Genomic DNA, 57,671 nt, shown 5'->3' with positions numbered 1-57,671 from the left:
TATTAAACTCCCTTAATTGGTGTTTTAAAAAATACGCTTTCCCCGCCGAACATACAAGCACTATAAATGTTTGTAAAACGTGGTGTAAAATATTGATATGATTGTTTTTTAAGAAATGAACAGAATTTTTTTATTTTGACAGATCACCTTGACCCGTCAGGATAACAAATTCATTCGGCTTGGAAAGATTTAAATTTTTACGGGCATATTCATCAAGCATATCGCGTTCGATATGCCCGTCTTTTAAAAGTGAAACCTTTTTTTCAATTCCTTTACGTTGCTCTTCAAGAGATTTCAGCTCGTTATTGAGACTATCAATATGCTGTTCTACTTTGACGCGCGAATATAATCCATATTCACCGTGATAAATGTGGTAGCCAAAATAGCTGAGCACACCAATTGTCATAAGCGGCAATATAAATCGCCCCTTGATTGATCTGCGTTTCTGTTTTGTCCACATCATATTCTTTCCTGTCGAGCTGCTATCAGTCATGCACGATTTTGATTAAAGATAGATTACCGGAAGACTAAATTCCGAAAAAACAAAACAAACTGAAATATCGCGCCCCCCCTGCCATTATCAAAACGCAAAGCAATTGCTCGCAGGCAAATACCCGATCACAATAAATGAATGTTTGGTCACGAAGAAACAATGCTCTCCTATTTTCCGGTTAGAGAATGAAAAGCCGAAATTAACCCTGAGCTATATCCGATCATGACAAAAATTCCTGCCCTTTCCGGCGTTCATCCATTTATCGGAAACGATTGGCTTAAAGATATTCGCTCGTAATCGGGTTTCCATCTTTGTCTTTGAATTTTCCCATAAGAATCACGATAAAGTCTATAATTGTCCAGATCAGGGAGATGATCGAACCGAAAACCGTGATTGTGAGAAGAAGCATCAACACGCCTGTGCCAATTTTTCCGACCATAAAACGATGTACACCGAAAATCCCGAAAAACCAGCAAACGATTGCCAGAACAACTTTTGAATGCTTGCTGTCGGTTCGCAACGGGAATATATTTTTCGCAAAAACGCCTTCAGCAACAAAATCGACTTCCCGTCCCTCGGAAGGTTCCCCCTTGCCGTGCCAGTCAAGCCGCGAAAATTCATATCGGTTGCCGTCAAATCCCGAAATAAGACCTTTGTTCCTGTTGTAGCTTATAATCGAACCGCGCATGAAAACTCCTGATCTTTGCGTGACAAGTTGCAAAATCACCAATCTGATCGGCAATCAATTTTGCACTTTTTTAAATTCAAATCCGATGAGTTGGAATTACCCGATTAAATAAGTAACAAACTTGAAAAAACGAGTCTCAAAAACGCAAAAAAAGCGGGCATCATGCCCGCTCTTGAAAATCAAAATTGGTAAAGCCATTTTTCAATCAGATACGAAAAGCCGAAATACCGGCATAACGTGCCTGAGAACCAAGCTCTTCTTCAATTCTTATCAATTGATTATATTTGGCAAGCCGGTCGGAACGGGCAAGAGAGCCTGTCTTGATCTGGCCGCAATTGGTGGCAACTGCGAGATCGGCTATGGTCGAATCCTCGGTCTCTCCCGAACGGTGGGACATAATAGCCGTATAGCCGGCCTTATGGGCGGTTTCGACAGCATCGAGCGTTTCACTCAAAGTACCAATCTGGTTGACTTTGACGAGCAAAGAATTGGCAACACCCATTTTGATACCATCGCGCAAACGTGCAGAATTGGTCACAAACAAATCGTCACCAACGAGTTGGCACTTTTTGCCGATGCGATCGGTCAGAATTTTCCAGCCATCCCAGTCGTCTTCGGCCATACCGTCTTCGATTGTAATAATCGGAAAATCGGAAATGAGCTTTTCCAGATAATCGGCCTGTTGTTCGGCATTGCGTGTTTTGCCTTCGCCCGAATAAACATATGATCCGTTTTTGTAAAATTCCGATGACGCACAATCAAGACCGAGCGCAACCTGTTCACCCGGTTTGTAACCGGCGGCTTTGATCGATTCCACAATAAATTCGAGTGCTGCTTCTGCACTCTTGAGATTGGGAGCAAAACCGCCCTCGTCACCGACATTGGTGTTAAGACCTGCATCTTTCAAACGTTTTTTCAATGTATGAAAGATTTCTGCCCCGTAACGTACGGCTTCCTTGATTGTGGGTGCACCGACCGGCAAAATCATGAATTCCTGAAAATCGATCGGGTTATCGGCATGAACGCCGCCATTAATAATATTCATCATCGGTGTCGGCATCAAATGGGCTTGTGTGCCGCCAACATAGCGATAAAGCGGAAGACCGGCAGAATTTGCTGCCGCTTTGGCCGCTGCCAAAGAAACACCGAGAATCGCATTGGCTCCAAGACGTGACTTGTTCGGCGTACCATCAAGAGCAATCATCGCCTCATCAAGCGCAATTTGATCTTCTGCGTCGAGACCACCGAGTTCCTGAAGAATTTCACCGTTGACTGCACTTACGGCTTTTTCGACCCCTTTGCCTTGATAGCGAGAGCCACCATCGCGCAATTCGACAGCCTCATGGGCACCGGTCGATGCGCCTGAGGGAACAGCAGCCCGACCAAATGCACCATCTTCCAACACAACATCGACTTCAACAGTCGGATTTCCACGACTATCCAGAATTTCACGGCCAACAATATCTACAATTGCAGTCATCTCACGTTTCCTTCCCGTTCAGGGTTCGTTATTTTTCAATGAATAGACAAACTCTCTTTATGAGGGAATACCCATTGCCTTATAAAATCGATTAAAGTTTTTTTGCCAGCCGGTCAAATGCCATTAATGTTTCAAGCAGATGTGGCAGGTTTTCAAGCTTGACCATATTCGGTCCGTCAGACGGCGCATGGTCGGGATCCTGATGCGTTTCAAGAAAGACACCTGCTACACCGACTGCGACAGCTGCACGTGCAAGTGTTTCAACAAATTCGCGTTGTCCTCCCGAAGATGTGCCCTGCCCGCCCGGTTGCTGGACAGAATGTGTCGCATCAAAAATGACCGGAGAACCGAATTGCGCCATGATCGGGAGTGCACGCATATCCGAGATCAATGTGTTATAACCGAAAGAAACACCTCTTTCACAAGCCATCACATTCGGATTTCCGCTTTCGGTAATTTTCGCCAGCACATTTTTCATATCCCACGGGGCGAGAAACTGGCCTTTCTTGACATTGATAACGCGCCCTGTTTTGGCAGCAGCAATCAACAGGTCGGTTTGTCTGCAAAGAAAAGCGGGTATTTGCAACACATCGACATGGGGGGCAACAATTGCACATTGTTCTTCTGTATGAATATCGGTCAAAACCGGAACTTTGAATTCCCGCTTCAAATCGTCAAAAATATCCATTGCCTTTTCAAGACCAATGCCACGCTTGCTATTGAGCGATGTACGATTGGCCTTGTCAAAACTTGATTTATAAACAAAACCGATGCCCAGTTTTTCTGTAATCTCCTTGATCTTGCCTGCCATATCGAAAGCGTGCTCGCGGCTTTCCATCTGGCAAGGGCCGGCAATAATTGAAAGGGGCGCACTATTGGAAAATTTAACATTACCCACGGTGACAGTGCTATTCGGTTTTGTCATTTGATCCTCTAATCCAGTCATTTTGACATGATCTTTACTGATTGTCAGACCTTACCTTATAAAACCCGAACTGTTCAATATCATTGTTTCGGAACAGTCCTGAAAAGCTGAAAACTCTTTCCCAAAAAAATTCTGTTTCAACCTTATGAATTTTTTTATTTATGAAAAGCTCCGATAATGGGGGCTATTAATAATATGTGATCGGCCATAACGATTTGAGAGTTATGCCAATTGGAAGTTATACCGGTTGGAAGTTATGCCAGTAGGAATTTATGCCGGTTGGAAGCCATTATTGCGACAGTTCGATCGAACCTTTCCCGAATTTTAAATTTTCAAAACGTCTTGCTAAAAGACCCGTTATAAAGCCGAACCCGAAACCGGCATTTTCCATACGGAAAACAGTTTTTGAACACCATGAAAATTTCGATTATTTTGATCGGCTGAAGCCTGAGACCGGCGCAACAAAAAGCCTTGCAAATGCGCATCCGGCGCAATTTGCAAGGCTTGAAATTTTTGAAACTACAAGCTTCGGTTATACCAATCGGCTTTGTACCATTGCAGCCTTGATAAAGGAGGCAAAAAGCGGATGTGGCTCAAACGGACGAGATTTCAATTCCGGATGATACTGAACGCCTATAAACCAGGGATGATCTTGATATTCTATCGTTTCCGGCAAGACACCATCCGGTGACATGCCGGAAAAAATCAGGCCGCAATTTTCGAGCCTTTCCTTATAGTCTATATTGACCTCGTAGCGATGACGATGACGCTCGAAAATATCGGTTTTGCCGTAAATCTTTGCAATAGCACTATCTTCCTTCAAAATGGCTTCATAAGCACCCAGACGCATCGTGCCGCCAAGATTTCCTGACTCGGCACGTTTTTCGAGATCATTTCCTTTAAGCCATTCTGTCATCAGACCGACCACCGGTTCATCGGTCGGACCAAATTCGGTGGAAGACGCATTCTTGATGCCGACAAGATTTCGCGCAGCTTCAATACAGGCCATTTGCATACCGAAACATATACCGAAGAATGGAACTTTACGTTCGCGGGCAAAACGGATTGCCATAATCTTGCCTTCGGCACCACGTTCCCCGAAAGCACCCGGAACAAGAATGCCGTGAACTTTCTCCAGATAAGGAGCCGGATCTTCTTTTTCAAAAATTTCCGATTCTATCCATTCGAGATTGACCTTGACCTTATTGGCAAGGCCACCATGCGTCAAAGCTTCATTCAACGACTTATAGGCATCTTTCAAGCCGGTATATTTACCGACAACCGCAATCGTCACTTCACCTTCCGGATTATGAAGCCGACGGTTGATTTCAACCCACTGATCCATTTTCGGTTCGGGTGCAGGATCAATTCCGAAGGCAGCAAGCACTTCCGAGTCAAGCCCCTCGCGATGATAGGCGATCGGGACATCGTAAATCGTATCGACATCAAGTGCCTGAATAACTGCCGACGGGCGGACATTGCAAAAGAGTGAAAGCTTGCGACGCTCCGATTCCGGAATAGGACGATCGGCACGAACCAACAAAATATCCGGTGCGATACCAACCGATTGCAATTCCCTTACCGAATGTTGTGTCGGTTTGGTTTTCAATTCACCGGCAGCCGGAATATAGGGCATCAATGTGAGATGCATATAAACCGTTGTATGGGGAGGCAATTCATTATGAAGCTGCCGGATTGCTTCCAGAAACGGCATCGCTTCAATATCACCGACAGTGCCGCCGATTTCGCACAAAACGAAATCGTAATTTTCATTTCCTTCCATGATGAAATTTTTAATTTCATCGGTAACATGAGGAATGACTTGAACTGTCGCACCGAGATAGTCGCCGCGCCGCTCGCGTTCGATGATATTCCGATAAATCCGGCCGGTCGTGATGTTATCCTGCTTATTGGCAGAACGGCCGGTAAAACGCTCGTAATGTCCGAGATCAAGATCGGTTTCGGCTCCGTCATCTGTCACGAAGACTTCACCATGTTGGTAAGGTGACATCGTGCCCGGATCAACGTTGAGATAAGGGTCGAGCTTGCGAATCCTCACACGGTACCCGCGAGCCTGTAACAATGCAGCTAAAGCTGCTGCGGCAATGCCTTTTCCAAGGGAAGAAACCACGCCACCAGTAATAAAAACATATCGTGCCATGGGCTTATGGAGATAACTGTTCATTGATGATTCTTCCAGCAAAAAATTGGGTTTTATGCAAATTTTCTGTCTTTTGCATTTCGTTTTCAAATCCCTTTAAAGGATTGAAATAGCGTTCCTGACAGTTCCGTCTTAAAGCATTTTATAATGAGAACCAAAAGACAAACTTCAACAACCGGTCGAAGAAAAGCTAACGAAATGATTCATATTTTCACTTCAACCAATTGTATTCATTCAATAAAAAAGCCCCGTCATATACGGGGCTTTGAACTTTTTCATTCTGTCAAGTTACAGCACAACGACTTCTGTGCCGACATCGACACGATCATAAAGATCAAGGACATCATCATTAATCATACGGAAACAACCGTTTGACGCCGAGGAGCCGATTGTCCACGGCTGCACTGTTCCATGAATACGGATATAGGTGTCTTTATCACCCTGCCAAAGATAAAGAGCACGTGCGCCGAGCGGATTTCCTGGCCCACCATCCATACCATTGGCAAATTTTGCATAATGTTCCGGACTGCGTTTTACCATGTCTTTTGTCGGAATCCAGCGTGGCCATTCCCGTTTGAAACGTATATTCGCAGTTCCTTTAAACTGTAGACCGATTTTACCGACGGCAATTCCATAGCGTCTTGCTGTCGTTGGCGTTTCGATCAGGTAAAGAAAATAGTTTTTAGGATCAATTACGATTGTGCCGGGCTTATAGCCAGAAAATGATACTGTCTGCGGACGATATTTTTCCGGAACATTATAGCTTTTTACAGATGGTATCTGCACATGTCCGACAGGAGCGATAGAAGCAACTTGCGCGCTATCTGCATCATTGCTATCAGCGATTTCTTCTGAAAAGGCAACATTGCCCGACAAAAAAAACAAGCCGGACAAACCGGCAATCAATAAACGGTGGTTCATTTCAAGCTCAATTCCGCGACGAAGATTTGAAAGGTTCTTTTGCAATACAAAAAGCTTTGCAATACAATTGCCCTTTCCATACGACCAATTTCGTATCTTCTCAATCTTTTTCAAGTGGTGAAATAAAAGATGATGAATTGCTATGGCAGCAATGCAACACATTTTTAAGAATGATTCAAAACGTGCATAGAGCGCTCTATTTTGACAAACATTTTGCCGATAGTGAAAGACTTCAACGAATTTTCTTGATCGTTACAAAATAACAACCAATTTCAATCATTTGGAAGAAATTTCTCGAACCTTTTCATCTTGATTTCTCGAACCTTTCACCTTGGTATTGCACGCCCCTCCTCTTTTGCTGCCTATTTTTCGGTTTTCAACTTTAAAAGTCTTCTATTTTGAACCGGCATGTTTCACACATGTCTATTGTTTTCCCCGCACCTCCTCAATAGGAGCGCCCAATCCTTTTGTCACAGGACCTCGTTAACAGAATCTTTTAGAATAGGTTAATGATAACATTTAGCCGATCTGCTGCATTAGTGAACGAATACAAGCCGAAACACAATTTGCCATATGATTTATTTTATATGATTTGGCAATTGCAGTAATGTTTTGATTGTTAAAGGTTCGGGATCAAACAGAAAGATTATCTCCGGATATTCAAAATCGAACCTCGTAAAAAGGCATAATCCTTAAAAAAATTCAGTACCGCACAAAATCACCACTATGCAAAAAGAGCGAAAACGCTCTTTTTGAATTTTTTACGAAAAACCGGAAACAGAAATATTCCTGCCATCAATTATTCGGAACGGGATTTTCCGGTTGTTGAGGAACCGGATTCTGTTCTGCCGGCGTTCCTGTGCTGTTTTGAGGCTGCGAGCTGTTCTCGCTGCTGTTTCCATCCTTGCCGCCGAGCTGTTCAAAAATCGTCGGTTCTTTTGAATTGTCGGCAGGTGCTTGTCCGGTTCCGGTTGACGGTGCATTCTCTACAGGTGTTTTTGCATCATTCACCGGAATACGGTTGATAATATCGGCGCCAGGTTTGGAGACACTATCCAGCACCACCAGCGCGATAGATGTCGCAAAAAAGCAGATAGCCAGAATCGCAGTTAAACGCGTCAACGCATTTTTTGTGCCGCGTGCAGTCATGAAACCGGAACCGCCACCAATACCGAGACCACCACCCTCCGAACGTTGAATTAACACAACGCCGACAAGTGCAATGACAATTAAAAGGTGGATGACAATCAATACTGTCTGCATAAGCTCTGCTCTGATGTTACTGTTCGCCGCTCTTTACACGCAAATTACACATATTCCAAGAGGTGCAATGAAAAACTTTAGTTATAATTTACGATAAGCACTGCAAATTGCCAAAAAATCGCTCGCTTTCAAGCTTGCGCCGCCAATCAACGCACCGTCCACGTTTTCAACACCTAAAAGTTCGACTGCATTGGACGGTTTTACCGATCCGCCGTAAAGGAGACGGAAGAGCAGTCCGGACTGACCAAAGCGTGCCACCAGTTCATCACGCATAAATTTGTGGACTTCACCCACATCTTCGGCTGTTGGAGTTTTACCTGTGCCGATTGCCCAAACGGGTTCATAGGCTATCACAGTATTTTGCGGTGTAGCACCATCGGGAACAGAACCGGCCAATTGTTTCTTGATAATATCGAGTGTTTTGCCACTTTGACGTTCTTCCAGCTTTTCACCGACACAGATGATGGCAACCATTCCGGCACGCCAAGCTGCTTCGGCTTTCTGACGAACGAGTTCATCTGTCTCGTGATGGTCATTGCGCCGTTCCGAGTGACCGACAATGACATAACTTGCACCGGCTTCCTTGAGCATCGGAGCCGAAATATCGCCGGTATGCGCACCAAAGTCTGCAGTGTGGCAATCCTCGCCGCCGAGACGAAGCTTTTCGCCATCAAGGCTGTCGGCCGCACGTGACAATAACGTGGCGGGCACACAAATAAGTGCCTCGAACAGCCGGCCGAAATCCGAATTGACACCGGCGGATATAGCCCGTAATTCGGCGAGAGATTCGCCGGTTCCGTTCATTTTCCAATTTCCTGCAACAAGCGGTCGAACATTCGGTGTCATGATTTTACCTCAATAACAGTCTTAAAACGGCGCATTAATCGCCTTAACTAACAAATTGCACCATTAAAGCAAGTCTTAAACCTTGCATATTGCGCGTCTTTGTTGCACATCCTATCAGAGCTTTCTGCTGAAATGAAGCCAATTAAAACGGAATTAGCCAATGCTTGATACAATACGAAGTGCTGTCAATTCTTGGGTCGCCAAGGTTTTTCTCGGTTTACTTGTTCTATGCTTTGTACTTTTATGGGGGGTACCGGAATTAAGAAAAACCAGTGGTCACGATTTATTCATCTCCGGAAAATCAACGATCAAAGCCGATGCTTACAGGCTTGCACTGCGCGACCAGATAATGCGTTTTTCAGTTGCCAATCGTATGCAGCGTTTGCTTTCGGAAGGTGAAGCACAGCAATATGGTATCCCGCAATTGGTGTTGGCTCAGCTTCAACAGGATGTTCTGTTGGACGAACAGGCGCGGCTTATGAAAATCGGTGTCTCCAAAGACGGTATTGCGCGTGCTATCGGAGCTGACCGGTTCTTCCAGCAGGATGGGCATTTCGATCGCAATCTCTTTAACGGTTATCTGCGTCAACTCAACACTCATGAAGGCGATTTTGTCGACTATTATGCGGCAAAAGAAAAACGTGACCAGCTCATCTATTCGGCGACCGGCTCCATGAAAGCACCCGCCGTTTTCTATTCGGCATTACTGAACTATCGCGGCGAAACACGCTCGGCAGACTATCTGGTTATTTCACCCAAAGAAGCCGGCAAGCTTGAGGAGCCGACAGAAGACAACCTGCAAAAATGGTTTGACGCTCACAAGAGCGAATTTCACGCCCCCGAATATCGTCAGGTCACGCTTATGGAGATGACTCCCGAAAGCTTGATAAAACCGGCCGACATTTCAGAGGATGAAGCTAAAGAATATTATAATGCAAATAGTTCACATTTTATCTCTCCTGAAGAACGTACTGTCCAAATATTGCGCTTCAAATCAAGACCGGAAGCTGATGATGCTTCCGCAAAGCTTAGAGGTGGGATGACTTTCGATGATCTTGTCAAATCCGAGCACAAAACGCTTGCTGATATAACCAAAGGGCCTGCTTCAAAGACCGGCTTCCCTTCGACAATTTCTGCCGATATTTTTGGTCTTGAACAGGGTAAAGTCAGCGATGTTATCAATGATCTTGAAGGTCCGGTCATCATGCGTGTCGTAAACATTACGCCGCAGGGTCCCATTCCTTTTGAAAAAGCAGAACCGGACATTCGTAACATTCTGGCAAAAAACAATGCTGCCAAGGCCATGCGAGAAGACCATGATGCGATAGAAAATGCCCGTTTCGAGGGGGTATCCCTTGATGACCTCGCAAACCAGTACAAACTTGTTTTACGCAAAATAACAATTGATTCCAAAGCACAAACACCTGCAGGGCAAACCGTTGGTAACCTGCCACAACAATCCATTCTGGTTGATGGAATCTTTCAGGCGGCTGAAGGCGCAGACCTTGACCCTATCGCAATTCAGGGTGGCGGTTATGTCTGGTATCGCATCGACAAAGTCATAAATGCCCGCGATAGAACTCTTGACGAAGTAAAAGACAAAGTTGTGACCGGATGGAAAGCTGACGAAACTCAAAAATTGCTCGACGAGAAAGCTTCGCAACTGGAAAAAGAATTGTCCGATCATAAAACGATTGACGATCTTGCAAAACAACTCGGTGTCACAAAGAAAACAGCCCGCGGGCTAAAGCGCGGCGGTTCGGACGAGGTTCTGGGGAGCGACGGTGTCAATGCCGTGTTTTCAGGACCGAAGGGGCACAGCGGTATCTCAAAAGCTGCCATTCATACCCAACGCATCGTTTATCAGGTAACAGAAGTGGTAGAACCGTTGAATAATGACGAAAAATCTGTCGAAGATAATATAAAAGAAAACATCGATGCCATGATCGAAACCGATCTGCGCATGGAAATGTTGCAGATAGCCAATGAAATCGCACCTGTGAAAGCCAATACAAACAACCTTAGAGCGATTACCAACACTTTCCAATGAGGATCTCATGAGTGACCTAAAACCTTTCATAAACAAGGTCGCAACCGGCGCTTCACTCACAAAAGATGAAGCCGAACAGGCCTTCACGATCATGATGTCCGGCCAGGCGACACCTGCCCAGATTGGCGGTTTTTTAATGTCGCTGAGGGTACGTGGTGAAACAATAGACGAGATTACCGGCGCTGTTGCATCCATGCGCAAAAAAATGTTGCGGGTAGATGCTGTTGAAGGCGCTGTCGATATTGTTGGTACAGGAGGCGATCAATCCGGCTCTTACAATGTGTCAACGGCAACAGCTTTTGTTGTTTCCGGTGCCGGTGTACCGGTCGGTAAACACGGCAATCGGGCACTCTCGTCAAAATCCGGTGCGGCTGACGCTTTGGCGGCACTCGGTGTCAATATTGATGCAACCCCCGAAATGATAGGACGCTGCATCCGCGAAGTGGGGCTTGGTTTTATGTTTGCCCCGACACATCACTCGGCCATGCGCCATGTCGGGCCTGCACGGGTCGAACTTGGCACACGAACAATCTTCAATATACTTGGGCCTCTTTCAAATCCGGCAGGTGTCACCAACCAGTTGATCGGTGTTTTTTCACCGCAATGGGTGGTGCCGATTGCAAAAGTTCTTCAGGGGCTTGGGTCGAAATCGCTCTGGGTTGTGCATGGTAGCGGTATGGATGAATTGACAACCGCCGGTGAAACCGAAGTCGCAGCCCTGAAAGACGGAGTCCTGACAACATTTACCGTCACGCCCGAAGACGCCGGTTTGAAACGTGTTACCATGGCAGACCTCAAAGGGGGTGACCCGCAATATAATGCACGTGCGCTGCGTGCAGTGCTTGAAGGGGCAAAAGGGGCTTATCGTGATATTGTTCTTTTGAATGCCGCCGCCGCCCTTATCATCGCCGGAAAAGCCGACACATTAAAAGAGGGTGTCAAAATTGCCGAGCAGAGTATCGATCAGGGTAAAGCCAAAGAAAAGCTTGAGCAATTGATAAAGGTTTCAAATGACCTTGGATAACGTCAATGAGTGATATTTTAAAGAAAATTGAATCCTATAAACGGCAGGAAATCAGCAAGGCCAAACAGGCCTTGCCACTTGAAAAACTCAAAAGCCTCGCCGCAGAAGCCGATCAACCACGTGGTTTTTATCGTGCATTGAAAGCAAAAGAAGATGCAGGTCTTTTCGGTTTGATTGCCGAAATAAAAAAAGCGAGCCCTTCAAAGGGTCTCATCAGAGAAGATTTTGACCCGCCGGCACTTGCAAAAGCGTATGAAGAAGGGGGAGCTGCCTGTCTTTCTGTTCTCACCGACGCGCCCTCTTTTCAAGGCTCGCCCGAATATTTGCGCTCTGCCCACAGAGCCTGCAATCTTCCTGCCCTCAGGAAGGATTTTCTGTTCGATACCTATCAGGTTTATGAAGCCCGTGCATGGGGGGCGGATTGCATCCTTATCATACTTGCCGCGGTTGATGATGATTTGGCAAAAGCACTGGAAGAAACCGCCTTTGAACTTGGTATGGATGTGCTCATTGAAACGCATAATGAAAATGAAGTTGAACGCGCGTTGAAACTTCGTTCACCTCTTATCGGAGTGAATAACCGCAATTTGCGTAATTTTGAAGTTGATCTTGCCAATTCGGAAAGGCTTTCCCATATGGTTCCTGATGATCGCTTATTGGTCGGTGAAAGTGGAATTTTCACCCATGACGATCTGAAAAGATTGGAAAAAAGCAACATTCGTTCTTTTCTGATCGGGGAAAGTTTGATGCGCCAGACTGATGTCGTAAAGGCCACAAAAACCTTGTTAGGGCTATGAAATGACAGATAAACTGACCCATGTGAATGCCAAAGGTGAAGCACACATGGTTGATGTCGGAGGTAAAAGGGAGACTGACCGTACAGCCATCGCACATGGTTCGATAAAGATGGCAAGAGAAACACTCGAAGCAATCGAGAACGGCAATGCCCCGAAAGGCGATGTTCTGGCGACAGCCAGAATTGCCGGTATTATGGGAGCAAAAAAGACATCGGAACTCGTTCCGCTATGTCATCCGCTGATGCTCACAAAAATATCTGTCGACATCACACCCGATCACGATTTACCCGGTTATCAAATTACAGCCACCGTTGGCCTTAATGGAAAGACCGGTGTCGAAATGGAAGCACTGACTGCCGTATCGGTGACTTGTCTGACCATTTATGACATGGCAAAAGCTCTGGATAAAAGCATGGTCATAAGCAATATCTGTTTACTGGAAAAGCGGGGAGGAAAATCTGGCACGTGGAAGCGAGAAGATAAAAATGCCTCTCATCAATGTTGACGAATCTTTAAAACGTTTATTAGCCGCAACGCATACACTTGAAAGCGAGCTGACGCCGCTTGCTGAAATCGGTGAAGCACAAGTGCTTGCACAAGATGTCATTGCAGAACTGACAGAGCCGCCCTTTCGTTCATCTGCGATGGATGGTTACGCCATACGCTATCAAGATTACGAACAGAACAGAGAATTCGATCTCGTAGGAGAATCGGCGGCTGGCAAAGGCTATAGCGGAAAAATCGGGAAAAACGAAGCAGTCCGCATATTTACGGGTGCTCCCGTTCCCGATGATGCCGACACAGTGATTATTCAAGAAGATGCAAAGCTTGAAGGCAAGCGTGTCAGTTTTACGAAAGCACCCGAAGCGGGAGCCAATATCCGCCCCAGAGGGGGAAATTTTCAAAAAGGCGACAGCGTTCTTGAAAAAGGACGGATTATGACACCGTCGGCCTTGGCACTTTGTGCCTCGACCGGGCATGGAGCGGTCGAAGTTGTCAAAAGACCTAAAATTGCAATACTTGCAACCGGAAACGAACTCGTAGAGGCAGGCGAAATTCCGGGAAAAGACCAGATTGTTTGCTCGAATTCCTACGGCCTTGCCTATCTTGTCAGAGCGCATCATTGTGATGTCGTCGATCTCGGCATTGCACGCGATAACGAAGAATCGATCCGTGAAAAAATTGAACGTGCAAGGGAAGAAAAAGTTGATCTCCTCGTCACGAGCGGCGGGGTTTCGGTTGGTAAATATGACCTCGTGCAAACGGTGTTGAAGTCGGAAGGTATGAAACTCGACTTCTGGAAAGTGGCAATGAGGCCGGGAAAACCGTTAATGTTCGGTGTTTTGCCTGACGATCATAAAATGTTGGTACTGGGGCTTCCCGGAAATCCGGTCTCCAGCATGGTTTGCGGTCATATTTTTCTGGTGCCGATATTGGAAAAACTATCCGGACGCAATTATCGTCCGCATATTGAAGATGCGCTTCTTGCGGTTCCGCTTCCCGAAAACGGCCCAAGGCGTCATTTTGTCCGTGCCAATCTGACTGTCAATTCAAAAGGCGAGCGCTGGGTCACGCCTGTTCGCAGTCAGGATTCGTCGTTGATACGATTAATGGCCAATGCCGATTGTCTCATCATCCGCGAGGAAAATGGAACGCCCCTTCAGGTTGGAGAACCCTGCCGTATTTTCATTCCCGAAGGTGCAGGCTTATAGTTTTTCAATATAGTTTTATAGTTTCGGCATGCGTCCACTCAAAGCTGCTTTTGTAATCAGCAGATAATGGCGAAGGGGCGAAGGTGTCACACATTCCTTGAATGCGAGTGCACCTTTCTTTTCAATCTTCTTCAGTGCCTCCGGTATAATTGCCAGAGGCAAAAAAGCCGGTTTAACGGCTGCATCGAGTGTCCGATAATGGTGATAGAATTCCCGATAATGTTTTTCAGCCAACCCGATTGCGGCACTCAACATTTTTTCCTGCCGTTCCACAGGCTTTTGCGTCGTTTTTGAAACGAGGTAATCATCCGCAGTCGGTTCAACCATAGTCTTCGGAAAATATTGTTTTCCGTGTGACTTTATCAAAGGAAGCGAACGCAAGAGCCGACACACGACATCCGCGACACCGCCATGCCCCGAAGCGTCCGCTGTCTGCGACGAAGCATTCCGATCAAGAATTCGACATGCCAGCTCAAAAAGAGCACTTGCTGTTTCCCCACAATAGCCTTCAAGGCTTGTCACGTCGGGCATTTGGTCGTCATAAAAATCGAACACACGTGCGTCACAATAGCGTAATAAGGCAGCTTTCGGTAATTCGTATTTATGGATAGTGGAAAGCAATGCACTTAATACAGGATTGCCCTCTCCCGTTTTATCGGCTTCGATCGCATCACGCCACCAATGTAAGCGGATTTCGCCGATCATCGGTTCACGTACAGTTTCCGAAATGCGATTCATCTCTACATTGAAAGCAAAAAGGCTCGCCAAGCCTTCGCGGTGGCATTGCGGCGCGAATAAAATCGAAAGATAGCGATCTCTATCGCTCTCTTTTAAAAGTCTGAAACAATGGGAAATATCCTCGTTCATTCAACTGCATAGAAGATTGCAGCAACCGCACGATCTTCTGCGAGAAGTACGTTGAATGTGCGGACTGCCGCACCGGTGCTCATTGTGTCAGCCGAGATATGTTTGTTATGCAATAAAGTTCGCAAATTTTGCGGTAGCCGTAACAGGTTTTCTCCTGTGCCGACAAGCAACACTTCAATTTTATCCGCTTCATCCAGAATATGTTGCATATCAGCCATCTCCGGCACGGGGGCTTTCATTTCAATCCCGTATATGCCCGATGGAACGCAAACAATCGAACCCCGATGGGACATGTCTGCAAAGCGGAACCCGCCATTTCCATAAGCATCAATTGGCGCACGTCCTGGAAAATGCGCTTCCTTCATCTTGATTGCATCAGACATTACAAACCTTTGTCGCCAGTCTGATTTGGCTTCACTTTCAAAAGTACAAGCAGCGGACCAGCTATAAATATAGACGAATACGTACCTATGATTATACCAATGAGCAGCACTGATGCAAAATCTTTCATGTCGGCACCGCCAAAATAATAAAGCGGAAGGTGCGCAACCAAAGTCGCAAGCGATGTCAAAATTGTACGCGATAATGTACGGTTGATAGCAATATCAACGAGACTGCGCATATCTATCGCGCCGCGCTTTTTAAGAAGCGAACGCACCCGATCATAGACGACGATCGTATCATTGAGCGAATAACCGATGATAGCGAGTAACGCTGCAATGCTCCAAAGGTTGAACTGCCATTGGAACAAAAGAAAAATGCCAACAAGAATAATAATATCGTGTACAGTCGTCAAAACCGCACCAACGGCAAATTGCCAGCGGAAACGCAATAAAACATAAATAAATATCGCCAGCAAAGATACGAAAATGGCAAGCGCACTGACACGGCTCAACTCGGTTGAAACAGTCGGCCCGACTATATCAAGGCGTTGCAATGTATAATCATTTCCGAATTCGCCCCGAAGTTTTACCGCAACGGTTTGTTCTGCATCCTCGCCGTTGCCTTGGCTGGCAATCGTCAATTCCGCTTCCGAAGGTTTTTTTGTCGGCGAAACATTGACACCGCCGATATTGAGGTCGGAGACGCGATCAGCAATGTCATAAATATCGGCTTTACCGTTTTTTGCCTCCAGCACTGCAAGCGACCCACCGGCAAAGTCGATGCCGTAATTGACCCCTGCTGTTACATAAAGGCTGCCTGTCAAAATAATCAGAACCGTCGATACTGCGAGTGTTATTTTGCCCAGTTTCATAAAGCGGATACTGGTATTCGGCGGGATAATGCGAATAATGCGTTGCGGAATTTCGCGAGGATGAAATGTCCTGATCCACCAACTTATCATCATCCGTGTGAAGGTAAATGTTGTGAAGAGTGATGTCAGAATGCCGATCGTAACAGTCAGTGCAAAGCCGTGAATCGGCCCTGTTCCCAACATAAAGAGCACAAGGGCTGCGATGAAAGTTGTGACATTGGCGTCGACTATCGTGCTCATTGCACCGGAAAATCCGGCTTCGACCGCCTGCGTAACCGAATAATTGTTGCGCCGTGCTTCACGTATACGTTCATAAATCAAAATATTGGCGTCAACCGAAACGCCGATTATCAGGACAAGACCGGCAAATCCGGCAAGCGTTAGCGGAGTGCCGATAATGCTCAAGACTGCAACCAGCATCATCAAATTGGCGGCCAGTGCGACATCTGCCGTCAATCCGAGTAAACCGTAGGACAAGATCATGAACACGGCGACAATGACAAGAGCTCCGAAAGCCGCGTGAAGACCGGCTTTAGCGTAGGCAGTGCCGAGATCGCCCCCTACAGTCCGTTCTTCAATGAAGGTCAGATCTGTCGGCAAAGGACCTGTTGTGAGAACCGTTTCGAGATTGTGAGCAACGTCATCCGGCAATGGGCCCACACGAATATAACCATCGTTGATAGGGACAGGAAATCTCATAGCGGCCAGAACTTCATTGTCGAAAACAATGATGAGGCGCTTATCAGGATTTTTTCCGGTAAATCCGGAAAGCTTCTGCTCCCCTTCACTATCCAGTGCAACAGTCAGCAATGACCCGTTTTTGTTTTTTTCCGCATAAGCACCGGCAATGTTGTCATTGGTGAGAAATGGCGGCTCTTTCAACAAATAGCTTACCGGCGGATCATCCATCGAATAGGTAACGATCGTCCCTTCGGGACGAGCGATTTTACCCATAACAACTTCATTGACCGGAACAGATGTATCTTCTTCATAAAGCGAAAAACGGGCAGTAACGCTGACTATATCTTTGAGAAGTTGGACATCGAAGAGACCTGGAACTTCAATGCGGATTTTATCCCTGCTTTGCTTGGCAATGGAATAGTCTTTGAAACCGGCAGCCCCTATATCAAGCCGCCTTTTCATGACATCTATCGTAGCGTCACGTTTATCAAGTTCATTCTTTGGTAATTGAACCACAAGGCGTGAACCACCTTGTAAATCGACACCCATCGGCAAATGAAGCGTAGAATAAAATTTTGGCAGGTAGTCAAGAACAGTGCGAGGCAAAATATTTGGTAATGCGACAACAACACCAAGCAGCACGATCACCCAGATCAGAAGCCGTTTCCAGCGAGGAAAATAAAGCATAAGCAGGCTCCCGAATTTACCTCGAAATTTACTTCCTTGAAAACTGAAATCACCACCCGATCATAACGCTTCTACCCGAAAACGTAACACAAGCGCGCGGCCACCTTTTTTAAAAAGATTTAACCGCCAGTTTCCAGAGGAATGCCAACAATGATTGCATTCCCGAGAATCAACGATTCCCGTTTAACGGGAATCATCTTTAGCAAACTTGAAAAAAACGTCAAATAGCCGTTTTAACTTTACTCACGCTCCGGTCTTTTCGTGACTTTCCGAAGTATCGGTATTTTTTTGAGCTCCGGATGTGTCAGCCTCGTTGGCGTTCTGGTCTGCCTGTTCGTCTTCGGTTTTTTCTTCAGTCTGGACATTGTCCTGACGGCCTGCATCGGTAAGCTGTTTTTTACCCTTTTTCGCTTTCAAAGCCGGTTTTTGCTTTGGCTCGGATACAGGCTCACCCTTGACTTCGACAGTCAGAATTTTTGACCGCAAGACACGAACACGCGTATTTTCAGCAATTTCCACCTCTAACTCGCCTGTGGCATCGCCGATGACTTTTGTAACGCGACCGATAAGACCACCTTCAGTCACCACTGTATCACCACGACGGATAGCATTAAGCATTTCCTGACGCTTTTTCATCTGGTTACGTTGTGGCCGGATAATGAGAAAATACATGATGACGAATATCAGAATAAAAGGTGCAAACGTCATCAAAGTTGACACTTCCCCCGTCGAACCACCAGCGGCCTGTGCATAAGCGTTGGTAATAAACATTAACTATCTCCTAGCTTTGGTAGCGGGCATCACCCGTTTTGGACATATCCGTTTTGGACATATTCGTTCAATCGATAAGTCGAACTTCACGATTTACATGGTCGAAGCTCGATCAACCGCTTCAAGCGGTCACCATTCAATCCTAGGCATTAAAGCTTTGCCCTTGATAACGCAACCGACAAAGCTTTCAAGAAGAAAAATTTTGGTTTTATTCTCACACGTGATAATGACATACGTAAAACAATTGGCGGAAGATTCAAATGACTGATGAAACATTAAACCGTAAACTCGATCAATTGATTGCAATATTGTCGCGCATGGCACCGCCTGAAGTTACTCCCCTTGATATGGATCAATGCGACTGCTTCGTCTGGAATCCTGAAAAATTGACGCTCAATCCGGTCAAACATGTAAACAGGGTCGATATTGATCTTATCAAAGGCGTCGATCAGGCACGTGATGCGCTCATTGAAAATACGCGCCAATTTGCCAACGGCTTGCCCGCTAACAATGTTCTTCTTTGGGGCGCGCGTGGCATGGGAAAATCTTCACTGGTAAAATCCGTTCAGGCAAAAATTAACCAGCAAAATAAAGACAAACGTCCCCTAAAACTGATTGAAATCCATCGCGAGGATATAGGAACACTTCCCGTATTGTTAAGTGAACTCAGAAAAACACCTTATAGATCCATTATTTTTTGTGATGATCTGTCGTTCGATCAGGACGACACCTCTTACAAGTCGCTCAAAGCCGCTCTCGATGGCGGTGTTGAAGGGCGTCCGGAAAATGTCCTTTTTTATGCAACCTCGAACCGTCGTCATTTGATGCCGCGCGAAATGATCGACAATGAATCGTCGACGGCTGTCAATCCATCGGAAGCGATTGAAGAAAAAGTCTCGCTTTCGGACCGATTCGGTTTATGGCTCGGTTTTCATAAATGCGCACAAGATGAATATCTTGATATGATTGACGGATATGTCCGTCATTACGGGCTTGATGAACCACTGGATAAAGTCCACCACGACGCACTTGAATGGGCAACAACGCGTGGAAACCGTTCGGGGCGTGTCGCATGGCAATTTATTCTCGCCCTTGCCGGTCGTTTAGGCAAGAAACTCGATTGAAAACATCATAATGGAAATCACAAAAAAGCCGGTTCAAAACCGGCTTTTTAAGTAACTTCATTTATAGCATGTTTGCCTTGATCGTCTTATCAGTTTTCCAGATATTTGATCGGGTTAACAGGACTTGAGTTCTTGCGCACTTCAAAGTGGACACGCGGTGTCGATGCATTGCCCGACATACCCGATTTTGCGATTTCATCACCACGGCGAACTTTTTGACCTCTTTGGACCAGAATCTTGCTGTTATGTCCGTAAACAGTCACAATATTGTTTTCGTGGCGGATAAGCACTGTATTGCCGAATTCTTTCAGGCCGTCACCGGCATAAATAACAACGCCGTTTTCTGCTGCCTTAACCGATGAACCTTCCGGCGCCATAATATCAATACCGTCATTCGTACTGGAGCCATCTTTCTGACCGAAGCTTGACAGAATGCGCCCTTGTGCCGGCCAACGCATTTTTGAAATGCCCGTTGCTTGCGGTGCGACAACGGCTACATTTTCAGCCTGATTGATTGTTGTATCGCTGCTTTTGGCAACGGCCGGTTCTGCTGCCGGTTTTGCCGTTTCATTTTGTGCGGTCTTTGTCGGCTCGGTTGCTGCCGGAGCGGGTGTCTGCGGGGTTGCAGCGGCTGTTTTTGCAGGCGTTGTCTGTTTTGTTTCAGGAAGAGCGGCCGGTGTCGCTGTTTTTGTGTTTGCTGAAGCCACTTCGGTGTTATGACCACCCGGAACAATCAAGGATTGGCCGACCCGTATAGCTCCATTGCTCAAGCCGTTTGCGCTTTTGAGTGATTCGACGCTTACGCCGGTTTTGCGGGAAACACTATAAAGAGTGTCACCACTCTGAACGATATAGCTGCCATTTTTCTTCGCTGTTGCTGCCGAACCGGACGATGAAGATGAAGGCATTTCTCCAAGGTTATGCGGCGGTGTGCCCATGACCTGACCTGCAGATGCTACCTGGGTGGGTTGGGAAGCTGACGCGCTATAGGTTGGTTGCGATTGCGACTGGGCGGCCTGATAGGACGGTTGGCCGGCAACCGGCGGTAGTTCGCTACTTTGAATAGAACCCGTCGTTTGCGGCATTTGCTGATAACCGGCCTGTTTATTGATCGCCTGTTGTTGATTGGCGGTTGCGCCAGTGTAAAAACTATCCGTAAAACGTTGGGTACCGGAACTGCATCCCGTGGCAAAACCAGCTAGGATGAACAATGCCGCTGTTTGAAGATAGCGGTGCGAAGCTTTACTCATTATTGTCAAACGCATGTTTTTTGTCCATTTACCCGATACTCAACTAAGCGCATTAAATCGTGTTAATGTTACTTGACGGTTAAAATTTCTGTTAAGGTTAAAAAAAATTATTGCCGACAAAAGCTTGGCTTACGGTTCCCGACAGGTTTTTAACCGTTACAAAATATATATCATTTTCATGCATTTGACAAAAAACGGGGTTTGTCCATTAACTTCCGACAAAGCCGCCCGACTTTACGGTGCCATTATTTCCAACCCGTTCGCGTTTTTTGATGTGGTTTATAAAATTGCCGCGATCCCTTCAATAAAAGGTTGATAGCGCACACGAAACATATCCATCCGCTCGAACCGGCTACCGGTTTTGCGATACCTCACGACCATCTGTTCGCCCTCGTCCGGTCCGATTGCTTCTATCAGAATTCCGTTTGCTGCCAACAAATCCAGAAATTCTTGTGGCTCTCTATTTCGCGAAGGCCAAACCAGAATCCTGTCATAAGGGCCTGAGCCCGACAATGCACGGCTACCGTCCATTTGCCGTAAAACGATGTTATCTATTTCAAGTGCGTGAAATCTTTGGCGAGCGATGTCGCACAAAGTTTTATAGCGTTCGACTGTTGTAACACGGCCGGCAAGTCTCGCCAATAATGCTGCGGTAAAACCCGAACCGGTTCCGATCTCCAGCACACGGTGTTTCTTTTCCAATGCCAAAGCCGATATAATATATAATTGTTCTTCAAGCCGTTCGATATATTCACCGCATTCAATCGGAATGACTTTGTTCTCATAAGCACTTTCAATAAATGGTGCCGATACAAAGCCGCGTCTCGATGTTCGCTCCAGAGCTGCAAACAACGCCATATCATCAAGCCCTCTGCCCCGCATTTTGAGGACAAGATTTATCAATTCCTCCCGCTCTGACAAGGGCGAAGCAGCTTCCATTCGTCACGCACTCCCAAGTGCTTTTTCCAATGAGTGAAGAAAATCATGGGCTGTCAGGTCAAGTTTCATAGGCGTGACAGAAATGGCCTTGTCTTGCAGGACATCAATGTCTGTCTTTTCTTTGTTCTCGCCCTTTCCCCTGCTGAAATACATCCAGTAATAGGGCAAGCCGCGGCCGTCTGCACGCTTGTCAATCAGAATCTTGTGCCCGCGATGACCGAGCGGAGCAACGGACAAACCGGTAACTTCACGAGCTTCACAAGCAGGGAAATTCACATTCAAAAGAACACCTTCGGGAAGCGGAATTTTTACGAGCTTTTTCAAAATATCGGGCGCAAGAGACGATACTGTATTCCAAGGTATATTGTCGCGGTTCGTTTCATGCAAAAATTCTTGCGAAAGGGCAATCGAGCGGATTCCCTGCATCATCCCCTCTACTGCACCCGAAACAGTGCCCGAATAGCTCACATCGTCAGCCAGATTGCCGCCGGCATTAACACCCGAAAGTACAAGATCGGGTGCTTCCGGCATAATATGCTTGACGGCCATAATGACACAATCGGTCGGCGTACCTTTCAAAGCATAATGTTTTTCATCAATCTGACGCAAACGTAAAGGATCGGAAATTGTCAAAGAATGCGATACACCACTTTGGTCTTCTTCCGGAGCAACAACCCAGACATCATCCGAAAGTTTACGGGCTATCTGTTCGAGAACTTTCAACCCTTCCGCATGGATACCATCATCATTGGTTAGCAAAATACGCATATTGAAGTTCCTTGAAAAAATTAAGCTTCAATCCGTTCCAATCCGCCCATATAGGGGCGCAGAACTTCCGGAATAACCACCGAGCCATCTTTTTGCTGATAATTTTCCATGACTGCAATGAGACAACGGCCGACCGCAACGCCCGAACCGTTCAAAGTGTGAACGAAGCGAGGCGATTTTTCGCCTTCTTTGCGGTAACGCGCGTTCATGCGCCGTGCCTGAAAGTCGCCGCATACAGAACAACTCGATATTTCGCGATAGGTATTTTGCCCTGGCAACCACACTTCAAGGTCATATGTTTTACGGGAACTAAATCCCATATCGCCTGTACACAAAGTAATTGTGCGGAATGGAAGCCCCAGCCGTTTCAAAATGTCTTCGGCACAGCCGGTCATGCGTTCCAACTCATCCAACGAGCTGTCTTCGTCGGTAATAGACACCATTTCGACTTTCCAGAACTGGTGTTGGCGCAGCATTCCGCGTGTGTCACGACCGGCAGCACCGGCTTCCGAACGGAAGCATGGTGTTAACGCAGTGACACGAATTGGAAGCTTTTTTGCATCCAGAATATCGCCTGCAACGAGATTTGTCAGAGGCACTTCTGCTGTGGGGATAAGCCAACGGCCGTCGGTTGTCTCGAACAGGTCTTCGGCAAATTTTGGCAGTTGGGCAGTACCGAAAAGTGCGCTGTCACGAACCAGTACCGGAACTGAAACTTCACGATAACCGTGTTCCAGAGTGTGGACATCAATCATGAATTGGCCGAGTGCCCTTTCAAGACGGGCGAGTTGTCCCGACAAGACTGTGAAACGCGCGCCGGAAAGTTTGACTGCACGATCAAAATCCATTTGACCAAGTTTTTCACCGATTTCAAAATGCTGTTTCGGCTCGAACGGGAACGACGGTGGTGTTCCCACCTTATAGCGTTCCACATTATCCTTTTCGTCGCGCCCTACGGGAACATCGTCAAGTGGAATATTGGGAATACGCGAAAGGGCATCATCAAGGGCTGCTGTCAGATCTTTCCCTTTTGTCTCTGCTGTTGAAAGGAATGTTTTGAGTTCCGCCACTTCCGACTTCAAAGCTTCGGCCCGTTCAGTATCACCGGAAGCCATAGCCTGCGCAATTTCTTTGGATGCGGCGTTACGTCTTTCCTGGGCAACCTGCACATGTGAAACGTGGTTACGCCGTTCAAGATCAAGCGCTATCAATTTCTCTGCCTGTGGTTCGGCATTGCGTTTTGCCAAAGCTTCGTCGAGTTTTTGCGGATTTTCGCGAATCCATTTGATATCAAGCATCAAGATATTCCTGTATAAAATTTTTGAATTCTATTTCTGTTCTTAAACCACAATGGACTAATCAGGAAGCCTTGTTCTTTTCTTTTGCTTCTTTCTTTTCGATCCAACGTGAAACAATTATAGAAACTTCATAAAGCAAAATTGTAGGAAGTGCGACGCCAAACATTGTAAAGAAATCGGAAGGTGTCACCATTGCCGCAACAACAACAGCAATCAGAATTGCCCATTTCCGTTTGGAAACCAGCATTTTCGACGTAATAAGCCCGGCTTTTGTCAACAGGCTGGTAACAAGAGGAAGCTGGAAGATAAGCCCGAATATAAGAATGAAAGACTGCATGAAGCTCAGATAATCGGAAATACGTGCAATAAATTCAACTTTCAAATGAGAATCAGGCAACAATTGCTGTGAAAGCGAAAACCACAACATCATGGGCGCGAGCACGCAATAGACGAATGCCCCACCCAAAAGAAATAAAATTGGTGCACTGATGAGAAACGGCAAAAAAGCCCGCCTCTCATTGCGATAGAGCCCCGGTGCGATAAAGCTGTATAGCTGGAACGCAAGATAAGGAAATGACAAAATGACACCGCCAAAAGCTGCAAGCTTCATTTTTGTCAGAAATGTTTCCCAGACCTGTGTCGATTGCAACCGGATACTATCAGGATTGCCACCCGAAATTTTCATTGCCCATTGATAGGGCCATAACAAAAAGTTCAGTATATAATCCTTGACGAAAAAGCAGATGATGAACGCAATGGCAAACGCGATCAAAGACACAATAATGCGTTGTCGCAACTCGATCAAATGATCCAGTAGCGGCGCCGAACTCGCTTCGACTTCGTCTTCATCCTCATGCACGATGATTTTTCCTATTTTATTCAAACACCGATAGTGGTTTTCTTTTTGGTTTCAGAAACCGCCCCTTTTACACTCTTCTGTTTGCGTGAAGGAGCGTCTGCCACCCGAGTTTCAACACCTTTTTTTGACGCGGACTGTTTTGAAGAAGCGGCTCTATTGGTCTTAGTCGCAGCTTTCGACTTGGTAGAAGAACTACTTTTCGCCGCTATCTTTTCTTTTGTTGCTTTTCTGGCCGGTTGTTTTGTTTTTTCAGCTTCATCCGAGCTTTGCGGCGACGCATTTTCCGCTCTCGCTACAGTGTCGCCACCGGCCGATGCCATTGGAACTTCGGCCGACTGGAATTTTTCGTCATCGACAATTCTTACCGAACTTGTGGCAGAACTTCCCGCTATTTGCCCTTGAGGCGCGCCATTTTTTGCATTAACCGGTTTTTCTTCGCCAGCATCTTCCGTTGACGACGCACCCGATTTGGATGTGTCATCATTTTCTTGAACATCTATGCTTGCTTTGACGTCTTTTGCTACGTCACGGATAGGATCGAATATTTCTGTGAGTTTTTTGCGCGGATCAAGATCTTTCACATCCGAAAGTGTTTTTTGCAAATCATCGAGTTCGGCTTCACGCATCGCCTCATCAAATTGACGCCGGAACTCGTTGGCTGTCGAGCGCATACGCGCCGTCGCCTTACCGATCGCTTTCAACATTTTCGGCAAGTCTTTCGGGCCGACCACAACAATCAGCACGATAAGGATGACAATAAATTCCGGTCCATCAATTCCGAACATTATTCAAAGACCCTTTCCCATAAGAAAGGCTTTCTCAAGAAAAGCTCCGTCAACAAGAAAACTTTACGACTTCGTCGTTTTACGTTGCGTTGTTTTAGCTTTCGATTTGGTTGAACGGGATGCGGTTTTCGCTGCCGCCGGTTTACGTGTACTCGCTACACGTTTGGCCGGTTGAACTGTCTCTTCCGGTTGAACATCAATAGTTTTGATTTCCGGCCGCTCCGCCGGTTGCTGAGTTTCAACCTCGTCATCGTCATCTTTCAGACCTTTTTTGAAACTCTTGATACCTTTGGCAAAATCGCCCATGAATTCAGAAATTTTACCACGACCGAATAGGACAAGAATCATGAGTAGGATCACTATGAGGTGAACAGGTGAAAAGAAATTTCCCATTATGTACTCTCTTCAATGCTGGAACTGTCTTAATGTGTACTTTTAGACACTTTTTTCAAGTCTTTTAAACACAACCACGTGTATTTACATTTTTTATTCCCAAACAAGGTGATTTTAAGATTTTTCTTCCCGATCAAGTGGACTTAAAAGTCCTAATTGTTCCAAATTGACATCTTCAAGCGGTTCTTCTTCATCGGTCAGAATATCAGGATCGGCGGTTGGTGATGGCATACGGAAACTTGCCGGTAATCTTGACGATAGAAGACCTGCACCTTTCAGCTCTTCCATCCCCGGTAAATCGGAAATTTCCGGCAGGCTGAATTCATCGAGAAAAGCAAGGGTCGTTCCGTAAGTGACGGGTCGCCCCGGAACGCGCCTCCTTCCACGAATTTTCACCCAACCTGCTTCCATCAGCACATCCAACGTACCTTTCGATGTTTCAACGCCTCTGACGTCTTCTAGTTCCGCACGTGTTATCGGTTGGTGATAGGCAATAATTGCCAGCACTTCCAAAGCGGCACGAGAAAGCTTCCTCGGACGTTCTTCTTGTCTGTTCAGAAGAAAAGCAAGATCGGGTGCTGTACGGAAAGCATAGGCATTACCTACTTTGACGAGATTGACACCGCGTTTTTTGTAATCCTGTGTAAGCACATCCATAATGGCAGCAATATTTGCGCCCTTAGGGAGCCGCTCTTCCAGAGCGCGGTCGGTTACCGGCTCGCTCGACGCGAAAACAATCGCTTCGGCCATGCGGACAAGTTCGGGCGTAATGTCAAGTTCGCCATTCTGGTTTTTTTCTGCTGTGTTTTGTTCAGCCATTTCACTTGGTTCCCTGCTCTGCCCGATCGCCGTTCACCGTTTTTTGCTCGCCTTCCGTTTTTTTGTGCGCCCGAAGATAAATCGGAGCAAATGGTGCTGCCTGACGAATATCAAGCTGCTTTTCTCTCACCATTTCAAGGCTTGCCGCAAAAGTGCTCGCTAAAGCGGTGCGACGTTCCTGCGCTGTCGGAATAAAGGCAAAAAGGAATTTGTCCAAGGCCTGCCAGTCCTTTGCTTCGCCCATCAACCGCACCAATATTGCACGCGCGGCCTTTAGCGACCAGACCTCCCGCTTTCCCACTTCGACGCGCTTCACTGCCTGCCTTTGGCGCAAACCGGCATAAGCCATCAACAAATCATAAAGCGATACGTCATAAAGGTGCTTTTTTTCCACAACGACCATTTCCGGATTGGCACGCTTGAAAACATCACGTCCCAAACGGTTACGGTTTACAAGCTGGCCTGCCGCTTCGCGCATGGCTTCAAGCCTCTGCAAACGGAATTGCAACAATCCGGCAAGCTCTTCGCCACTTTCACCTTCATCATCCGATCTCTGTGGAACCAGAAGGCGGGATTTAAGGTAAGCAAGCCAGGCCGCCATCACCAGATAATCGGCTGCAAGATCCAACCTCAATTCATGCGCTGTTTTAACAAAATCAAGATATTGCTGCACAAGTTCGACAATTGATATATGTGCCAAATCGACTTTCTGGTTACGTGCCAATTGTAACAATAAATCAAGCGGACCTTCAAACCCCTGAACATCGATCACCAGTGTCGGTTCACTGACGCCATGTTCTTCTTCCTGTTCCCAAATCGGTTCCATTGCCCTCTGGGCAGGATGTCCGGTGTTCTTTCTCCCGCTCGACGGCGATTTTTTATCGTTTGGTGCCAAATCTTATATCCGTTATTTGAACATCAAGAGACTGTGAAATTCTTCCCGCAAGGCCTTTTCATCGGCATTGTCAGGCTGGGAAACCCAATTCGTCGCCGCTTGCGCACGCGCAGCCGATTTGCCTTCAAGCCAAGGTGTTGCAGCAGCAATTTTCTCCATTTCCTCTTTCTCGCCATTGCAGTGCAAAACCAAATCACATCCCGCGGCAAAAGCTTCTTTTGCCAAATCACCCAAGTCGCCAGAAAGCGCTTTCATCGACAAGTCATCTGTCATCAACAAGCCGTCAAAGTCGATCTCGTTGCGGATAATGCTACCCACTATCTTTTTCGACAAAGTCGCCGGTTTTTCCGGATCGACACTTTCATAAACAACATGCGCAGTCATTGCCACCGGCAGATCGGATAATGCCTCGAACGGAGCAAAATCGGTGAGCCGCAAAGTCTCTAACGGAGCATCGACACGTGCAAGGCTTTTATGGGTATCACATAATGCACGACCGTGACCCGGAATATGCTTCATGACCGGCAAAACACCGCCTGCTTTCAAGCCTTTGGCTGCTGCACGTCCCAAAGCTATCACAGTTTCACAATCGTTGCCATAAGCACGGTTCCCGATAATATTGTCCGCTCCTGCAATCGGAACATCGAGAACCGGCAGACAATCTGCATTTATTCCCAACCGCTGCAAATCGAATGCGTGAAGACGTGACATGATAAAGCTTGCGCGCACCCCTTTGGCTTTATCCTTTTTATAGAGTTCACCCAAAGTCGCTGCCGTTGGATAATCGGGTGCAAGAGGTGCACGCAACCGTTGAACACGTCCACCTTCCTGATCGATAAAAATAAAAGCATCATCGCGACCGCAAGCCGAGCGAAGCAATGCAGTCAATTGTTTGATTTCGTCGGCCGAGCCGATATTTCTTGCAAAAAGAATGAAAGCCCAAGGCCGGTTTTCAGCGATAAAATCCTTTTCGTCATTTGTCAGTGAAAGGCCGGACACACCAACAATCATAGCTTTCATTTTTTGCATCTTTTACTTGTCTCGCCGTCCCCGGCGCCTTTCCATATTTTCTTATATTCGTTTTATAAGATCTTCGGGTAAATACAGTTCATTTTACTAATGTCGCGTTTTTTCGGAATTTTCCAGTTTTTTCAACCACACTTTTATGTCGTGAACGGCAAGCCCGCCATTGGGAGCCGGTGAATCTGCTCCGGTCAAAACATTTATCCCTTCCCCCCGAACAAAACTGGAATTGGCAAACAATCCTTGCGAGATAACAACCCGCCTTTTCAGGCCTTCAAACAATTTCGCATGAAGAGCCACACTGCCACGGTGATTGCCTATCTCGACAAGATCGCCATCCGCAATTTCATAAATTGCCGCATCGTCGGGATGAATCATGAGCGTCGGGCGAATTTCTTTCAATAAAGATGTCGGCGATTCCGAAAATGTCGAATTCAGAAAATTATGTGCAGGCGAGGTAACAAGCTTGAACGGATGTTCTTCATCGGCTTTTTCGATAACATCCCACTGGTCGGGAAAATCCGGCATTTCATCATAAGGTCCTTGATAGCCCATTGTGTCAGGGGGAGTATCCGGAGCTTTATAACCCGTCCATCGGGCCTTGAAACGGAATTTCTTGTCAGGCCATGCAAAACCGTTCAGGAAATGTGCCCGTTCAAAAGGCGGCTGAACGTCAAGCCAGCGCTTTTTCTTGAGTTCGTCATAAGTGCCGCGGTGTGACGCTCTCAGCATATTATCGATAAGTTCAATGGCTGTCTTGTCAAATCCCGCCATATGACCGAAACCGAGTCGCTTTGCCAATTCGTTTATAACATAAAGATTGGGTTTCGGTCCGAGCGGCGGTTCAATCAATTTCGGCCCCAAGAGAATATGCTGTTGGCCACCTGCCCGATAAATATCATCATGTTCGAGAAACATCGTTGCAGGCAACACGACATCGGCCATTTTTGCTGTATCTGTCATAAATTGCTCATGAACCACTGTAAAAAGGTCTTCGCGTGCCAAGCCTTTGCGGATCAACCTTTGTTCGGGTGCAACATTTGCCGGATTGGTGTTCTGGATAAACAACACAGTTACAGGCGGGCCACCATAAAGCGTTTCTTGATCGCCAAGCAGAATTCTGCCGATTTTGGATTGATCCAGCGAACGTATTTTCGGGTCAAAGAAAGCCGTTCCTTCAACTTCATTCTTGTTAAGGGCAAATATCGACGCATTGGAAAAAAATGCACCGCCACCTTCATATTGCCACGCTCCCGTAACAGCGGGCACAGAAAGCGCTGCGTGCATTGCAACCGCACCGTTACGTTGTCTGGTAAAACCATATCCGAGCCGGAAGAATGTGCGTTTGGTAGTGCCGACCCAATGGGCAAAGGTTTCGATCTCTTCAACAGACAGGCCGGTAATTTCGGCTGCCCATTGTGGCGTTTTTGTTTTCAAGTGGCGCTCGAACCCGTGCGGATCATCGCTATAGAGTTCCAGATAGTTCCAATCGGCAAAACCATCCCGGAACAATATATGCATGACGGCACAGGCCAAAGCAGCATCGGTTCCCGGCCTTACAATCAGGCCGAGATCGGCCTGACGAACGGTCGCACTCTCGAAAACATCAATCGCAACAATGCGCGCATGGTGGTCTTTACGCGCTTTAGTGACATGGGTCATCACATTGACCTGCGTACTTGCCGCATTGGTCCCCCAGATCACCACAAGATCGGATTTTTCCATTTCGCGCGGGTCGACACCGGCTATTCGGCCGGTGCCTGCAAAATAGCCGGTTGCCGCCGTATTGGTACAAAATGTCGAAAATTGCCCCGAATATTTTCCAGCGTGGCGCAAACGATTGATTGAATCGCGCTGCACCAATCCCATGGTTCCGGCAAAGAAATAAGGCCATATCGTGGTTGAATCATATTTGCTCTCTGCCTTTTGGAAGCGTTCGGCTATGAGGTCGAGTGCATCAGACCATGAGACTTCCTGCCAATTGCCCTCGCCTTTTGGACCTTTTCTGACAAGCGGCTTCAACAATCGTTCCGGATTGTGTACACGCTCGCTATAACGGGCGACTTTTGCACAGATAACACCTGCCGTATAACTATTTTCCTTTGCCCCCCGAATTCTGCCTATTTTTGTCGGAGACAACAATTCCACATCAAGTGCACAAGTTGAAGGACAGTCGTGGGGACAGGCTGTATGGCCAATTTCTACGTTGCTCATGGCAATTCCGACTCAAATCAGTAAAGACGGATTTATTTACCAATTTTACTATTTTCAGGCTAGTCGCACAGCAATAACGCCAAGAACAATTATCAGCGAGGCGACAAAGCGCAAAAAGCTGACACGTTCACGCAATACAAAATACGACAGAATAACAGCAAAAACGATTGCGCTTTCGCGCACGGCGGCCACAAGTGCCACCGGTAACTTTGTCATTGCCCACAATGCAAGGCCATAGGATCCGAGCGACAAAAAACCGCCAATAAGCCCGATAAACCAATATTTTCTAAAGCTGGACAAAAAATGCTGACGTTTCTTGCGTTTTGATAGGTCATATACGACTTTCGTCCCGCCGATCCAAAAAAATAACCACAAGATATAAGAAACGGGCGCCCCTGATAATCTGATACCGATCCCGTCAAGGAGAGTATACAGAGCTATAAAAGCAGCCGTCAGCAAAGAAAGCGGAATGATAGAAGGTTCAATCCTATCGCTGCGTCTTACTGCTTCAAAAGCCAAAGTCAGCACTCCCGACGAGATAAGAATAACGCCGCACCACGCCACCAAAGACAGTTGTTCACCGAGAACCGGCCCGCTGACTATCGCAACGAGAAGCGGTGCGACACCACGCATGACCGGATAGGATTGGCTGACATCGCCTTTTTGATAAATGACCCCGACAAGCACCATATATATGATCTGCACAAAGACAGAAACCAGCAAAAACGGCAGGCTCGCAAGTGACGGTAAGGATTGGAAAGGAATTCCTGCAAGCGCAAGAAGAGAAGAGCCGGCCATGAAAACCGTAATATTGGCTTTTGCCTCACCGGTTAACTTCAGAAGGATGCTCCATAGCGCATGCATCAATGCCGCCAAAAGCACAAGTGACACCATCAAGCCCGACATCCCGCATACTTCCCGCTCGACAAAACAACAAAAAGCAAATCTATAAAAACAACAAAATTATATGAAATTAAAAAAATCAGATTTTATAGGCTCTATCAAATCACGTTAATTTTGTGTTAAAAGCTTCCCGCACAAAAATTGATTTGCAGAGAAGAGTCGATATGCATTTTCTTTTATCTGCTCGTCAAACCTTATCGAAGGATATTTGCTTTTTCCAATCATGGCAGACCAAAATCGACCTACAGTCGTACGGTTTGTCGGGGCTATCGAGATCTTTAAAATGAACAGACGCTTTTTCCTTCTTTCAGCACCGCTTTTTCTCGCCGGTTGTACTTTTCGCCACCCTTTACCCAAAATGGTTCCTATTGATACCGGCGAGCCGGTAACGACAACGACCTATGTTATAAGGCGGCACAAGGCAAAACCGAAGGTTACGCAAAAGAAGAAGGTCAGTTACGGCGAATACCCGTTAAACGAAAAATACGCATCCATGTATGCCGCCACAACCGATAACGGTTTTCCGGTGAATGCTGTTGATACAAGGAGGATCAATCCGGAATATCTGCGTCAGGAAGTTGCATTCCATATGCCCTATAAGCCGGGAACTATTGTTGTCGATCCAACCAACTTCTTTTGTTATTTTGTGCTTTCCGAAGGACGCGCCATGCGTTACGGCGTCGGTGTTGCGCGGTCGGCCGCGGCCGATTTTCAGGGAGAAGCAACAATCGGCCGCAAAGCGGTGTGGCCAACATGGCACCCGACTGCAAGCATGATGCAAAAGCAGCCGCAAAGATACGGCCATCTGTCGGATGGCATGAAAGGCGGTCCCGGAAATCCGCTGGGTGCCCGCGCTCTTTATCTTTATAGAGGTGGTACCGATACACTTTTCCGTTTACATGGAACAGTCGAACCCTGGTCAATCGGCAAGCGGGTATCCTCAGGCTGTATACGTTTCCTCAATCAGGATATTATCGACCTTTATAGCCGCGTACCGGTGGGAACCCGCGCTGTCGTTTTGCCGCATAAAATCGGCCTCGGCTAATGTGAGGAACGGTTAGAACAAAACAATGAATTATCGCCATATTTATCATGCAGGCAATTTTGCCGATGTGTTCAAACATATCATTATCGCCCGCATCATCGAATATCTTAAAAAGAAAGACCATGCGTTCCGTGTGATTGATACACATGCAGGCATCGGCATTTATGATCTTGCTTCGGATGAGGCACAAAAAACCGGTGAATGGATTGATGGCATCGGCCGCATTCTCGATCAAGCTGTGGCTCCGGATGTTGCATTACTCATCAAGCCCTGGCTTGATGTGGTCAACGAGCTTAATGATAAAAGCAGAAAATTCGGCCGTTATCCCGGTTCACCTTATATCGAACGAAAACTGTTGAGAAAACAGGACCGGCTAACAGCGATAGAGCTTCATGAAGCTGATTATAAAAAATTGGCGAATAATTTTGCCGGTGATTATCAGACCCGCGTCATCCATCTCGACGGATATCTTGCCCTTGGTGCCCATGTGCCGCCAAAGGAAAAGCGCGGACTTATCGTTGTTGACCCGCCATTTGAAAAAAACGACGAATTCGAGCGGCTTATCGAAGGTCTTGAAAAAGCGTATAAACGGTTTCCCGGCGGAATCTACGCACTTTGGTATCCGGTCAAACATTATAATGAACTCAATTGGTTTATGAACGAGTTGAGAAGCACTTCGATCCCGAAAATCTTGCGACTGGAGCTTAGAATTAAACAACGTTCCGAAATGCCCGGACTTGACGGGTGTGGTATGATTATTGTTAATCCGCCCTATGTGCTGCCCCATGAAATGGACAAGCTTAAACCATTTTTGCTTGATCGCCTTGGAGCAGACAAACATGCACAATTAATCAACGAATGGATAAATGGTGAAGCTGTTTGAACTTGACGGAATAGCGACAATGAAACATATTGCAGGAATAAATGGTCAACGTGGAATAATCATGCACAAGTCATCGTTCTTTAATGCAAGTTTTCGCAAAGTTTTGTCTCTCTCGGTTTTCGGGCTTGGCTTCTACGCCTGCGTGAATTCTGCAACAGCAGCCGACTTGGCAACATCGCTTGCTCCCCGTTCGCAAGCCTCTTCAGTCAACGATGCGGGCGTGTGTGGTTATAAACGCATTCTTTGGGAAGTCGGTTACAAATTCCGTCATGAGGTGCGTAACGTTCCGGGTCTGCCGCCCGTTCATATCGAACATGTTACAGATATAACAATGGGTCGCGGCGAAAATCCGGCTACAAAGCTCAATATTCCCCGCCAATTTTGCCGTGCAACAGCCATTATGAATGACGGGTCAAGCTATCCGCTTTATTATATGGTGGAATATGGTCAGGGTTTCACTGGTGTAAGTGGCTACAATGTCGAATTCTGTGTTGAAGGTTTCGACAAATGGCGAATTCAGGACGGTAACTGTCGGGCAGTCAAATAATAAAAGCCGGACACGCGCTGCCTTTCTTCTCTGTTCCCGTCTTGTGATTATACAAGTTTCATAACACGTTCTGACGACTTCGATCTGAAACGCCAGTTCTCGGCAAAGTTGCGCCTACCATTCTCCCGATCAAGAATCCTTCCGATCTATGGCGATGAAATCATTTCGGGCGAGCAGCATTTTACAAGTGTCCTGAACAGATTATCAGCAGCACGCACTGCTATTTCCGATCATCCGCTTATTGGCTGCGACCGTACATTTTAAAATATCGTCCCGAAAGCGGAATGTCGGGGCTTGCGAGCCAAAGCTTGAGCGGTTTATTCCGACTGTGGTCATGAATATCTCTCTCGTGTTGAAGATTTTACAACGAGATCTGCTATGATATAGGCCGTGTTATTTTTTCCCGAATAGACAAGATAAAAGTTGAACAGACAAATTCATATATCCGGCGAGGTTGAAAAGCCGGTATCACCAGCATCCCGCACATTGAACCCTAGTTCTGCCTGACAATGATTTTGTGGAGCCTGTTTAAAAAAATATTGCGTTTGGTGGAAAACGCCAGTGACGAAAATCAATTTCCGACAAACGGGCGCTTGAGTGACTGTGGTTCACTGCCAGATATTTTTCTCACAAATATACCCGCATTCATAAATTCAAAATTGCAATGTTATCGGGCAATATCACCACTTTTCATATCTGATGAATTAGTTCGTCAGCATCCGGTAAGTTTAGTGTTACAAATAGAGCCTTCATCTATGAACCGATGATAACACATAAAAGCGCACGTTTTTTGCTTCACCGCATGGGTGATTTGTTTTGTGATTTTACAAGCCTTGATTTCACCGAAAAATATCGCCATTTTGGATTGTAATGTTCCAAACTTGTTGCGAGCCTGGATATTACACAAAATTGTCAATGGAAACTGTTTGATTAAATGGAAAAGAGGCGTCCTGTTGTTCTGATTACAGGCGGTGCCAAACGTTTAGGCGCCGCAATGGCGCTTGATCTGGCTGCAAACGGTTTTGATCTCGCGATTCATTATAATGAAGCACGGCAGGAAGCCGATGCACTTCTGCCTAAATTGGAAGCTTCCGGAGCCAAAGCTTTATCTTTTCAATCCGATCTTTTGAAAACCCATGGCAGAGGTCTTGTCGAAACAGTAACGGAAAAAATGGGGCCGGTTGAAATTCTTGTCAACAATGCTTCGCTATTTCTCGATGATGGTATCGGCGCACTTGATATGAATGTTTGGGATAACCATTTTGCTATACATGTAAAAACGCCCGCTCTATTGGCCGACCGTATGTTTGTTTTATTACCGGAAAACCTCAAAGGTTTGATCGTCAATATTATTGACCAAAGGGTATTGAAGCTTAACCCCAACTTTTTGTCATACACTTTATCCAAGTCGACCTTATGGACATTGACGAAAACTCTGGCTCAAGCACTTGCACCGCGTGTTCGGGTCAATGCTATCGGTCCGGGACCGACGCTTAAAAGTTCGAGACAGGATGAAGACGATTTTGTACGACAAGCGCATTCTGTTTTGCTGGAACACGGGCCTGACTTGGCCGAATTTGGTGCAACAATACGTTATTTTTGGTGTCAAACATCAATAACCGGACAAATGATTGCATTGGATGGCGGGCAACATTTAATGTGGCAAACGCCCGATATTGCAGGACGAAATGAATAATTATGAACTCCCTGACCGAACAAAACACTGATGCCGCTAAAAATTGGGAAGCGAAATCAGGTGAAGATCAACATTCGCGCTCCGACGGCCCCGATATTATCTGGGATAAGGGTGGTTTCAAAAATGATGATCTGAAGCTCACCGGTGCACCGCTCATTCAGGAATTTGTCAAAAATCTGCCGAACAAGCCCGGAGTGTACCGGATGTTCGACAAGGATGGAAATGTCCTTTATGTCGGCAAAGCGCGGAATCTGAAAAAACGTGTGTCGAATTATGCGCGTGGACACGGACACAACAACCGCATCGCGCGCATGATAAGAGCCACCCATTATATGGAATTTGTGGTTACCAGTACAGAAACCGAAGCCCTTCTTCTGGAAGCCAATCTCATCAAGCGGTTGCGCCCGCGTTTTAATGTTCTGCTGCGCGATGATAAAAGCTTTCCCTATATTATCATTACGCGCGACACACGCGCTCCTGCTATCTATAAACATCGTGGTGCACGCTCTCGCAAAGGCGATTATTTTGGTCCCTTTGCGTCTGCCGGTGCTGTAACGCGAACAATCAATGCTATGCAAAGAGCGTTTTTGCTCAGAACATGCACCGACGCGGTCATGGAATCACGCACGCGACCCTGCCTGCTCTATCAGATTAAAAGATGTTCGGCTCCTTGTACTCACGAAATCAGTGACGCCGATTATATGAAACTTGTCGACGAGGCGGAAGCGTTTCTTTCGGGAAAAAGTCAGGCTATTCAAGACAATATGGCAAAAATCATGCGGGAAGCTGCCGATAAACTCGACTTTGAAAGAGCCGCGGTCTATCGCGACCGTTTGTCTGCCCTGTCCCATATTCAGGGACATCAGGAAATCAACCCGCAAACTGTCGACGAAGCAGATGTTTTCGCGATCGCCCAACAGGGCGGCATGACCTGCATTCAGGTGTTCTTCTTCAGAACCGGACAGAACTGGGGAAACCGTTCCTATTTTCCGAAAGCCGACCCTTCAATTTCTGCTCCCGAAGTGCTCGGCGCTTTTCTTGCCCAATTTTATGACGACAAGCCGGTACCGAAGCTTATTCTGCTTTCCGATCATGTCGACGAGGAAGAATTGCTTGCTACAGCCCTTTCCGAAAAAGCAGAGCGCAAAGTAACAATATCGGTGCCGCAAAGGGGTGAAAGAAAGTCACTGGTTGAACATGCCTTGACCAATGCACGCGAAGCTTTGGGACGTCGGCTTGCTGAAACTTCAACACAGGATAAACTGTTGCAAGGGGTTGCAGAGACTTTCGGACTTGAAAAAGTACCCCGCCGTATCGAAGTCTATGATAACTCGCATATTATGGGAACCAATGCGGTGGGCGGCATGATCGTTGCCGGACGCGAAGGTTTTATCAAGAATCAATATAGAAAATTCAATATCCGTTCGACCGATATTACACCGGGTGACGACTTCGGTATGATGAAGGAAGTTATCGACCGGCGGTTCAAAAGGCTTATCAAAGAGCATGGTATACCGGTACCCCAAGCCGATGATACTGCGGCCAATGACGACAGTTTTCCTGCATGGCCCGATATTATTCTGATTGATGGCGGCGAAGGCCAGATGACAGTGGTGCACGAGATGCTCAGAGAACTCGGCATTGACGATGTTGTCACGGCTATCGGTGTTGCAAAAGGTGTTGATCGCGAGGCAGGACGGGAACGGTTTTTTGTTTCCGGTCGCCCGCCTTTCATGTTACCACCGCGCGACCCTGTCCTATATTTTCTTGAGCGTTTGCGCGATGAAGCACACAGATTTGCCATCGGCACCCATCGCATAAAACGTAAAAAAGAAATGATGAAGAATCCGCTCGACGAAGTGGAAGGCATCGGGCCGGCACGCAAGCGGGCCCTGCTTGGCCATTTTGGAACTGCAAAAGCCGTTGCAGGCGCGGCGGTGGAAGATTTGATGAAAGTTGAAGGAATCTCGGCAGCAACAGCTCAACAAATTCACGATCATTTTAATGAAAGATAATGCTTGTTTTTGACGATTCTATCGCTAATTAATAGAGGTAACTTGATTCAATTGGTACGCTCTTCTCAAAAAGGGTATATTTGATTGCTTTTTTAAGTTCACCCGATCGGCCGCTTTGTTCGTTTTGTTTTCAAGCAGCCTCAAGACGTTAAAAGGATTGAATACGGCAGAATGAAAAATCATACTTTATCGTTGCCAAACATCCTTACCTATGCACGCATTGTTGCCGTACCGCTTGTTGTCTTGTGCTTTTTTGTGGAAGGCCGTCTGCAATCGACCGATACAGCACGCTGGTGGGCGGTTATCATATTTGTGGTCGCGTCTATTACAGATTTTTTCGACGGTTATCTTGCGCGCGTCTGGAAACAGACCTCGAATATCGGTCGTATGCTTGATCCGATTGCAGACAAACTTCTTGTTTCGGCTTGCCTTCTGTTGCTAGCCGCTGATGGTACAATTGCCGGTTGGGCGCTGTGGGCGGCAATCATCATTCTTTGCCGCGAAATTCTGGTTTCAGGATTACGTGAATATCTGGCATCACTCAAAGTCAGTGTTCCGGTTTCGCGATTGGCAAAATGGAAAACGACCGTGCAAATGTTTTCCATTGTTTTTCTGCTTGCCGGCCCTGCCGGTGACAAAGTTATTCCTTATGCCACCGAATTTGGCCTTGTCATGTTGTGGGTCGCCGCTATTCTTACACTATGGACGGGCTGGGATTATTTCCGCGCCGGTCTTAAACACGTGATTGATTGAAGGATACGCATGAAATTACAATATTTTGCATGGGTTCGCGAACGTATCGGTCGCGGAGAAGAAACTCTTGAATTACCGCAGAACGTGAAAACGGTAGATGATCTTCTCTCCTATCTCAAAACCCTTGGGGAAAACTATGCTTTCGCTCTGGAGAACCCGGAGCTTATACGCGTGGCTATTGATGAAGAACATGTCGATCACGATAGCCTCATTGGAAATTCGCATGAAATTGCCCTTTTTCCGCCGATGACAGGTGGTTGAAACATGAAAATTAAAATCTCTGTCCAGCCGCAAGATTTTGACATGGGTGCCGAAGTCGACAAAATCCGCAATCACTCTGCCTCGGTGGGTGGTATTGTGGCTTTTTGCGGTTTATGCCGAAGCGAAGGCGGGCGTCTTTCTGCTCTCGAAATCGAACATTATCCGGGAATGGCCGAGAAACGCATCAAACAGATTGTTGACGATGCCTCGACGCGCTGGTCACTGGAAGGCGTCACGGTTATCCACCGTTTCGGGACAATCAAGGTCGGGGAACAAATTGTTCTGGTTGTAACCGCCTCCCCTCACCGGCGGGAAGCGTTTGACGCGGCGAACTTCATTATGGACTTTTTGAAAACCGAAGCTCCGTTCTGGAAGAAAGAACATCTTCGTGACGGGACACCACAAAACTGGGTTGAAGCCAAAGCGACTGATGAACATACGAAGGTGAGATGGCAAAAAAAGTCCGGGCAATCGAAAAAATAATGCAAACCGAATCCTTTTAAAAGCGATGCTTATGACGCCATTGTCTTTTATCGGGGAATAGAGAAGTAAACAACGAACAAATATATCCGCAGGTTTTGGTGGATCACAGGTCATTGTGCCTTATTTTTTCCAGAAAAAGAGGCATACTTATGGGGTAGCGCGTTGACGTACTGTCGGCAGCTACAGTGGTTCAATCAAACGGGGGCATTGGCCATTGATATATCTGTGTTCAACAGGGGTAACATCAATTCATGAAACGACATATTCTGGCGGCTTTTACATTTGGCGCGACAGCGCTGGCAAGTGTTTCTCTCGTTGTTCTACCGGCGTTTATAATGAATACAGTTGTACCTACATATAGTGCTGCATCGGAAACATTAACCATTCATGGTGATGTCACCTATCTCCAGCGGATAGAACTTCCGCAACATGCCTATCTCGTTGTTCAACTCGTCGATGTTACCAATGCTGATGGCCCCTTCCCTATCGTTGCAGAAATCGCGCAACAGCCTAATGGTTCGGTTCCTATCGAATTTGATCTTCCGGTCGATCATGCCAATATTGCTCCACAACACAAATACGCGCTTCAGGCACGCATTGCCGTTGGCGATGTTTTATGGTTTGTAAGCGATGAAAGAAAGATGATTGTTCCCGAAGATAAAAACGCTCGTTATGAACTTGTATTGGGCATGGTCAATCAATCGACAACAACACCGAAACCTGTTTCAACGACAATTTCCGGACATGAATGGAAAGTCGAAGATATGTTCGGAACCGGCATTATCGACAATTCCCATCTGACTGTCGCCGTCGAGCCGAAAGCTGAAGATAAAAAGGCCGGTGACCATCCGAAATATCGTATAACCGGCAGTGGCGGCTGTAATCGTTATACAACCTCTGCTGTTATTGATGACGAGAGAGACATTATCTCGTTCGACCCGCCAGCTATGACTTTCATGGCCTGCGCAGAAGCGATTTCGCAACAGGAAAGCCGCTTCATTGAAATGCTTGCCAAAGCAAAATCCTACATGTTCGATGATCTGGGCCGACTTATTTTGAAAGATGAAAATGGCAATTATGTTGCCCGCCTTGTGCCGGATCTCTGACCTATCGAAAAACAGAAAGAAACTTTAACAAATACAAAATTTAGCAAATAACGGGAAACTCTGTCTTCCGGCCTTCAATGCCAACCGAATAAAAAGCCCGGTATCAGTTCCGGGCTTTATTATTACTCGAATTTTTTCAGTGACGTCATCATCAGCCGACAATTTCAGTGCCGGAAAACCAATAGGCAATTTCTTCTTTGGCTGTTGCGGGCGAATCGGAACCGTGAACCGAGTTTTCCCCGATCGACAAAGCGAATGTTTTGCGGATTGTCCCCTCGGCAGCATCTTTCGGATTGGTCGCACCCATGATTTCACGGTTTTTGGCAATGGCATTTTCGCCTTCAAGCACTTGGACAATTGTCGGGCCAGATGACATGAACTCTGTCAATTCGCCAAAAAACGGACGGTCTTTATGAACAGCATAAAAGCCTTCTGCTTCACGCAAACTCATCCACACACGTTTGGAAGCGACAACGCGCAAGCCTGCCTCCTCAAGCATCTTGGTGATGGCACCCGTAAGATTACGACGTGTTGCATCGGGTTTAATCATTGAAAAAGTGCGTTCTATAGCCATTTTGCCACCTTTATAAATATATTTTCAGTTGCGTCTCTATAACCGTATAACCGACATTTGCCAAGTAAAACCCTTTTCCCGTTAAGGCACAATTCGACAAATTATATGCATTATTTCGACTTGATAACGACCTTGAGCCTTTAACAAGTTTGTTAAACAATTATTGCAGCGATTTTTCTTGCCTTCGGTTCAAAACCCATGCAAAAGCCTTAGGTTATGTTGATATTGAACGATATTACAGTCCGCATCGCCGGGCGTCTCCTGATTGACCATTCCAGCGCCACGCTCCCTACGGGAACGAAAACCGGCTTTGTCGGCCATAATGGTGCAGGCAAGTCAACGCTTTTCCGTGTCATTATGGGTGATCTTGCGCCGGAAACAGGCGATGTTACCATCCCTAAAGATACCCGCATCGGACAGGTTGCACAGGAAGCTCCCGGAACTGATGATTCGCTCATTTCTATTGTCCTTGCGGCCGATAAAGAACGTACAGCATTGCTGAAGGAAGCCGAAACCGCAACCGACCCGATGCGAATTGCCGCAATTCATGCGCGTCTTGGTGACATCGGCGCGCATTCTGCCGAGGCCCGCGCCGCCAGCATTCTATCGGGATTGGGATTTGATGCGGATGCCCAGCAGAGACCGGCATCGTCCTTTTCCGGAGGATGGCGTATGCGCGTTGCACTTGCTGCGGTTCTTTTTTCCGAACCCGATTTGCTCCTGCTCGATGAGCCGACAAACTATCTTGATCTTGAAGGAACACTCTGGCTTATCGAATATATACGCCGTTACCCCTATTCGGTCATTATCATCAGTCACGATCGCGAATTGCTCAACAGTGCTACAAACTCTATTTTGCACCTTGAGAATAAAAAATTGACCCTCTGGCGTGGCAATTATGACCAATTTGAACGCCAGCACGCCGAAACAAAAGAACTGCAACTGAAGCAGGCGGCTAAACAGGAAGCCCATCGCAAGCATATGGAGGATTTTGTCCGGCGTTTTCGTGCCAAAGCAACCAAAGCAAGACAGGCACAATCGCGCTTGAAGGCTTTGGAAAAACTGAAACCTGTGAGCGTATGGCAAGATGAACACGTCCAGCCTTTTTCATTCCCTTCTGCTGAAAAGATAGCCGCCTCGCCGATTATAGCACTATCGAAAGTCGATGTCGGATATGAAGCGGGAAAACCGGTATTAAAAGGCCTTGACCTTAGAATAGATAATGACGACAGAATTGCACTTCTGGGGGCAAACGGAAACGGTAAATCCACTTTGGCAAAATTGCTTGCAGGGCGCCTCAAACCCGAAGCCGGTACGATAACAGTTTCCCCCAATCTGAAAGTTGCATTTTTTGCCCAGCATCAGATGGATGATTTGAGGCCGGAAGAAAATCCGATCGAGCATGTACGCCGCCTCATGCCGAAACAACCGGAAGCAAAAATTCGCGCGGCCGTTGCCCGCATGGGCTTGTCTACCGAAAAAATGATGACAAAAGCCAAAGAGTTGTCGGGTGGTGAAAAAGCCCGCTTGCTCATGGGACTTGCAACTTTTGAAGGACCGAATCTTCTCATCCTCGATGAACCGACCAATCACCTCGATATTGACAGCCGTGAAGCTCTTGTAATGGCACTCAATGATTTTGAAGGCGCAGTCATTCTCATTGCGCATGACCGTCACCTTATCGAAGCAACAGCCGACCGGCTTTGGCTTGTAAGTAACGGAACAGTTCATCCCTATGAAGGCGATATGGATGATTATCGCAATGACATATTGGGCCTCACAAAAGCAAAATCCGTAGTCAAAGAAGAAAAACAGGCCACCCCGCAAAAATCAAAAAATGAACAACGCAAGGCCAGTGCCGAAAAACGCGCAGAACTGGCGCCGCTCAAAAAACAGATAACCGATACCGAAGCCTTGATAGAAAGGCTGCAAAAACTGATTGCGCGTCTGGACGGCGAGCTTGCAAAGCCTGATCTTTATGCAAAATCGCCCGAAAAAGGCGCGGAGCTTGCTAAAGAACGTGCAGATGCTGCAAGCAGGCTTGAAGACGCCGAAAGCCGCTGGCTTAAAATGAGTAGCGATTACGAGGACGCTATCGGGTAACAAGCCATGTAATATTACCCGCAGCAAGCAATATATTATCTATTGCTCAACCACCCGATAAAGCCGGAAAAACAGGCTTTATCGGGTTCTTTTTAATGTCCGGTCAACCATGAAGAACGGAAAATTTTAGTCTGCAATGAACAGATTAAAGATTATATTCAAGTGTTTTCATGAAATTCCGTAAGCCGATTTCATTTGCAACCATATCGGGCTGCAAGCTCTCGTGGTAAATCAATATCGCCGGACGACAGGCAGTAAGTTCAATTTTTTACTTGTCGAACCGCCATTCATCACATTTTCCAAGCTGCCAGCACCTGCCGTTTAAACGTTAAAAATATAGATAAAGTGCCTCATCATATAATTTTCGCCATGAAATTCTTGGTGTGAGCGAAGCGGCAAAAAGCTGTTATTCGCCAAAACCGGAGAGATACCCCGAAAGCTACCCCGCTTAAAGCAAAATAAAAGCCGGAACAGATAAACTCTGCTAACGTCTATAGACAAAAACCCCAACATGTTGATGGTTTTATCGTTCACCAAATTTTTTATTTAAACGAGACTCGACACAACAAAGAAATTTTTATAACTATTGCAAACTATTTTTATAATTTCATTACGATTAATAGGGTGGAGACTTTCCAATCATGTCAACAGCTATCGTCGAAGAAAATGCCCAACCTCATAATTCGGTTGCGCAGATTTTGCTTGCCAGTATGATCGGCACGACAATCGAGTTTTTCGATTTTTATGTCTTTGCAACGGCAGCAGCACTTCTGTTTCCTGTACTATTTTTTCCGAAGGGCGATCCGACTGTTGCGCTTCTAAGTTCTTTTGCCATTTTTTCGGCTGCGTTCTTCGCACGTCCTTTAGGATCAATCGTCTTTGGTCATTATGGTGACAAATTGGGTCGCAAAGTGACACTCGTTGCTGCATTGCTGACGATGGGTATTTCGACTGTTCTTATCGGTTTTCTACCGACATATGAATCCATTGGCTGGTACGCCCCGTTATTGCTGACACTCTGCCGTTTCGGTCAGGGTCTTGGTCTGGGAGGTGAATGGGGCGGCGCTGTTTTGCTGGCAACAGAAAACGCACCGAAGGAAAAACGTGGCTGGTATGCAATGTTCCCACAATTGGGTGCGCCCATAGGACTTATCCTTTCTGCCGGTACATTCTGGTTCATGTGGAATTTTTTAAGCGAAAGCCAACGTTTTGAATGGGGATGGCGGCTACCTTTTATCGCTTCGATTATCCTGATTATTATCGGCCTTTGGGTACGCCTTTCCATCAGCGAAACGCCCGAATTCAAAAAAGCTATTGAACGTGCCGAACGCGTCAAAGTGCCATTGATCGATGTCTTTGTTAAATATCCGCGGGCGCTTTTCCTCGGCAGCTTTGCCGGTATGACCACCTTTGTATTGTTCTACCTGTGCAGCGCATATTTGTTATCCTATTCAACCCACCACCTTCACCTCACTTTCGGCCAAGCACTCGAAATCCAGATGGTTGGTGCTGTATTCTTCGGCCTTCTCATTCCGTTTTCAGGAAAAATATCCGACCGTATCGGACGCCGCACTCTGATGATCTGGGTTACGATTTTTATCGGGCTTTTTTCTTTTCTCATGCCCTATCTTTTGGATGGAGGTGTATTCGGAAGCTTTATACTTTCAGCCGTCGGCCTTGGCCTGATGGGGCTCACCTATGGTCCGATCGGAGCAGCACTTGCCTCGCCGTTCCCCACAACAATCAGATATACCGGTGCGTCGATGACATTCAACTTTGCGGGAATTGTCGGTGCATCATTTGCTCCTTATATTGCCGAGACACTCGTCCAGAATTTCGGAACCGCTTATATCGGTTATTATCTGTTACTGAGTTCCTTTATCTCTCTGACATGTTTTGTAGGCTTTACCGACAAAGAAATTTCTCACTGATAAATTAAAAATATCAGGCGAGCAAAAACAGGAAAAATAGCAGTGGCAGCAAAAAAGCTGCCACTGCTGTTTTTTTCGGCATAACCGATGGTAAAACCAGATGAAGTAAAAGAGCCACCAGAACTGTTGTAGAGATAAAAATAACATTGGCTGCAAAGGCTATATTTTCGATATGGAACGTAGCTGATAAAATACGGGTCGAGCCAATCCATGACGTTATCAGGAAAGCGAAGAAAACAGCCCAGATAAGATGTAATAGCCGGATAAAATTCATCTGTCCCGATTTTTTCTGGCGGCTCTCAAAATTGTATAAACGCCGAGTGCGATAATAATAACGAAAACCCAACGTCCGCCGCCGGAACCGTCTTCAATAAATTTTTCCGGATAGATCAAACCGGCAAAACCGATAAAAATAAGAATAACAGGGGTTATGCGCATCAGGCTTTTTTCTCCCAACGACGATCTTCGGTTTGTTGCCAATAAGTTAGCTGATGATTTTGTTCTTTATAGGATTTCCATTGTCTTCGTGCTTCTGCAAGAAGTTCCTGATCGCGGCCATCGAACATGACGACCAGACGCTCATAATTTTGCGGGTTGGAACAATCCGCGCCCTCGACCAGAAAACGCACCTGCGAACCATTCGGGTTTTCCTCTCCCACCGTCAGATATACCGGCTGAAGATCCGGAAATTTATCGCGTTCCGTTCCGTGACCGATAAACGAATCGTCAGCATAGACCCACAGGTAGGAATCCATTGCATCGCGACGTTCATCGCTCATAAACTGGATTGTCACTTTCCAGTGCCGCGCCAAAGAACGCTCGACAAGCCCTGGCAGGGCTTCATCAAGCGTTGATTGGGTCAAATGGTAGAAAAGGATTTCTGCCACCTCAAGCCTCGTAATTGTCACTAATCAGCCGGTCAAGCAAGCGGACGCCGAAGCCCGAAGCCCAGGATTGGTTATATTCGTTCAGCGGTGCTTCCATCGCAGTACCCGCAATATCAAGATGCGCCCAAGCGGTTTCGCCCACAAAACGTTGCAAAAATTGAGCTGCGGTAATCGAACCGGCATGACGGCCACAACTGTTTCTCATATCCGCAACCTTGGAATCGACAATTTTGTCATAGGTCTCGCTCAAAGGCATCCGCCACAGCTTTTCACCTGTTTTATGCCCTGCATTCACAAGACGACCGGCCAATTCATCCTGATTACTGAAAAGCCCCGCATATTCGGTTCCAAGAGCAACCATAATTGCACCGGTCAAAGTGGCGAGATCCACCATAATTGCGGGCTTGAAACGCTCTTTGGTATAAAATAATGCGTCCGAAAGAACCAGCCGGCCTTCGGCATCTGTATTGATAACTTCAATTGTCTGCCCCGACATCGACGTGACAATATCACCGGGGCGTTGGGCGTTTGCGTCAGGCATATTTTCAACAAGCCCTATCACACCGACCACATTGGCTTTGGCTTTTCGCGAAGCAACAGCTTTCAACAAGCCGGTAACGGCCGCTGCCCCGCCCATGTCGCCTTTCATTCCCTCCATGCCTGCACTGGATTTCAAGGAAATGCCACCGGAGTCAAAAACCACACCCTTGCCGACAAATGCCAATGGGCGATCTTTGGCTTTTCCCCCTTGCCACTGCATGACCGCAAGATAGGGCGGACGTTTGGAACCGCGCGCTACACCAAGCAAAGCCCCCATGCCCAGTTTTTTCATATCTTTTTCGTCGAGGATTTCAACTTTCACGCCGATCTTTTCGAGTTTCTCGACTTCCTTGACAAACTCTTTGGTTCCCAGAATGTTGGCAGGCTGATTGACAAGATCGCGTGCAAGAAGAACCGAATCGGCAAGCGAATTTGCTCTTTCAATAAGAGCCTCGCCTGCTTTTGCATCCTCCAACTGGAGGACAAGTTTCATCGTCTTTGTGTGGCTATCGTTGGTCTTTGAAACGGTTTTATAGTCATCAAACGAATAATTGCGCAGCCTTAGCCCTAAAACAAAGTCGAAAATGTTTTCGTCTTTTAATTTTTCACCGGCTACAGTCAGGTAAATATCGGCTGAATCAGTATCTTTGAGGGATGCAAATGCTGCACCGCCAATTTTGATCCAGTCGTCACCGTCAAGCTGTTCGGTATTGCCAATACCAAGAAGAACCAACCGGTCAAAACCCTTTTTGCCGTCACAAACTTCATCGACAACTTCAAGTTTTTTCCCTTTGAAGCCGCGTACCGAAACGATCCTTTCGATCAGTGCTTTTCCCACCATTTTTTCGACTTCAAAAGTGGTTTTCCTGTTTTCGTTAACAAGAACAACAACTGTCGCTTTCTTCGGCGCGGAAACCGTATTGCTATCTATTAAAATATCTTTTTGCATTCAATAACTCCTGCCAATTGCTGATTTAAAGCCGTAAATTCGCATAATCATATCGCTCGGCTTGCATTTAATCTTGTCTTTAATATCGAAACCGGAAGTGCAGTGTGACCTGTCGGCACTAAAATGTATTTTTTTGTCCTGTGCACTGCAAGATGTCTTTTGCCATCTTGCAACTTAACCGTCACTTGTGGCAAAAGAAAATTGTTAAGAAGCGGTTAACTAATTTTTTTTGCCTCTTGTTAGATTCATTATGATATTTGACAGAAAAGAGAAATGAACGGTTTGGATATGAATTCCCGCTTCTAAAAAGCTGGATGTCATGAATTTTGATAGTGAGGATGTATTTTTCGCCAATGCGCATTATTGAACTATACATCCTGCGGCGTGTTTTTGTTCTGTTTGCAGCAGTTCTGCTAGCGGCTGTCGGTATCAGCTGGACGGTGCAGGTTCTTTCCAGAATCAACTTCCTGACGACAAGTGGCCAGACTGTTTTTACTATTCTTCAATTTTCATCTTTATTTATTCCGTCGGTCATTCCCCTCGTCATTCCCTTCGCTTTGGTTATTGCGATAGCGCAAACCTTATCGACGATGAATCAGGATTCGGAACTCGTAGTTATCAATGCTTCGGGAGCACCAAGGGGAACCGTCTGGAAACCGATTCTCATCCTCGCAGTGCTGGCGGCTTGTTGTTCATTTGTGATTACCAATTTCATCAGCCCGCAGGCGCGTATCACCATGCGGCAAATGATGGCCACAACACATTCCGACCTTATCAATGTTTTTATTCAGGAAGGGAACTTTCGCGAATTAACCGATGATCTTTATATGGAAATTGGCGAACGTCACGATGACGGCACAATCGGGCGGCTTTTTATTGCCGACCAGCGAGACCCTTCTACCGACCTTTATTATTATGCCGTAAACGGTTCTATCGTCAGCAATGATAATGGGGATTTTCTTATCCTTAATAATGGCGAAGTACAAAGACGTGATAATAAGGCCGAAACCGTGTCGATTATCAAGTTCGGCTCTTATACATTCAACCTCAGCGATTTCACCGCGAGTGATGGAACACCGACTATTTTTCCGAAAGATCGCCCGCTCGTCTATTTGTTTCATCCCGATGCCAATGATTCTTATTTTCAAAGGCGTCCGTTACAATATACCGCAGAATTACACCGTCGCTTCACCGATTGGCTTTACCCGATTGTTTTTGCCTTGATTGCTTTGGCAGTGGCAGGTGATGCACGCTCGCAGCGTCAGGCTCGTATTTCGGCATCGTTTTCCGCAATTTCGCTTTCGCTCCTCGTTTATGCGGTCGGCTATTTCTTTGGCGACCGTGCCGACAATGACCTTGGCTATATACCGCTTTTATATATTTTGCCGATCGGCGTTTGCGCTTTCATTGCCTTCCTGTTTATAACGAATCGAAAAATGACACTTCCCGACCGGTTCAGTGACAAACTTCTGACCGGTATGAAGCGGATTAGAGCAAAAATTTTCCGTCACAAACAATCTGATGTCAACGGAGGCGCATCATGATCGGTTGGACCTTGGGACGGTATTTTTTTACAAGATATGTAAAAACCACAATTTATTTTCTGCTCGGAATCTTCGTTCTGTCGCTGCTGATTGATTTCACGATCAATGCCGGGCGACTGGCAGGGCTACCCGGCTATTCGGCATTCGGAGCACTGGCTATCTCGGCACTGCGTATTCCTTTTAATATGCAACAGTTATTTCCGTTTGTTGCTCTGTTTTCGGCAATGGCAACGTTGATTACATTGAACAGAAAAATGGAACTTGTCGTTACGCGCTCTATCGGTGTTTCGGCATGGCAGTTCTTGACGCCTTTGTGTTTCGGCGCATTCTTATTCGGCCTTTTCGGAGTCGTCGTCGTCAATCCGATCGCAGCCTGGGGAACATCGCAGTCGGAAAAAATACTTTCCGAGTGGAAAGGTAAAAATGTCGAGGCAACTGTGGATAACGAACGTGTTCCATGGTTAACGCAAAGAACCGATGTCGGCATTACAACCATAGGTACAAAATCGACTGCTGACGGCGGCTTGACACTGGTGGATACGACCTTCGTCGAATATAATGACGATGCGACAATCAAGGATTGGCTCAATGCCACACGTGCACACCTCACACACGGCTATTGGCTGCTCGAAAGTGGTGCTCGCTACAGGGCTGGCCATGAGCCTGAAAATTTTACAGAATTGAAGATTCCGACAAATCTGAGACCGGAATTTGTCGAAGAAAAATTGGCCGATCCGGCAACCATCCCTTTTTACGATTTGCCCAGAAAAATTGAAATCGCCAGATCATTCGGTTATTCGGCCAATTCGTTCGATATGCAGTTGCAATCTCTGATTGCACTTCCTGCTCTTCTTATTGCGATGACATTGATCGCAGCAACTGTTACATTGAAATTTGTAAGGTTTGGTCAATCACGTACAATGATTTTGGGTGGAATCATTGCCGGGTTCGTGCTTTATGTAGTCACGGTTCTTGTGCAGGCTTTTGGCAAGGCGGCTTATGTGCCACCTGTCATTGCTGCTTGGGTGCCGGTTGTTATTGCGTTATTTTTTGGTATATCCTTTTTGTTGCATAAAGAGGATGGCTAGGTGAGACAATTGACAAGTGGAATGAAAATTTCAAACAGCCTCAGGGCGTTGGCACTCGGTACCGCATTGGGTTGCTCTTTGGGTATAGGCGCAGTTTATGTTGCTTCTGCTCAGGACTTCAGTGCTATGAAAGCCACGCATCAAACTGATCCTAACGCACGTATGTTGCTTTCAGCAGACGAGCTTGTCTATGATCGTGATGCCAATACAGTCACCGCACAAGGCAATGTGCAGATCGAATATGATGGCAACCGCATTGTCGCCCGTAAAGTTGTCTATAACCAGAAAACGAATCGCGTTCTGGCCGAAGGTGATGTTGAAATTGTCCAGCCTGACGGGAGCAAATATTATTCCCAGCAAATAGATATGACCGATGATCTGGGGGAAGGCTTCGTCAATTCTCTCAGAGCCGAAACGCCGGATAACACACGATTTGCAGCAGTGAGTGCCGAACGCAGCGGCGGGCAGATGACTGTCTTCAATCGCGGTGCTTATACTGCCTGCGAACCCTGCTATTATAAGCCCGATAAGGATGTCCTCTGGCAGATTAAAGCGAAAAAGATCATCTGGAATGGCGCGACCAAAACAATGCGTTTCGAGGATAGCCATTTCGAGTTTTTTGGCTTGCCGGTTGCATGGTTTCCGGTTTTTGAAATGCCGGATCCGACAGTCAAACGCAAAACAGGTCTTTTAACCCCGAATTTTGTTTATACGAATGATCTGGGTTTCGGTGTCCGTAATTCCTATTTCTGGAATCTGGCTCCCAATTATGATTTTACACTTTCCGCAACCGGCTACACCAATCAAGGGCTGCTGACCGAAGGCGAATGGCGCCACCGTTTGGAAACCGGTACATATAATATCCGTTTTGCCCATATTTATCAGGCAAATCCTGATGATTTCGACCATGATACGATTGATAGCAATAACGATAATCGTTATATGGTGGCAACCAAAGGTGATTTCCGGATCAATTCCGATTGGACATATGGATGGGATATTCTAGCCCAATCGGATAGAAATTTCAGCCGCACCTATGATCTGGAAGGCTACAAAAACGATGTATTCCGTTCCCAGATCTATTTGGAAGGTCTTGCCGGACGTAACTATTTCGATATGCGCTTTTATCACTTTGAAGTGCAGGATTCGATGCTGAAGGATAATCCAAGCGAACGTTATACACGTCAACCATGGGTTCTTCCCCGCATTGATTATTCTTTTATACCTGACGAAGCAGTCTATGGCGGCGAATTCACCTTCCATGCCAATGTACAATCTATCTACCGTGATAAAGCGGATTTTGCATTTGCCGACTGGCAAGGACGCCCGCTTAATACGGCAAGACTCGCAGGTATGTCCGGAACAGATTTCCGCTTGACCTCCGACGTTGAATGGAAAAGAAGCCTGATTAGTCAAGGCGGTCTGGTGTTTACACCAATTCTGGCATTGCGTGGTGATGGTATAGGTGCGGACGCCCATGGTAATTATGGCGGCTACATGACAGATGGCAGCTATAGCCAGTTGGATATCAAATCGGGTGCTTTCCGCGGAATTGCAACTGCGGGACTGGATTTGCGCTATCCCCTGCTCTTTACTGCCGGTAATTCCACCCATGTCATCGAGCCAATCGCGCAAATTTTCATTCGCAATAATGAACAATATACCGGGCGCCTGCCTAACGAAGATGCCCAAAGCTTTGTCTTTGATGCCACAACATTATTTCAACGCGACAAATTTTCCGGTTATGACCGTGCAGAAGGTGGAACGCGCTCGAATGTCGGTCTGAGATATTCCGGTAACTTCGACAACGGTTGGTCGCTATACGGTCTGGCCGGTCAATCTTTCCAGATTTTCGGGAAAAACTCTTATAACGCCAAAGATTTCGTTAGCGTCGGGGCCGATTCAGGGCTGGAAAGCGCCCGTTCCGATTATGTTGCCATGATCGGTGCAAGCAATGAACATGGTTTTGCAATAGCCTCGCGTGGCCGTTTCGACAATGATTCCGGTTCGATACGGCGCGGCGAAGTAGAAGCTTCACAAAACTGGAAGCGGGTATCGCTTTCCTCGCAATACGCCTATATTCAAAGTCAGCCGGATTATGGCTATGCTCAGGATCGTCAGGAAGTCAGCCTCTATGGCAATTATAAATTCACAGAACATTGGTCGATTCATGCAAATTCGAGTTACGACCTTGTTTCCGATACTTTCGTGAGATTGGGCACGGGCGTGAATTATCTTGACGAATGTTTCGGCTTCAATCTCGGTTATTCTCAAACCCGTAACCCTTGGGAAAACGAGCCAAAGCATACATTCGGCTTTCTGTTGTCTTTCCGTACTGTTGCAGACATCGGCAAGGCCATGTAACAGTGTAAGTCAAGACGAGCGTCTTTTGGTGAATTCATGTTTTTATGATAAGAACAATATATCGATTATTTGTTGAAAAATTGGCAAAAAGCGGAAGCTAGAAACAATGAAGAAGATAAAAAACAGCTCATTGGCATTATGTATTGCGTCGCTCATGGGCGTAACTTTTTTACACAGCAACGCCTTTTGTGCACCACGAGCCCAGCAGGCCGGAGTTTCGGCGCAAACGGCTGTCGCCGTCATTGTTAATGGTAATGCAATTACCAATTATGACATTCAAAGGCGTGCGGCCTTCCTTAAATTGCAAAGAAAAACAGGAAATCTGACTTCGCAAGCCAAGGACGAACTTATTGAAGAAATGCTCAAGCGCGTCGAAATGAAAAAACGCAATATCGACGTTTCGGACGACGAGGTAAACAAGGCATTTATGGGCTTTGCCGAACGAAATCATATGACTGTGGCACAGCTTACAGATATGTTGGGCCAAGCCGGTGTAACAGCCGACCATTTTAAAAATTATATTCGCGTCCAGATGGGATGGGGGCGTTTGGTCAGTGCACGTTATCGCGCCGAGGGCGGAATTATTTCCGAACAGGAAGCCGTACAGCGTATGTTGAAAAACGGTGGCGTTAAACCTACCGCTAACGAATACGAACTGCAGCAAGTTATTTTTGTTGTTCCAAGTGACCGACGCAATGCAATATTGGGAAAAAGGAAGCAGGACGCCGAATTATTCCGCTCGAAATTTTCCGGTTGCAGCAATCTTAAACAACAAGCAACAACTATGCTTGATGTCACTGTGCGTAACCTCGGCCGCGTGCTTGAGCCTCAATTGCCGGAAGAGTGGGAAAAAGCAATCAAGGCAACTCCTGTCGGGCGCATGACCCCACCACAGGAAACTGCAAGGGGCGTTGAAGCGATTGCCGTTTGCAATATTAAAAAGGTTTCGGACGATAAAGTCGCTCAATTGGTCTTTACTATTCAGGACAATGAAAAGTCCGGAGATAAAAAGGCCGAGGACTTAAGTGAAAAATATGTGAAGGAATTGCGGTCAAAAGCCCGCATTGAAAATCCTTGATGCCTGTCCTTGCCGTCAGTAGTGGTGATCCTGCAGGGATCGGGCTGGAAATTGCACTGAAAGCCTGGCAATTACGCCATTTTCGCCAGATACCGGCTTTTTTTGTTCTGGCTGACCCTGATATGGTCGCAAAGACAATTTCATTGTTGAAAATGGATGTCCGCTTTGCGGTTGTCGATATTGACGCGGTCGAGAAAAAATTCGACGCGACTTTCCCGATTGTCGCATTAAATAACCGGCAATCGGCTGAACTGGGGCAACCTTCTTCAAAAAATGCAGCCGGAATTGTGGAAGCAATAGAACGCGGTGTTCGATTTGTTCACTCGAAAAAGGCATGTGCATTGGTTACGTGTCCGATAGCTAAGAAAATTCTTTATGATGCAAGCTTTCATTTTCCCGGCCACACAGAATTTTTAGCCGATCTCGCGGCAAAGCTTGATGGACGGCCTTATAAACCGGTTATGATGCTTGCCGGTCCTGAATTAAAAACCGTTCCGGTAACTGTCCACATTGCTATAAAAGAAGTTCCACACTCTTTAACCAAGGAATTGTTGGTCGAAACAGGGCGTATCGTCGCACGGGATTTATCCGAAAAGTTTGCTATAAAAACTCCACGACTGGCAATAGCCGGCCTTAACCCGCACGCCGGTGAAGGTGGTGCGATGGGGCACGAGGAAGAAACCGTTATCAAACCGGCGATGGACATTTTGCGCTCCGAGGGAATCGAGCTTATTGGTCCACTTCCGTCAGATACCATGTTCAATGCCCGTGCTCGCGAAAATTACGATGCTGCGTTGTGTATGTATCACGATCAGGCATTGATACCGGTTAAAACAATCGGGTTCGATGACACCGTCAACGTCACTCTGGGGCTGCCTTTTGTTCGCACTTCCCCCGATCATGGAACAGCTTTTGATATAGCAGGAAAAGGAATAGCTTCACCTGAAAGCTTCATCGCCGCTTTGAAGCTTGCCGACGAACTTGCAAAAAACACGCACCAGTCATGACAATAGATTCACTCCCTCCTTTACGTGAAGTCATTGAAAAATTCGGCTTGAGTGCAAAAAAATCGCTTGGACAAAATTTTCTGTTCGATCTCAACTTGACCGCAAAAATAGCACGTCAGGCGGGTGACATAGCCGGAAAGCCGGTATTGGAAATAGGACCCGGTCCTGGCGGCTTGACGCGCGCCCTGCTCGCTCAAGGTGCAATTGTGACGGTCATCGAACGCGACACACGTTGCATTGCCGCGTTAGAAGAAATTGCTGGAATCTATCCTGATCGCCTGCGTATTATTTCAGGTGATGCACTTGTCGAAGACTATCAAAGCCTTTTTAATGGCACAGAAAAGCCTGCAATCGTTGCCAATCTTCCATATAATATCGGAACCGAACTTCTGATACGTTGGCTTTCAGCCGAACCTTGGCCGCCTTTTTATAAATCCATGACATTGATGTTTCAAAAAGAAGTGGCCGAACGTATTGTGGCACTCCCCGGTTCCCCGCATTACGGCCGCTTGGGCGTTCTCGCCGGATGGCGCACATATTCGCGCATAATGTTCGATGTTCCAAGACAAGCCTTTACACCTCCCCCTAAAGTAACCTCCTCGATCGTCCACATCATACCGAATAATAATCCGCTTCACTGTAACCTGCATTATCTGGAAAACGTGACCAAAGCGGCATTCGGACAGAGACGCAAAATGCTCCGCCAAAGTCTTAAATCGCTCGGTGGCGAGTCTTTACTTGAAAAAGTGGGAATCGACGGCACAAGAAGAGCCGAAACACTCGATATAAAAGAATTTGTAGACCTTGCCAAAGCCCTTGAAGAACAAGGATAGAGCTTTTACCGCTTCAGAAAAACAACCGCCAGCAGACAAATTCCAGAGAGCACGCTACCCTCACGTTTCTATCAAGCAATATTGTTTGCAAACGATCAATTATTTTCGCTTCTCGAACCAAAACATGAGGCAATATTTTCGTGAAATGTCGCAAAACACCGAAAGGCGATTTATCGGGCAGCGTCATGTATCATTGACACTGCCAATGGCTGATATTCCCGTTCAGACCAAATTATTCCACTTTTTCATTCAATAAGCCATTTATGAAAGAAGTGAGGTAGAGACAGCGGCGTCTTTTCATTGCCTCGGCCAGATGGATGGCTTTTATAAGGGAAAATGACTGTTCGAGATCTTCGTTAATTATTACATAATCATATGATTTATAATGCTCGATCTCTCCTCGTGCATTATGGAGCCTGAGGTCAATCACATCTTTTGAATCTTCTCCACGTCCGGTTAAACGTGATTTCAACTCCTTCATCGAAGGCGGCAAAATAAAGATGGAGACAACATCATTCGGCATTTTTTCCTGTAAATGTCTGGCGCCTTGGTAATCAATGTCGAAAAGCATATCACGGCCTGCGGCGAGAGCTGTATCCACCGTTTCGCGTAATGTACCGTAAAAATGGCCGTGAACTTCCGCCCATTCTATCAATTCGTCATTATCGCGCTTTTTTTTGAATTCTTTTTCGCTGATGAAGTGATAATGGACACCATTAATTTCGCTCGGTCTTGGTTCTCGCGTCGTAACGCTAACCGATAATCCAAGATGACCGTCTTCCAATAATAAACGCGACAATGTGGACTTACCGGCACCCGATGGTGATGAAATCACCAACAATACACCGCGTCGTGTTCCCGCATTTTTCAAATTGAGTTCGCGTTCAGATGTATTTTCCATTGTCCATTCCTTCATTAATCGTCATAAAGCAGTAAAGCCCCAAGCGCCATGACTTTTCATTTATTCAACGTTCTGGATTTGCTCTCGCAACTGGTCAATCACCGCTTTCAATGACAGCCCAATGGTCGAGAGCGAGGCTGTATGCGCCTTCGAGCACAGAGTATTGGCTTCACGGTTGAATTCCTGAGCAAGAAAATCCAGCCTCCGACCGACCGGTTCGTTCAATCCGAGCAAATATCGTGCAGCTTCGACATGTCCATCAAGACGGTCTAGTTCCTCCTGAATGTCGACTTTTGTAGCCAGCAAAACCGCTTCCATTTCCAATCTCTGGCCGTCGAATTTGTCACCGGCTCCGAGAAGACAGTCAATAAGCTCTTTTAACCGGTCTTTTATTGCTTCTTGTGTTCGCGCCGGATCATTGCGTGCTTCATTGACCAGTTTTTCAATATTATCTATCTGGCCTGACAGAATCTTTTGAAGATTGCCCCCTTCTTTTTCGCGGGCAAATTTGAGTTCATTGAGCGCTTTTTCAAATCCGCCCACGATAGCCCGCTTCAGATCCTCGTTTTCGACTGTTTCATTTTCCGGCGTACCGTATTCAAGGATACCTTTCATATTCAACAAGCCGTCGATCGTGGGTTTTTGAATCCCGTATGTCTGTTCGAGTTCGTCGGATAACTTCAATACCCAATCGAGATACTCCCGATTGATTTTCGGGTGGGAATTGCCCGCAGCAAAAGACACATTAAGCGAACAATTTATATTGCCCCTCGAAAAAAACTCGGACGCCTTTTTTTTCAATTCATATTCAATAGTGTCAATGGCAATGGTCGAGTGAAATCTCAAATCCAGATTCCTGCCGTTAACCGAACGCGTTTCCCAAACAATTGTCGCGTTTTCCGCTGTCATCATTGATCGGGAAAATCCTGTCATACTCTGCAATGTCACTAAACTCCTGTTAAATATTGTTGTCCCCTCAAACAACATTTCTGAAAACTAACGGGTGAAAACAGTCATAGAACCTTCCCACGGTGGTGAGACATTCAAACTTTTTACAATTACAGACGGGAAAAGCGATCCTTCGGCAGAACCGGTCTGTGATTTCTGTCGAGCTATGCCGATCGCTGTTTTATTTTCTACAAAATCACATTTCCGCACACCATCTTCAAGCACTTTGGTTTTTAAGTTTTTC

General features: G+C 46.4%; 56 protein-coding genes (2 of these 56 cut by a window edge). 23 read left to right on the top strand and 33 right to left on the bottom strand.

The genetic code is table 11. The features are described from left to right. The 9 genes from pdhA to tpiA form a co-directional block, all read right to left on the bottom strand. A protein-coding gene (gene pdhA, locus H3S94_RS05930; RefSeq protein WP_077991815.1) for a pyruvate dehydrogenase (acetyl-transferring) E1 component subunit alpha crosses the window boundary here: on the bottom strand, window position 1 shows a 1-nt sliver of it. 1,040 nt of this gene lie to the left of the window's left edge; only 1 of the gene's 1,041 nt is visible here; the start codon is cut by the window's left edge — 1 of its three bases falls inside, at window position 1; its stop codon lies off the left edge, out of view. Between the two features lie 129 nt (window positions 2–130). Then, window positions 131–460, bottom strand: coding sequence for a septum formation initiator family protein (locus H3S94_RS05925; protein WP_077991813.1), 330 nt, complete (start codon window positions 458–460; stop codon window positions 131–133). Between the two features lie 310 nt (window positions 461–770). Beyond that, window positions 771–1,181: a TM2 domain-containing protein gene (locus tag H3S94_RS05920; RefSeq protein ID WP_198230970.1), complete on the bottom strand. Its 411-nt coding sequence runs from the start codon at window positions 1,179–1,181 to the stop codon at window positions 771–773. Between the two features lie 205 nt (window positions 1,182–1,386). Then, window positions 1,387–2,661 carry a phosphopyruvate hydratase gene (eno, locus tag H3S94_RS05915; protein ID WP_077991811.1) on the bottom strand — a complete coding sequence of 425 codons (1,275 nt, stop codon included), beginning with the start codon at window positions 2,659–2,661 and terminating at the stop codon, window positions 1,387–1,389. Window positions 2,662–2,752: 91 nt separating this feature from the next. Further along, the gene (gene kdsA, locus H3S94_RS05910; protein ID WP_077991810.1) at window positions 2,753–3,586 is read right to left on the bottom strand and encodes a 3-deoxy-8-phosphooctulonate synthase; all 834 of its coding nucleotides are present in this window, start codon (window positions 3,584–3,586) and stop codon (window positions 2,753–2,755) included. Between the two features lie 532 nt (window positions 3,587–4,118). Beyond that, window positions 4,119–5,747: a CTP synthase gene (locus tag H3S94_RS05905; RefSeq protein ID WP_077994508.1), complete on the bottom strand. Its 1,629-nt coding sequence runs from the start codon at window positions 5,745–5,747 to the stop codon at window positions 4,119–4,121. 288 nt (window positions 5,748–6,035) lie between these two features. Further along, window positions 6,036–6,668, bottom strand: a complete 633-nt coding sequence (locus H3S94_RS05900; protein ID WP_077994506.1) for a L,D-transpeptidase — start codon at window positions 6,666–6,668, stop codon at window positions 6,036–6,038. Between the two features lie 795 nt (window positions 6,669–7,463). Next, window positions 7,464–7,931, bottom strand: a complete 468-nt coding sequence (gene secG, locus H3S94_RS05895) for a preprotein translocase subunit SecG (RefSeq protein WP_198230969.1) — start codon at window positions 7,929–7,931, stop codon at window positions 7,464–7,466. Between the two features lie 81 nt (window positions 7,932–8,012). Beyond that, window positions 8,013–8,777, bottom strand: a complete 765-nt coding sequence (gene tpiA / locus H3S94_RS05890) for a triose-phosphate isomerase (protein ID WP_077991807.1) — start codon at window positions 8,775–8,777, stop codon at window positions 8,013–8,015. A gap of 160 nt (window positions 8,778–8,937) precedes the next feature. On the opposite strand from tpiA, the gene H3S94_RS05885 reads away from it, so the two are divergent. From H3S94_RS05885 to glp, 5 genes are read left to right on the top strand one after another with little or no spacing between them, the layout of a single operon-like run. Then, a complete protein-coding gene (locus H3S94_RS05885) occupies window positions 8,938–10,827 on the top strand; it encodes a peptidyl-prolyl cis-trans isomerase (RefSeq protein WP_077991806.1) in 1,890 nt (629 codons plus the stop codon). A gap of 7 nt (window positions 10,828–10,834) precedes the next feature. Further along, the gene (trpD, locus tag H3S94_RS05880; protein ID WP_198240548.1) at window positions 10,835–11,851 is read left to right on the top strand and encodes an anthranilate phosphoribosyltransferase; all 1,017 of its coding nucleotides are present in this window, start codon (window positions 10,835–10,837) and stop codon (window positions 11,849–11,851) included. 5 nt (window positions 11,852–11,856) lie between these two features. Continuing rightward, the gene (trpC, locus tag H3S94_RS05875) at window positions 11,857–12,648 is read left to right on the top strand and encodes an indole-3-glycerol phosphate synthase TrpC (RefSeq protein ID WP_198240547.1); all 792 of its coding nucleotides are present in this window, start codon (window positions 11,857–11,859) and stop codon (window positions 12,646–12,648) included. A gap of 1 nt (window position 12,649) precedes the next feature. Beyond that, entirely contained in the window at window positions 12,650–13,153 is a 504-nt protein-coding gene (gene moaC, locus H3S94_RS05870) for a cyclic pyranopterin monophosphate synthase MoaC (protein WP_077991800.1), read from the top strand. Beyond that, on the top strand, window positions 13,134–14,360 hold the full coding sequence (glp, locus tag H3S94_RS05865) for a gephyrin-like molybdotransferase Glp (RefSeq protein ID WP_198240546.1): 1,227 nt from the start codon (window positions 13,134–13,136) through the stop codon (window positions 14,358–14,360). The genes moaC and glp overlap by 20 nt, the downstream gene beginning before the upstream one ends. Window positions 14,361–14,375: 15 nt before the next feature. Here the strand turns inward: glp and H3S94_RS05860 are convergent, their stop codons facing one another. From H3S94_RS05860 to yajC, 4 genes are all read right to left on the bottom strand, one after another. Next, complete coding sequence (locus H3S94_RS05860) at window positions 14,376–15,227, bottom strand: phytoene/squalene synthase family protein (RefSeq protein ID WP_198240545.1); 852 nt, start codon at window positions 15,225–15,227, stop codon at window positions 14,376–14,378. After that, the gene (locus H3S94_RS05855) at window positions 15,224–15,610 is read right to left on the bottom strand and encodes an Mth938-like domain-containing protein (RefSeq protein ID WP_077991794.1); all 387 of its coding nucleotides are present in this window, start codon (window positions 15,608–15,610) and stop codon (window positions 15,224–15,226) included. The genes H3S94_RS05860 and H3S94_RS05855 overlap by 4 nt, the downstream gene beginning before the upstream one ends. After that, complete coding sequence (secD, locus tag H3S94_RS05850; RefSeq protein ID WP_198240544.1) at window positions 15,610–17,850, bottom strand: protein translocase subunit SecD; 2,241 nt, start codon at window positions 17,848–17,850, stop codon at window positions 15,610–15,612. Before secD ends, H3S94_RS05855 begins: the two co-directional genes overlap by 1 nt. 243 nt (window positions 17,851–18,093) lie before the next feature. Further along, window positions 18,094–18,621 carry a preprotein translocase subunit YajC gene (gene yajC, locus H3S94_RS05845; RefSeq protein ID WP_198240543.1) on the bottom strand — a complete coding sequence of 176 codons (528 nt, stop codon included), beginning with the start codon at window positions 18,619–18,621 and terminating at the stop codon, window positions 18,094–18,096. 260 nt (window positions 18,622–18,881) lie between these two features. Here yajC and H3S94_RS05840 point away from each other — a divergent pair, with 260 nt between their 5' ends. Continuing rightward, complete coding sequence (locus H3S94_RS05840) at window positions 18,882–19,745, top strand: ATP-binding protein (protein WP_077991790.1); 864 nt, start codon at window positions 18,882–18,884, stop codon at window positions 19,743–19,745. Window positions 19,746–19,834: 89 nt separating this feature from the next. On the opposite strand, the gene H3S94_RS05835 is transcribed toward H3S94_RS05840, so the two are convergent. From H3S94_RS05835 to H3S94_RS05780, 12 genes are all read right to left on the bottom strand, one after another. Further along, window positions 19,835–20,995 carry a M23 family metallopeptidase gene (locus H3S94_RS05835; protein ID WP_246791213.1) on the bottom strand — a complete coding sequence of 387 codons (1,161 nt, stop codon included), beginning with the start codon at window positions 20,993–20,995 and terminating at the stop codon, window positions 19,835–19,837. A gap of 279 nt (window positions 20,996–21,274) precedes the next feature. Continuing rightward, window positions 21,275–21,934: a protein-L-isoaspartate(D-aspartate) O-methyltransferase gene (locus H3S94_RS05830; protein WP_077991788.1), complete on the bottom strand. Its 660-nt coding sequence runs from the start codon at window positions 21,932–21,934 to the stop codon at window positions 21,275–21,277. A gap of 3 nt (window positions 21,935–21,937) precedes the next feature. Then, on the bottom strand, window positions 21,938–22,702 hold the full coding sequence (surE, locus tag H3S94_RS05825; protein WP_198240541.1) for a 5'/3'-nucleotidase SurE: 765 nt from the start codon (window positions 22,700–22,702) through the stop codon (window positions 21,938–21,940). Window positions 22,703–22,722: 20 nt separating this feature from the next. Then, window positions 22,723–24,000, bottom strand: coding sequence for a serine--tRNA ligase (serS, locus tag H3S94_RS05820; RefSeq protein WP_077991786.1), 1,278 nt, complete (start codon window positions 23,998–24,000; stop codon window positions 22,723–22,725). A gap of 61 nt (window positions 24,001–24,061) precedes the next feature. Continuing rightward, window positions 24,062–24,859 (bottom strand): twin-arginine translocase subunit TatC, encoded by a 798-nt coding sequence (tatC, locus tag H3S94_RS05815; protein WP_077991784.1) that lies wholly within the window; start codon window positions 24,857–24,859, stop codon window positions 24,062–24,064. Between the two features lie 20 nt (window positions 24,860–24,879). Next, window positions 24,880–25,644 carry a Sec-independent protein translocase protein TatB gene (gene tatB / locus H3S94_RS11875; protein WP_246786435.1) on the bottom strand — a complete coding sequence of 255 codons (765 nt, stop codon included), beginning with the start codon at window positions 25,642–25,644 and terminating at the stop codon, window positions 24,880–24,882. A 63-nt stretch (window positions 25,645–25,707) separates the two neighbouring features. Next, window positions 25,708–26,037, bottom strand: a complete 330-nt coding sequence (locus H3S94_RS05805; protein WP_198240540.1) for a twin-arginine translocase TatA/TatE family subunit — start codon at window positions 26,035–26,037, stop codon at window positions 25,708–25,710. Between the two features lie 114 nt (window positions 26,038–26,151). Further along, entirely contained in the window at window positions 26,152–26,856 is a 705-nt protein-coding gene (gene scpB, locus H3S94_RS05800) for an SMC-Scp complex subunit ScpB (protein ID WP_198240539.1), read from the bottom strand. 1 nt (window position 26,857) lies between these two features. Continuing rightward, window positions 26,858–27,682 (bottom strand): ScpA family protein, encoded by an 825-nt coding sequence (locus tag H3S94_RS05795; RefSeq protein WP_077994504.1) that lies wholly within the window; start codon window positions 27,680–27,682, stop codon window positions 26,858–26,860. Window positions 27,683–27,763: 81 nt separating this feature from the next. Further along, window positions 27,764–28,780: a beta-N-acetylhexosaminidase gene (gene nagZ / locus H3S94_RS05790; protein WP_198240538.1), complete on the bottom strand. Its 1,017-nt coding sequence runs from the start codon at window positions 28,778–28,780 to the stop codon at window positions 27,764–27,766. A gap of 87 nt (window positions 28,781–28,867) precedes the next feature. Continuing rightward, the gene (locus H3S94_RS05785; protein ID WP_198240537.1) at window positions 28,868–30,988 is read right to left on the bottom strand and encodes a molybdopterin oxidoreductase family protein; all 2,121 of its coding nucleotides are present in this window, start codon (window positions 30,986–30,988) and stop codon (window positions 28,868–28,870) included. Window positions 30,989–31,042: 54 nt separating this feature from the next. After that, the gene (locus H3S94_RS05780; RefSeq protein ID WP_198240536.1) at window positions 31,043–31,894 is read right to left on the bottom strand and encodes a DMT family transporter; all 852 of its coding nucleotides are present in this window, start codon (window positions 31,892–31,894) and stop codon (window positions 31,043–31,045) included. 280 nt (window positions 31,895–32,174) lie between these two features. On the opposite strand from H3S94_RS05780, the gene H3S94_RS05775 reads away from it, so the two are divergent. The 9 genes from H3S94_RS05775 to H3S94_RS05735 all read left to right on the top strand — a co-directional run bounded on the left by H3S94_RS05775 (window position 32,175) and on the right by H3S94_RS05735 (window position 40,680). Next, window positions 32,175–32,936, top strand: a complete 762-nt coding sequence (locus H3S94_RS05775; RefSeq protein WP_225868150.1) for a L,D-transpeptidase — start codon at window positions 32,175–32,177, stop codon at window positions 32,934–32,936. Between the two features lie 25 nt (window positions 32,937–32,961). Continuing rightward, window positions 32,962–33,819 carry a 23S rRNA (adenine(2030)-N(6))-methyltransferase RlmJ gene (locus H3S94_RS05770; RefSeq protein WP_077991764.1) on the top strand — a complete coding sequence of 286 codons (858 nt, stop codon included), beginning with the start codon at window positions 32,962–32,964 and terminating at the stop codon, window positions 33,817–33,819. A gap of 19 nt (window positions 33,820–33,838) precedes the next feature. Further along, entirely contained in the window at window positions 33,839–34,366 is a 528-nt protein-coding gene (locus tag H3S94_RS05765) for a hypothetical protein (protein ID WP_149866637.1), read from the top strand. A gap of 934 nt (window positions 34,367–35,300) precedes the next feature. Then, a complete protein-coding gene (locus H3S94_RS05760; RefSeq protein WP_198240535.1) occupies window positions 35,301–36,062 on the top strand; it encodes an SDR family oxidoreductase in 762 nt (253 codons plus the stop codon). Window positions 36,063–36,064: 2 nt separating this feature from the next. Then, window positions 36,065–38,077: an excinuclease ABC subunit UvrC gene (gene uvrC, locus H3S94_RS05755; RefSeq protein WP_198240534.1), complete on the top strand. Its 2,013-nt coding sequence runs from the start codon at window positions 36,065–36,067 to the stop codon at window positions 38,075–38,077. A gap of 171 nt (window positions 38,078–38,248) precedes the next feature. Beyond that, on the top strand, window positions 38,249–38,830 hold the full coding sequence (gene pgsA, locus H3S94_RS05750) for a CDP-diacylglycerol--glycerol-3-phosphate 3-phosphatidyltransferase (protein ID WP_077991759.1): 582 nt from the start codon (window positions 38,249–38,251) through the stop codon (window positions 38,828–38,830). A 9-nt stretch (window positions 38,831–38,839) separates the two neighbouring features. Then, window positions 38,840–39,091, top strand: coding sequence for a molybdopterin converting factor subunit 1 (gene moaD / locus H3S94_RS05745; RefSeq protein WP_077991757.1), 252 nt, complete (start codon window positions 38,840–38,842; stop codon window positions 39,089–39,091). A gap of 3 nt (window positions 39,092–39,094) precedes the next feature. Further along, the gene (locus tag H3S94_RS05740; protein ID WP_077991755.1) at window positions 39,095–39,574 is read left to right on the top strand and encodes a molybdenum cofactor biosynthesis protein MoaE; all 480 of its coding nucleotides are present in this window, start codon (window positions 39,095–39,097) and stop codon (window positions 39,572–39,574) included. Window positions 39,575–39,825: 251 nt separating this feature from the next. After that, window positions 39,826–40,680, top strand: a complete 855-nt coding sequence (locus H3S94_RS05735) for a YbaY family lipoprotein (protein WP_077991753.1) — start codon at window positions 39,826–39,828, stop codon at window positions 40,678–40,680. A 151-nt stretch (window positions 40,681–40,831) separates the two neighbouring features. Here the strand turns inward: H3S94_RS05735 and ndk are convergent, their stop codons facing one another. Further along, window positions 40,832–41,254, bottom strand: a complete 423-nt coding sequence (gene ndk, locus H3S94_RS05730) for a nucleoside-diphosphate kinase (RefSeq protein WP_077991751.1) — start codon at window positions 41,252–41,254, stop codon at window positions 40,832–40,834. A gap of 216 nt (window positions 41,255–41,470) precedes the next feature. On the opposite strand from ndk, the gene H3S94_RS05725 reads away from it, so the two are divergent. Both H3S94_RS05725 and H3S94_RS05720 read left to right on the top strand, forming a co-directional pair. Then, on the top strand, window positions 41,471–43,357 hold the full coding sequence (locus tag H3S94_RS05725) for an ABC-F family ATP-binding cassette domain-containing protein (RefSeq protein ID WP_077991743.1): 1,887 nt from the start codon (window positions 41,471–41,473) through the stop codon (window positions 43,355–43,357). 641 nt (window positions 43,358–43,998) lie between these two features. Next, window positions 43,999–45,288 carry an MFS transporter gene (locus H3S94_RS05720; RefSeq protein ID WP_077991742.1) on the top strand — a complete coding sequence of 430 codons (1,290 nt, stop codon included), beginning with the start codon at window positions 43,999–44,001 and terminating at the stop codon, window positions 45,286–45,288. A 13-nt stretch (window positions 45,289–45,301) separates the two neighbouring features. Here the strand turns inward: H3S94_RS05720 and H3S94_RS05715 are convergent, their stop codons facing one another. Genes H3S94_RS05715 through H3S94_RS05700 form a run of 4 tightly spaced genes read right to left on the bottom strand, consistent with a single transcriptional unit; the run spans window position 45,302 to window position 47,664 of the window. After that, on the bottom strand, window positions 45,302–45,562 hold the full coding sequence (locus tag H3S94_RS05715) for a hypothetical protein (RefSeq protein WP_077991741.1): 261 nt from the start codon (window positions 45,560–45,562) through the stop codon (window positions 45,302–45,304). Then, a complete protein-coding gene (locus H3S94_RS05710; protein WP_188318084.1) occupies window positions 45,559–45,726 on the bottom strand; it encodes a hypothetical protein in 168 nt (55 codons plus the stop codon). Before H3S94_RS05710 ends, H3S94_RS05715 begins: the two co-directional genes overlap by 4 nt. Then, a complete protein-coding gene (locus H3S94_RS05705) occupies window positions 45,726–46,175 on the bottom strand; it encodes a DNA polymerase III subunit chi (RefSeq protein ID WP_077991739.1) in 450 nt (149 codons plus the stop codon). The genes H3S94_RS05710 and H3S94_RS05705 overlap by 1 nt, the downstream gene beginning before the upstream one ends. A 1-nt stretch (window position 46,176) precedes the next feature. Further along, a complete protein-coding gene (locus H3S94_RS05700; protein WP_198240533.1) occupies window positions 46,177–47,664 on the bottom strand; it encodes a leucyl aminopeptidase in 1,488 nt (495 codons plus the stop codon). A gap of 353 nt (window positions 47,665–48,017) precedes the next feature. Here H3S94_RS05700 and lptF point away from each other — a divergent pair, with 353 nt between their 5' ends. From lptF to rsmA, 6 genes are all read left to right on the top strand, one after another. Further along, the gene (lptF, locus tag H3S94_RS05695) at window positions 48,018–49,208 is read left to right on the top strand and encodes an LPS export ABC transporter permease LptF (RefSeq protein ID WP_077994497.1); all 1,191 of its coding nucleotides are present in this window, start codon (window positions 48,018–48,020) and stop codon (window positions 49,206–49,208) included. Further along, the gene (gene lptG / locus H3S94_RS05690) at window positions 49,205–50,296 is read left to right on the top strand and encodes an LPS export ABC transporter permease LptG (protein ID WP_198240532.1); all 1,092 of its coding nucleotides are present in this window, start codon (window positions 49,205–49,207) and stop codon (window positions 50,294–50,296) included. The genes lptF and lptG overlap by 4 nt, the downstream gene beginning before the upstream one ends. Continuing rightward, on the top strand, window positions 50,297–52,660 hold the full coding sequence (locus tag H3S94_RS05685) for an LPS-assembly protein LptD (protein ID WP_369805710.1): 2,364 nt from the start codon (window positions 50,297–50,299) through the stop codon (window positions 52,658–52,660). Between the two features lie 106 nt (window positions 52,661–52,766). Further along, complete coding sequence (locus H3S94_RS05680) at window positions 52,767–53,738, top strand: peptidylprolyl isomerase (RefSeq protein WP_198240531.1); 972 nt, start codon at window positions 52,767–52,769, stop codon at window positions 53,736–53,738. Next, a complete protein-coding gene (gene pdxA, locus H3S94_RS05675) occupies window positions 53,738–54,745 on the top strand; it encodes a 4-hydroxythreonine-4-phosphate dehydrogenase PdxA (protein ID WP_198240530.1) in 1,008 nt (335 codons plus the stop codon). Before H3S94_RS05680 ends, pdxA begins: the two co-directional genes overlap by 1 nt. Next, entirely contained in the window at window positions 54,742–55,578 is an 837-nt protein-coding gene (rsmA, locus tag H3S94_RS05670; RefSeq protein ID WP_198240529.1) for a 16S rRNA (adenine(1518)-N(6)/adenine(1519)-N(6))-dimethyltransferase RsmA, read from the top strand. Before pdxA ends, rsmA begins: the two co-directional genes overlap by 4 nt. A 232-nt stretch (window positions 55,579–55,810) precedes the next feature. On the opposite strand, the gene gmk is transcribed toward rsmA, so the two are convergent. The 3 genes in view from gmk to H3S94_RS05655 are tightly spaced (at most 60 nt apart) and all read right to left on the bottom strand, a layout consistent with a single transcriptional unit that may run on beyond the window. After that, complete coding sequence (gene gmk / locus H3S94_RS05665) at window positions 55,811–56,479, bottom strand: guanylate kinase (RefSeq protein ID WP_198240528.1); 669 nt, start codon at window positions 56,477–56,479, stop codon at window positions 55,811–55,813. 60 nt (window positions 56,480–56,539) lie between these two features. Beyond that, window positions 56,540–57,427 (bottom strand): YicC/YloC family endoribonuclease, encoded by an 888-nt coding sequence (locus tag H3S94_RS05660; protein ID WP_198240527.1) that lies wholly within the window; start codon window positions 57,425–57,427, stop codon window positions 56,540–56,542. A gap of 48 nt (window positions 57,428–57,475) precedes the next feature. Further along, window positions 57,476–57,671 carry the 3' portion of a hypothetical protein gene (locus H3S94_RS05655; RefSeq protein WP_198240526.1) on the bottom strand. 26 nt of this gene lie beyond the right edge of the window, so 196 of the gene's 222 nt are visible here — the last part of the coding sequence; its start codon lies beyond the right edge, outside the window; it ends in the stop codon at window positions 57,476–57,478.

Origin of the sequence: Bartonella sp. B10834G3 (assembly GCF_016102505.1) — a bacterium.
GTDB lineage: Bacteria > Pseudomonadota > Alphaproteobacteria > Rhizobiales > Rhizobiaceae > Bartonella > Bartonella choladocola.
The sequence above is the reverse complement of the archived record's forward strand: the minus strand, read 5'-3'. Positions and strand labels throughout refer to the sequence as shown.

What these genes read in the sequence shown, in the direction of transcription:
- H3S94_RS05900 (WP_077994506.1), bottom strand. Translation starts at nt 6,668, where the DNA reads ATGAACCACCGTTTATTGATTGCCGGTTTGTCCGGCTTGTTTTTTTTG.
- uvrC (WP_198240534.1), top strand. Translation starts at nt 36,065, where the DNA reads ATGAACTCCCTGACCGAACAAAACACTGATGCCGCTAAAAATTGGGAA.
- pgsA (WP_077991759.1), top strand. Translation starts at nt 38,249, where the DNA reads ATGAAAAATCATACTTTATCGTTGCCAAACATCCTTACCTATGCACGC.
- H3S94_RS05925 (WP_077991813.1), bottom strand. Translation starts at nt 460, where the DNA reads ATGTGGACAAAACAGAAACGCAGATCAATCAAGGGGCGATTTATATTG.
- eno (WP_077991811.1), bottom strand. Translation starts at nt 2,661, where the DNA reads ATGACTGCAATTGTAGATATTGTTGGCCGTGAAATTCTGGATAGTCGT.
- lptG (WP_198240532.1), top strand. Translation starts at nt 49,205, where the DNA reads ATGATCGGTTGGACCTTGGGACGGTATTTTTTTACAAGATATGTAAAA.
- kdsA (WP_077991810.1), bottom strand. Translation starts at nt 3,586, where the DNA reads ATGACAAAACCGAATAGCACTGTCACCGTGGGTAATGTTAAATTTTCC.
- H3S94_RS05805 (WP_198240540.1), bottom strand. Translation starts at nt 26,037, where the DNA reads ATGGGAAATTTCTTTTCACCTGTTCACCTCATAGTGATCCTACTCATG.
- H3S94_RS05740 (WP_077991755.1), top strand. Translation starts at nt 39,095, where the DNA reads ATGAAAATTAAAATCTCTGTCCAGCCGCAAGATTTTGACATGGGTGCC.
- scpB (WP_198240539.1), bottom strand. Translation starts at nt 26,856, where the DNA reads ATGGCTGAACAAAACACAGCAGAAAAAAACCAGAATGGCGAACTTGAC.
- H3S94_RS05830 (WP_077991788.1), bottom strand. Translation starts at nt 21,934, where the DNA reads ATGGAAGCTGCTTCGCCCTTGTCAGAGCGGGAGGAATTGATAAATCTT.
- H3S94_RS05780 (WP_198240536.1), bottom strand. Translation starts at nt 31,894, where the DNA reads ATGTCGGGCTTGATGGTGTCACTTGTGCTTTTGGCGGCATTGATGCAT.
- nagZ (WP_198240538.1), bottom strand. Translation starts at nt 28,780, where the DNA reads ATGCAAAAAATGAAAGCTATGATTGTTGGTGTGTCCGGCCTTTCACTG.
- H3S94_RS05715 (WP_077991741.1), bottom strand. Translation starts at nt 45,562, where the DNA reads ATGAATTTTATCCGGCTATTACATCTTATCTGGGCTGTTTTCTTCGCT.
- H3S94_RS05680 (WP_198240531.1), top strand. Translation starts at nt 52,767, where the DNA reads ATGAAGAAGATAAAAAACAGCTCATTGGCATTATGTATTGCGTCGCTC.
- pdxA (WP_198240530.1), top strand. Translation starts at nt 53,738, where the DNA reads ATGCCTGTCCTTGCCGTCAGTAGTGGTGATCCTGCAGGGATCGGGCTG.
- H3S94_RS05720 (WP_077991742.1), top strand. Translation starts at nt 43,999, where the DNA reads ATGTCAACAGCTATCGTCGAAGAAAATGCCCAACCTCATAATTCGGTT.
- H3S94_RS05920 (WP_198230970.1), bottom strand. Translation starts at nt 1,181, where the DNA reads ATGCGCGGTTCGATTATAAGCTACAACAGGAACAAAGGTCTTATTTCG.
- H3S94_RS05905 (WP_077994508.1), bottom strand. Translation starts at nt 5,747, where the DNA reads ATGGCACGATATGTTTTTATTACTGGTGGCGTGGTTTCTTCCCTTGGA.
- H3S94_RS05795 (WP_077994504.1), bottom strand. Translation starts at nt 27,682, where the DNA reads ATGGAACCGATTTGGGAACAGGAAGAAGAACATGGCGTCAGTGAACCG.
- trpD (WP_198240548.1), top strand. Translation starts at nt 10,835, where the DNA reads ATGAGTGACCTAAAACCTTTCATAAACAAGGTCGCAACCGGCGCTTCA.
- H3S94_RS05840 (WP_077991790.1), top strand. Translation starts at nt 18,882, where the DNA reads ATGACTGATGAAACATTAAACCGTAAACTCGATCAATTGATTGCAATA.
- surE (WP_198240541.1), bottom strand. Translation starts at nt 22,702, where the DNA reads ATGCGTATTTTGCTAACCAATGATGATGGTATCCATGCGGAAGGGTTG.
- lptF (WP_077994497.1), top strand. Translation starts at nt 48,018, where the DNA reads ATGCGCATTATTGAACTATACATCCTGCGGCGTGTTTTTGTTCTGTTT.
- H3S94_RS05775 (WP_225868150.1), top strand. Translation starts at nt 32,175, where the DNA reads ATGAACAGACGCTTTTTCCTTCTTTCAGCACCGCTTTTTCTCGCCGGT.
- H3S94_RS05885 (WP_077991806.1), top strand. Translation starts at nt 8,938, where the DNA reads ATGCTTGATACAATACGAAGTGCTGTCAATTCTTGGGTCGCCAAGGTT.
- H3S94_RS05855 (WP_077991794.1), bottom strand. Translation starts at nt 15,610, where the DNA reads ATGTCTGATGCAATCAAGATGAAGGAAGCGCATTTTCCAGGACGTGCG.
- ndk (WP_077991751.1), bottom strand. Translation starts at nt 41,254, where the DNA reads ATGGCTATAGAACGCACTTTTTCAATGATTAAACCCGATGCAACACGT.
- tatB (WP_246786435.1), bottom strand. Translation starts at nt 25,644, where the DNA reads ATGTTCGGAATTGATGGACCGGAATTTATTGTCATCCTTATCGTGCTG.
- trpC (WP_198240547.1), top strand. Translation starts at nt 11,857, where the DNA reads ATGAGTGATATTTTAAAGAAAATTGAATCCTATAAACGGCAGGAAATC.
- H3S94_RS05760 (WP_198240535.1), top strand. Translation starts at nt 35,301, where the DNA reads ATGGAAAAGAGGCGTCCTGTTGTTCTGATTACAGGCGGTGCCAAACGT.
- H3S94_RS05700 (WP_198240533.1), bottom strand. Translation starts at nt 47,664, where the DNA reads ATGCAAAAAGATATTTTAATAGATAGCAATACGGTTTCCGCGCCGAAG.
- H3S94_RS05735 (WP_077991753.1), top strand. Translation starts at nt 39,826, where the DNA reads ATGAAACGACATATTCTGGCGGCTTTTACATTTGGCGCGACAGCGCTG.
- H3S94_RS05770 (WP_077991764.1), top strand. Translation starts at nt 32,962, where the DNA reads ATGAATTATCGCCATATTTATCATGCAGGCAATTTTGCCGATGTGTTC.
- glp (WP_198240546.1), top strand. Translation starts at nt 13,134, where the DNA reads ATGCCTCTCATCAATGTTGACGAATCTTTAAAACGTTTATTAGCCGCA.
- rsmA (WP_198240529.1), top strand. Translation starts at nt 54,742, where the DNA reads ATGACAATAGATTCACTCCCTCCTTTACGTGAAGTCATTGAAAAATTC.
- H3S94_RS05710 (WP_188318084.1), bottom strand. Translation starts at nt 45,726, where the DNA reads ATGCGCATAACCCCTGTTATTCTTATTTTTATCGGTTTTGCCGGTTTG.
- secG (WP_198230969.1), bottom strand. Translation starts at nt 7,931, where the DNA reads ATGCAGACAGTATTGATTGTCATCCACCTTTTAATTGTCATTGCACTT.
- H3S94_RS05785 (WP_198240537.1), bottom strand. Translation starts at nt 30,988, where the DNA reads ATGAGCAACGTAGAAATTGGCCATACAGCCTGTCCCCACGACTGTCCT.
- H3S94_RS05835 (WP_246791213.1), bottom strand. Translation starts at nt 20,995, where the DNA reads ATGAGTAAAGCTTCGCACCGCTATCTTCAAACAGCGGCATTGTTCATC.
- moaD (WP_077991757.1), top strand. Translation starts at nt 38,840, where the DNA reads ATGAAATTACAATATTTTGCATGGGTTCGCGAACGTATCGGTCGCGGA.
- H3S94_RS05860 (WP_198240545.1), bottom strand. Translation starts at nt 15,227, where the DNA reads ATGAACGAGGATATTTCCCATTGTTTCAGACTTTTAAAAGAGAGCGAT.
- tpiA (WP_077991807.1), bottom strand. Translation starts at nt 8,777, where the DNA reads ATGACACCGAATGTTCGACCGCTTGTTGCAGGAAATTGGAAAATGAAC.
- gmk (WP_198240528.1), bottom strand. Translation starts at nt 56,479, where the DNA reads ATGGAAAATACATCTGAACGCGAACTCAATTTGAAAAATGCGGGAACA.
- H3S94_RS05765 (WP_149866637.1), top strand. Translation starts at nt 33,839, where the DNA reads ATGAAACATATTGCAGGAATAAATGGTCAACGTGGAATAATCATGCAC.
- H3S94_RS05725 (WP_077991743.1), top strand. Translation starts at nt 41,471, where the DNA reads ATGTTGATATTGAACGATATTACAGTCCGCATCGCCGGGCGTCTCCTG.
- yajC (WP_198240543.1), bottom strand. Translation starts at nt 18,621, where the DNA reads ATGTTTATTACCAACGCTTATGCACAGGCCGCTGGTGGTTCGACGGGG.
- serS (WP_077991786.1), bottom strand. Translation starts at nt 24,000, where the DNA reads ATGCTTGATATCAAATGGATTCGCGAAAATCCGCAAAAACTCGACGAA.
- moaC (WP_077991800.1), top strand. Translation starts at nt 12,650, where the DNA reads ATGACAGATAAACTGACCCATGTGAATGCCAAAGGTGAAGCACACATG.
- secD (WP_198240544.1), bottom strand. Translation starts at nt 17,850, where the DNA reads ATGCTTTATTTTCCTCGCTGGAAACGGCTTCTGATCTGGGTGATCGTG.